The sequence below is a fragment of the Turicibacter sp. HGF1 genome (assembly GCF_000191865.1).
Taxonomy (GTDB): Bacteria; Bacillota_I; Bacilli_A; order MOL361; family Turicibacteraceae; genus Turicibacter; species Turicibacter sanguinis.
Genome location: NZ_AEXQ01000081.1, coordinates 1 through 49,512 on the forward strand (window position 1 = coordinate 1; position 49,512 = coordinate 49,512).

A 49,512-nucleotide genomic window follows, 5' to 3' on the forward strand; every position below is an offset into this window, starting at 1 on the left:
ATTATAGAACCAAAATTCTTATCTTATAAAAGAAGGGGGGATAGGGTGGAATTTTGACTAGAACGGTGAAGGGATATGAAGAGATGGTAAACTCAAAAAATGAAGCCGATATTAGAAGTAGAACGAGTTAAAAGTGTGCTACCTGATTTAATTCTCTAAACGTTTGAACAGGTAGCAGTTAGCTTACTTCATTTAGAAAAAACATTCATGAAAGCAATTAAAATATTGATTGAAAAGATCAATTAAGTGAGGCGTTGATTGTGTTCAAAATTTATACTATCTAGTTCATAATGATTTTTTGAACCAGATGACATACATGCTTTTCTCAAGCCGCCTATAAAGTAAAAAAACATTGTTTATGCACAGATTAAGATTTGATTATTCTTAAATAAGAAAAAAAAGTCTATTAGATAGGGATTACCTATTAAAAATTTGAGTCGACATTAAGGAAAAGGAGCCTCTTAAAGGCGGCTCCTTTTCTACTTTAGTTCAATGTAATAGATTTTTAGGTAGAATACCTGTTTTTTTCCAAGCATAATAGACACTTAGTTGATAGACTTGAGGTTCTTTAATTTTTTCTAAGAAGGTTGCTGCTTCTTCATCAGCGGTAAAAATCGCTTTGATAGCAGGGCATATTTTTAATGCTTGATCGTATCGGTAAGTATTTTCACAAGGTGTAGCGGGTCCTGTATGCCATCTGATTAATAAAATTTCCTCAAGTGTTAGACGAATATATTGCTGCGCAATAATGACGCTTTTTTCTCCATGACCGAGAGGAAAATCATCGATGCAGTCATAGGTGAAGTAGCATTCTTTTTCATTTTTTTGATTGTATCGAAGTTTTAAAACGGGTTTGAAAATATTCACTTTACATAAATCATGTAAATAGCCTGCTAAGTAGATACTTTCAAGTGTTAATCCTAGATGGAATCGTTTGTTTTTTTCGATTAGTAATTCAACAACGTTATGACTATGGATGGCTAATCCATATGGATAATTACAATGCCCCCTTACACTAGCAGGTGCAAGGAAGTAATCACTTTTATTTAGAAATTTTATTAGGTCTTCCATTCCTTCCCGCTCAATGGAGTTAAGTCGGCCTAAGATTACTTGCTTTACACTCATTATTATGTCTCTCCTACATTTATAAACGTTTTCTTTACTATATCTTATATGAGTAGTGAAAGTATCGGAATTTTTGTCGAAAGAAATGAGTTTTTTTTGACTAAATGTAAAGAAGTTATGTAAAATGATGTTCTAAATAGTTGACAACATTCGACAATCAAAGTAAACTTAAAAAGTCTATAAATTTTTAGGCTAAACTATCAACAATGAAGCTATATGTAGGTTTGTAGGAGGTTGAGAAAATGAATAAGTTGAAAGATAAGGGAAATCCGTGGGCGTTATTACCGCTAGGATTATTTTTAGTATTGTTTGTGGGAAGTGGAGTTATCACAGGTGATTTTTACTATATGCCGGTGTTAGTTGCGTTTATGTTAGCAGCTGCTTGTGCCTTTTTATTTAATCGTACAGCAACCTTTAACGAGAAAATCGCCGTTTTTTGTAAGGGAGCAGGTCATGAAAATATTATCATGATGATTGTTATTTTTTTATTAGCTGGAGCTTTTTCAGGTGTTGCAAAATCTATTGGTGCCGTGGACGCAACCGTAAATATGAGTTTATCTGTGTTACCCCCTAATTTAGTCGTTGCAGGATTGTTTATTATTGCAAGTTTTATTTCTATTTCAATGGGAACATCGGTTGGAACGATTACGGCTTTAACACCAATTGGATTAGGGATTGCTAATGCCACAGGAATTCCTGTGGCTCTTGTTGTTGGAGCGGTTGTAGGGGGAGGAATGTTCGGTGATAATTTATCGATGATTTCTGATACAACGATTGCTGCTGTTAGAACTCAAGGTTGTGAATTAAAGGATAAGTTTAAAGTAAACTTCTTTATCGTCTTACCAGCTGCGATTATTTCTTTGATATTATTAGTCGTGACGACAATGTCATTTGATCAAACCACAACGATGGTTGGAAGTTTTGAGTGGATTAAAGTTTTACCGTACTTATATATTTTAGTGGGTGCATTAGTCGGAATTAATGTATTTGCTTTATTAAGTAGTGGGGTGTTAGTAGCAGGAGTGATTGGGTTATTTACACACGCGGCTACTCTACCAGATTTAATTCAATCGGCGTCTTCAGGAATGGCTGGAATGCAAGAATTAGCTATCATTTGTTTAATTGTAGGGGGAACACTAGAGTTAATTAAGTTTAATGGTGGGATTCAATTTTTATTACATCTTTTAACTTCTCGAATTAAATCTAAAAAAGGTGCTGAATTTGCTATTGCAGGATTAGTTAGTTTAGTTGATATTTGTACAGCTAACAATACGATTGCCATTGTGGTATCTGGTCCTCTAGCAAAAAATATTGCTGATGAATATGAGATTGATCCTAAGCGTTCGGCTAGTTTATTAGATATTTTCTCATCATGTTGGCAAGGTTTAATTCCATACGGAGCTCAACTTTTAGGAGCAGCTGGTTTAGCAGCTATTTCTCCATTTGAAATTATCCCATATGTTCATTATCCAATGTTAATGGGACTTTTCGGATTATTAGCCATTATGTTTGGTTTTCCGAAAATAAATAAAAAATAATCAAAAAAAGCACCGCATGAAGCGGTGCTTTTTTGATAAGTAGAAAAATAGGATAGGGGATAAAAACTTGGGGAGAGTTTATCCGTTTTTAGAGTGGTGTATTTTCTAACCATGCTATTATCTCATATTATTTGAAGGATAGCAATTATTTTTAGAACAAATGTTCGAATAATGTTATAAGGACAGTTTAAAAAAGATTTGATATAATAAAAAAATAAGTTTATAAATAGAGGTGTCATCATGAAAAAAACGATTGGAATGTTTGCGCATGTGGATAGTGGTAAAACAACATTATCAGAGCAACTTCTTTATTTAACGAATTCCATTAGGCAATGTGGACGTGTCGATCATCAAAGCTCTTTTTTAGATCATCACGATATTGAAAAAAAACGTGGGATTACAGTATTTGCAGAACAAGCAACTTTTTCTTATAATGGTCATGACTATTATTTAATTGATACACCTGGGCACATTGATTTTTCAACGGAGATGGAACGCTCTATTCAGATTATGGACTATGCGATATTAGTTATCAGTGCAGTCGAGGGGATTCAGGGCCATACGGAAACGATTTGGAATTTATTAGAGAGGTATCAGATTCCGATTTTTATTTTTATTAATAAAATAGATCGTGAAGGCACCGATCTTTCAACTCTCTTAAACGAAATAGAGCAGAAATTTAAAGTCGATTCCATTTTTATTGAAGCGAGTGAACAAATTAAAGAGTTATCATTAGAAATAATTGAAACAGTTGCTCAAACAGATGAGTCTTTAATGTCAGAATATTTTGAAGGAAATCTTGAACGTGATTATTGGATTAAAGCTCTTAAAGTTAAAATAAAGCAAAAAAAGATGATCCCCGTTATGGCGGGTTCTGCTTTAAAGAATATCGGAATTGCTGATTTTTTATGGGTGCTAGATGAATTAACTGAAACAAACTACTCCATACAGGATTCTTTTTCAGGACGTGTGTATAAAATTCGATATGATGAAAAAGGGGAAAGAGTCACTTTTCTTAAATTATTATCGGGTTCGTTATCCGTTAAAGATACGTTTATTCACCAAAAGACGCAATGTCAGGAAAAGATTAATCAGATTCGAGTCTATCAAGGAAGTAAATATGAAAGTGTCTCTTATGTCGAGGCAGGACAATTAGTTGGTGTGACGGGATTATGTGATTTTAGAATTTTTGATGGGATAGGTGACTTAGTTGAAAGACACTCTTGTGAATTATTGCCTGCCTTAAGTGTGACGGTTCTTTATGATTCATCTATCAATCCCCTTGAGATGTTATCTTATTTTAGGCGATTAGAGGATGAGGATCCTTCGCTAGGTGTTGTTTGGAATGAAGAGACCAAACAAATTCAGATTCAAATTATGGGCATCATTCAATTAGATGTTTTGAAGAATCTGATGAAAGAGAGATATCACAAGGATATTTCATTTGGACCGTGTGAGGTGATTTATCTTGAAACGATTGCTGATTCAGTGATTGGGAGAGGACATTATGAACCATTAAAGCATTATGCAGAAGTTCATCTTTTAATTGAGGCCGCAGACCGAGGGTGTGGAGTCCAGTTTCAATCGAATTGTCATATAGAACAGTTACCAATCAATTATCAAAATCTCATCAAACAGCAAGTATTAGAAAGAAAAATTGTAGGGATTTTAACAGGGTCTCGAGTCACGGATATTAAAGTAACGTTATTAACGGGAGCAGCTCATCCTAAGCATACGAGTGGAGGAGATTTTTATGAGGCAACATCTCGTGCGATTCGTCAAGGTTTAGAAAAAGCAAACTCAATAATTTTAGAACCGTATTACGATTTTAAAATAGAAGTTGATCTATCGTTAATGGGAAAAGTTATCACGGATATTCAAAAATCTGCTGGGACATTTGAATCGCCAGTCACTAGAAATGATCAATGTATTATTAAAGGGAGAGTTCCTGTTGCAACATTTATGGATTATCCCATTGAATTTTTATCTTATACAAAAGGATTAGGGAAAATTTCATTGCGTGTTAGGGGATATGATGTGTGTCATAACCAAGCAAGTATCATTGAATTGAAACAATATAATAAAGAGGAGGATCGCTCAAATCCTTCTGCCTCTATTTTTTGTTCAAAAGGAAGCGGGTTTATTGTTCCTTGGGATTTAGCGGATGATTATATGCATTGTGATTAACAGATGGTAAAGAGTTACCATCTTTTTTTATTAAATTAATCAGGTAAAAAAGTTGAAGTTCAAAGTAAAAAACGACAAAATCGACAAAAACCAACAATCCTAGTTGTTTTGGTTCTGAGCATATGTCTTTTGGGAAAAAATTCAAAAAATCACAAAGATTTTAAACAAAGTCACAAATTATTTGGTGGAATTATCTTGTGACATTGGAAAAAGTATGATAATTTTGAGTTAAGCGTTTCCAACCGAATGAAGTTCGCATATACGAACGAGAAAAAGAGGGGCAATCTGGTGAACCAACCGGGGGGATTCACTAAATCAAAAACAGCTATTAAGTTGTAAAAAAATCTAGGGAGGGTTTTTAAGTGAAAAAAATATGGTCTTTAGCAACTGTTTTTGCTTGTGCTGCAACATTAGTGGCTTGTTCAGGGAACGAAGCAAAAGATAACGGTTCAACAACAACACCAGAATCATCAACAACACAAGAGGGGACAACAACTGAATCAAATGATCCAGTATCATTCCGTTTCTCTTGGTGGGGAGGAGATTCACGTCATGCGGCGACATTAGAGGTGATTGAATTGTACATGGAGGAAAATCCACACGTTACAATCATACCTGAATATGCGGCTTGGTCTGGATTTCAAGATAAATTTACAACGCAATATGCAGGGGGAACAAATGCAGATTTAATGCAAGTAAACTACAACTGGTTATGGATTTACTCACCAGATGGTGATGGGTTCTACGATTTAAATACGTTATCTAATTTAGAATTAGGAAACTATAATTCATCTTTATTAGATGCAATGACAATTGAAAATAAACTTCAAGCTATTCCAACAAGTATTACCGCTCGTGTACCATTCTTAAATACAACGCTTTACTCAAATGCTGGAGTCGACATTCCAACAACTTGGGACGAATTAATGGATGCTGGTAAAGCAATTCAATCATCATTAGGAGATAACTACTACGCACTAAGTAAATTAGGAAAAGCAGGAATGATGTATTTAGTCTTCAGTTACTTAGAGCAAGAAACAGGGAAAACATTCTTTGATACTGATGGAAACATTCAATACTCAGTTGAAGAATTAACAGCTGGATATCAATTATTAGCAGACATGGTTGAAAATCATGTAATGCCTGCTGGAAATGTTGATTCAAATGAATTAGATGAGAAAAATCCAAAATGGATCACTGGAGAATACGGTGGAATTAATGAGTGGGATTCAAGTGCCGCTAAATACATTGATACGTTAGAAGAAGGTCAAGTAGTAGAACCGTTCGCTCAATTCACAATGGATGGAGCAAAATTAACTGGTAATATTCAAAAACCTTCAATGGGATTTGCAATTAGTAAAAATGCTCAAAATCCTGAAGAAGTTGCAAAATTCTTAAACTGGATGTTAACAGATGAAAAAGCAGTTGAAATCATGGGAACTCAACGTGGAATTCCTGCTAACCAAGCTGGATATGATATTTTAGTTGATAAAGGATTATTAACTGGTGTAACGGTAGAGGCTTACAATATGCACTCAAATATTGAATCAACAATCATGCATCCATTCTTTGAATACACAGATGTAAAAGATTTATATGAAGGTGCAGGAGAGGCTGTCGTGTTTGGAACAATGACACCACAAGAAGCGGCTGAAAAAGTTATTAAAGAAATGCCAAGAATTATGGATGAAGCAATGGGGCGATAAAAGGTGGAAAATGTAAAAAAGGTTGCGAATAGCACAATCAAAAATGAGGCGAAAGTAAAAAAGAAATTTAAGTTTAATAGTTCTTATTTATATGTATTACCGTGGGTAATTGGATTCTTAGTTTTTAAATTAAATCCATTCATCGATGCATTAGTTTTGAGTTTACAACAAAACAACTTGATTCGTGCACCAAAATTTATTGGATTTGAAAACTATCGTTACTTATTAATGGAAGATGAATTGTTCAAAACATCATTAATGGTTACCTTCAAATATGTCTTCTTAACGGTACCGTTAGTACTTGTGTTTGCATTATTTATTGCATACATCTTAAACTTTAAAATTAAAGGGGTTAACTTCTTCCGTACCGCTTATTATATTCCATCGATTCTTGGGGGAAGTGTTGCCGTTTCAATCGTTTGGAAATTTATTTTTGGTAATGATGGAGTTATCAATGCTTGTTTAAATTTAGTGGGGTTAGAATCAGTGATGTGGTTAACAGATACACGTTATGCGATTATTGTTTTAAGTTTATTAAAAGCATGGCAGTTTGGATCAGTTATGTTAATCTTCTTATCAGCACTTCAAAATGTTCCACAATCTTTATATGAAGCAGCTTCAATTGATGGAGCAGGAAAATGGCGTTCATTCTTTGCGATTACCGTTCCATCCATTACACCAGTTATTTTATTTAACGCGGTTCAATTATTAGTTAAGTCTTTCCAAGAGTTCAACTCAGCTTACTTAATTTCTGATGGAGGTCCATTAAACTCAACTTACTTATTAAACCTTTTCATTTACCGAAATGCGTTTAGTAGTTTTAAAATGGGATATGCCTCTGCCGCATCTTGGGTAATGTTCATTATCATTATGGCATTAACAGCGGTAGTATTCAGAAGCTCAAATTATTGGGTACATTATAACGATTAAGGAGATGAGTATGGTGAAAGGTCTTTCAAAACAAAAAATCAATGCAACAGTACGTTTCATGGTCCTCGCAATCGTTGGATTCTTCATGATGTACCCTTTGCTTTGGCTTGTAGGAGCAATCTTTAAAACAAACACAGAAATCTTTACGTCAGCAGCATTCTGGCCAAAAGATATTCAAAATGGTTGGGAATCAATCGTAAATGGATGGAAAACAAATACACCATTTAACTTAGGATATTATTTCATGAACTCAATGAAATATTTAATTCCAAGAACAATTTTCACAGTTGTTTCAAGCATTTTAACGGCTTATGTTTTAACACGCCGTAGCTTTAAATTTAAAAAGTTTGTATTTGTGATGGTAATTGGGACTTTATTAATGCCAGATGTTATTTTCCGTATTCCTCTATACTTATTCTGGCGTGATCTTAATTTATTAGATACACATATTCCTTTATGGTTAGATAGTGCATTTGCAACTAACTCATTCTTTGTTTTCATGTTAATTCAATTTATGCGTACCATTCCTAAAGAGTTAGATGAAGCAGCTAAAATGGATGGATGTAACTCATTCCAAACATTAGTTCACATCTTAATTCCAGTGATGAAACCAACAATTGTTACGGTAGCATTATTAACATTTATGTGGGGAATGAATGATTTCCAAGGACCGTTAATTTATATTTCAAGTATTGACAAGTATCCATTATCAATTGCGATGCGTTTAGCAATGGATAACACAGATTCAGCTGTTCAATATCGAAATATTTTCGCAATGTCATTAATGTCAATTATCCCTTCAATTATCTTATTCTATTGTGCACAAGGATATTTCATTGACGGTATTGCATCAACAGGTTCAAAAGAATAGTTTATTAACCATAAATAACTAATGACTTCGGTCATTAGTTATTTATCTTTTATTAGAATAAAAAGAAAAGTTTCACAAAAAAACAAACCAGGGTTATCTAAAGTTGGAGGATGTGAGGATGTTGAAGCAATTAGAAACATATTTTAAATCTTATATTAATCAGTTTAAACCATATAAGGGATTTTGGTGCTATGAAGATGGTGTCATTTTAAAGGGAGCACAAGACTTATATATCGCAACAAATGATGAGTTTTATTGGGATTATATACAAGCTTATTTAAATGAATTCGTGGATCAAGAGGGGAATTTAAAAGGGTATAATTCATCAGAATATAACATTGATCACGTAAATGCTGGAAAAGTTTTATTCTTTGCTTATGAAAAAACAAATGATGAGCGATATAAAGTAGCCATCGAACATCAAATGGATCAATTAAGAACACATCCTAGAACAAATAGTGGTAACTTCTGGCATAAAAATCGATACCCACATCAAGTATGGTTAGATGGGCTGTACATGGCATTACCGTTTTTTACCGAATATGAAACGGTATTTAATGGAAAACAACAGTATGAAGATATTTATAAACAATTCATGGAAGTGTATAAAACACACCGTAATAAAGAATGCGGATTATATTATCATGCATGGGATGAGTCGAAATCAATGTTCTGGTGTGATGAAGAAACGGGATTGTCTAAAAATTACTGGCTACGTGCAGAAGGATGGCTATTAATGGCATTAATTGATTCGATCGATAAAATGAGCGAAACAATTTTTGAATATTATAAGGGATTAATTGACATGTTTGTTGAGAGTATCGATGATATTTTACCTTATCAGGATGAAAAAACAGGATTATGGTATCAAGTGATTGATGCGATGGATCGTGAAGGAAATTATTTAGAAGTTTCAGGAACTGCAATGGTGATTTATTCAATTTTAAAAGGGGTTCGTTTGGATGTTTTAGATGAATCATATAAAGAAAAGGCAATTAAATCATTAAAAGGAATTTTAGAAGTGTATGGATATGAGGACGAAGCTGGGTATCATATTGGTGGAATTTGTGAAGTAGCGGGACTTGGAAGTTTTAATGGTGTTGTACGCGATGGAAGTTTTGAGTATTACATTTCAGAAAAAGTGGTGCCGGATGAAGCAAAAGGAATTGGACCACTGATGATGGCCTATGCAGAATATTTAATGGTTGGTGGAAATGATGAACTTTAATATTGTTTTACAAACATCCTCAAGTTTAACACTAGAACTTGAAAATCAATCATGTTTTAAATCAAGTCAACCGTATACCTTAAAATTAAATGATGAAATAATTGATGAGCATTTAGTCCAAAATGTTTATTCTATTTATCGGTTACAACCAAGTACTGCGTATATGGTCACGATTATCAATGAAGAAACAGGTGAATCTCTATCAAAAGAGGTATATACAAAAAAAGAAAGTATTTGTTTAAATGTTAAGCACTTTAATGCTAAAGGTGACGGGATAACTGATGATACGTTAGCTATTCAAGCCGCAATTATGTCTTGTCCTGATGATGGGCGAGTTTTTTATTCCAAAAGGGACTTATGCGACTAAAACGATTTTCTTAAAATCTAACTTAACGTTAGAATTAGAAAAAGGAGCAACCTTATTATATAGTGCCTCATTTGAAAGTGGTGCAATATTACCTGGATATACCAAAAATTCAAATCATGAAGAGTATTATTTAGGTTCATGGGAAGGGAATCCACTCGATACGTTTACAGCATTGATTCAAGGGGTTAATGTTTCAAATGTTAATTTAATTGGTGAAGGTGTATTAGATGGAAATGGATCTATTGGATGGTGGGACTTTCCAAAGGTAAGAAATGTGGCTTGGCGTCCACGTTTATTTCAAATTATTCATTCTCATCATGTCAACGTTCAAGGGATTACCTTACAAAATTCTCCCTCTTGGACTGTTCATCCCTTATTCTCGGATGATTTGAAGTTTATTGATTTAAAAATTATTAATCCCAAAGATTCACCGAATACGGATGGATTAGATCCTGAATCTTGTCATCGTGTTTTAATTCTTGGGGTTCATTTCTCAGTTGGGGATGACTGTATTGCCATCAAATCTGGAAAAATTTATTTAGGAAGTCGTTTAAAACGAGCTTCAGAATATATTACGATTCGAAATTGTAGTATGAACTTTGGTCATGGTGCAGTTGTTATTGGAAGCGAAATGGCTGGAGGTGTTAAGCATATTCTAGTGGAGCAATGTTTATTTAACGAAACAGATCGTGGGCTTCGAATTAAGACACGCCGTGGACGTGGAGAGGCTGCAATTGTTGAAGATGTCACATTCCGTCACATCGAGATGGAGAAGGTACTAACTCCATTAGTGGTAAACTGTTTCTATTTCTGTGATCCAGATGGTCATAGTGAATATGTTAAGACGAAGGAAACTTTACCGGTCGATTATCGAACACCAGATATCCGTGATTTTTGTTTTGAAGATATTAAATGTCGTCATTCAGAAATTGCAGCGGCTTATTTTTATGGCTTACCAGAGAAACCGATTGAACGGTTAAGTTTAAAAGATTGTGTTTTCCATTTCACAACAGAGGCAGAGCCAGGAGTTCCTGCTATGATGGATGATATTCCTAATTATTGTCAAAATGGGATGGTTTTAAACAATATAATTGAAGTAAATTTAGAAAATGTAACGTTTGAAAATGTGATTGGCGATCCAATGCAAATTCAAAATGTTAAAAAGGTGGTAGTTGACGGTGTTATTAAGGAGAATTATTGCTGAAATTATTGATATTTTTGTTCTGATTGGAGGAACTGCACTCGGAATATTTCTTGCCGGACAACTCAATGGGATGTTTGAGGAGTCATTTACATTATTAACGATTAGTGAGCTGTGTATCATTGTATTAATTCCAATTGCGCTTCAATCATTATTTTGGTTAGAACGTACAACAATTGGAAAAACAATGGTCTTTTGTAAAGTCGTGACAAATGATGAATCCGATTTAAATTATTTTGCGATGTTTACACGCGAATACGTCTCAAAAGTTTTCTCTTGCTATTTAGTTTGTTTACCGATTTTTGCAAGAAAACCAGGATTGCATGAGGTGATTACAAACTCGAAAGTTGAATTAAAATTAAAAAGGGGATAAAAGGATATGAAAGGATTTTTAACAGAAGATTTCTTACTTCAAAATGAAACGGCTAAAGTTTTATATCACCAACATGCCAAAAAAATGCCAATTATTGATTTTCATAGTCATTTAAGTGCAAAAGAAATTTATGAAAATAATAAATTCTCAAATATTTCAGAAGTATGGCTTGGAGGGGATCATTATAAGTGGCGTGCGATGCGTGCTCTTGGCGTGAACGAATCAATTATCACTGGAAAAGAGGTATCAGGAGAAGAAAAATTTAATGCATGGGCTAGTTCGATGCCATATTTAATTGGAAATCCACTTTATCACTGGACACATTTAGAATTACAACGTTACTTCAACATCAAAACACCATTGAGTGCAAAATCAGCCAAAGAAATTTATGAAGAATGTAATCGTTTATTAGCAACGGAAGATTTCCGAGTACGTGGATTAATCGATATGATGAATGTCGAAGTCATTTGTACAACGGATGATCCATGTGATGATTTAAAATATCATCAGTTAATTAAAGAAGAAGGAACTTGTAAAGCTCAAATTTTACCAACTTTCCGACCTGATAAAGCGGTTAATATTGAATTAAGCTGGTTTACCGCTTGGGTTCAAACGTTAAGTCAAGTAGTTGGATATGACATTCATGAGTTATCTGATTTATTTAAAGCATTAGAAGAGCGTATGGATTTCTTCGTTGAGTGTGGATGTAAAGCCTGCGATAACGGGGTAGATGTTTTAGCATTTACTGATTCAACAGTTGAAGAAGCTGCTGAAATCTTTAAAAAAGCGATGTCTGGTGCGACTTTAACAAAAGAAGAAGTTGAGAAATACAAAACACAACTTTATTTATTCCTCGGGGAACAATACCATAACCGTGGTTGGGTGATGCAATTTCATATTGGAGCACAACGTAATAATAATACGACAATGCTTGAAAAATTAGGGCCAGATACAGGATATGATTCAATCAATAACTCTTTAGATACACAAAAATTATCTAAATTCTTAAATAGTTTAAATTTAAAAGGCGCATTACCAAAAACGATTATTTACGATTTAAATCCAAGCGATAATCATAAAGTCGTCACTTTAATGCAATGTTTCCAAGATGGTGTGACACCAGGTAAAATTCAGTTTGGATCTGGATGGTGGTTTAACGATCATAAAGATGGAATGAATGATCAAATGCGCGCGTTAGCAGCAAACGGTGTATTAGCAAAATTTGTTGGGATGTTAACAGATTCAAGAAGTTTCTTATCATTCCCTCGTCATGAATATTTCCGACGTCTATTATGTCAATTATTAGGGGAATATGTTGAAAATGGGGAATATCCAAATGATGTAGAGTTCTTAGGACAAATTGTAGAAGATATTTGCTATAACAATGCAAAATCATTCTTTAATTTAGATAAATAATTGTTTGTGGGGGTCAATAATGAAAGCATTAAATAATGAAATTTTACCAAATAGAAAAGAAAGACCGATAAAAATTGTTCAATTTGGAGAAGGAAACTTCTTAAGAGCATTCGTCGATTGGATGATTCAAGAATTAAATGACGCTGGAGTATATAATGGAAATATTGCCGTTGTCCAACCACAACCTTTTGGACGTGTGAAAGAATTAGCGGAACAAAATGGATTATATACGGTGATTCAAGAAGGGGTTCAAAATAATGAATTCGTTTCAAAATCACAAATTATTGATAGTATTAGTGAATTTATTGATCCATATATGAATTTTGAAGCTTATTTACAATTAGCTGAAGTTGAAACCTTAGAATTAATGATTTCAAACACAACTGAAGCCGGAATTGTGTTAGATGAATCAGATTCGATTGAAGCAACACCACCTAAAACATTCCCTGGTAAAGTGTTAGCCTTCTTACTTCATCGCTATCGTCATTTCAATGGAGATCTGACAAAAGGATTATACATTGTTCCATGCGAATTAATTGATAATAATGGAGACGAGTTACATCGTTGTGTGAAACGTTTAGCAGAAGTTCATCACCTTGAAGAAGGATTTATGACATGGTTAGACGAAGCGAATACCTTCACCAATACATTAGTTGATCGTATTGTTCCGGGATATCCTGCTAAACGTATTGAAGAATTTACAAACCAATTTGGTTATTTAGATAAAAATATGGTACTAGGTGAAGTCTTCCATTTATGGGTGATTGAGGATCGAAATGGTATTTCTTCTGTTTTAAAAGGAGCAGAAGCCAACTTAAATATCTTATTTGTGAAAGATATTAAACCTTACAAAATCCGCAAAGTCCGTATTTTAAATGGACTGCATACGTTAATGGTTCCTGTTTCTTACTTATATGGGATTGATACAGTTGGAGAAACAATGAACGATGACTTAATGTTAACTTTCTTAAATCATACGGTAGAAGATGAGATGATTCCGGCAACGGAACGCTATTTAACTGCTGCTGAGTTACGTCAGTTTGCCAAAGAAGTTTATGACCGATTTAATAATCCTCGTGTCCGCCACGAATTAATGTCAATTGCTTTAAATTCAACTTCAAAATTCAAAAGTCGTTTATTACCCACAGCATTGGATTATGTTGAACGCTTTGGGAAATTCCCAACACACATTGAATTCTCATTGGCAAGTTTATTAGTGTTCTTCCGTGGAAAACGAGGGACTGAGGTCATTGCGCTTCAAGATGAGGCAGATTTCTTAGAATTCTATCGAAATGTTTGGAATCGTTATGAAGCAGGAACTGCAACGGTTCGTGATGTCGTGACTGAATTTTTAGGAATGGAAGATCATTGGGAAATGAATTTAAATGAGATTCCAAACTTAACTGATGAATTAACAGCGATTGTTGAAGACATCTTAAGTGATGGAATGGAAACTGCATTAAAAAAAGTTTGTTAGTGGTGGGGATATGATGAGACCGTTTATTAAATTAGATGAAGATGATAATGTAGTCGTTGCCTTGGTTAATTTACAACCAGGTGACGAACTAACGATTGATGAGCACTCAATCGTTGTAAAAGAAGAAATCAAAAAAGGACATAAATTAGCCATCAAAAAGATTGAAGAAAATCAAGATGTTGTCAAATACGGTTTTGCGATTGGACATGCAACCCAATTCATTGAAGTGGGAACTCATGTTCATACTCAGAATGTGAAAACGAATTTAAATGATTGTTTATCTTATGAGTACCAGCCTAAATCAAAACGTGCTGATAAATTGTTAATGGATCGTGAAATTCGCGTTTATCATCGTAAAAATTGGGATATTGGAATTCGTAATGAATTATGGATTATTCCAACTGTTGGATGCGTTAATAAGACAGCTGAAATTATCAAAGATCGTTTCTTAAAAGAAGTTGATAATCTAACGATTGATGGTGTATTCTCATATGCCCATCCATTTGGATGTTCTCAGATGGGGGATGACCATGAGACAACTCGTAAAATCTTACAAAATATTGCTAAACATCCGAATGCAGGTGGAGTTTTAGTACTTGGACTTGGATGTGAAAATAATCAAGTTTCAACATTTAAAGAAACAATGGGTGAGTATGATGAAGAACGAGTACGCTTCTTAGTTGCTCAAGATGTTGAAGATGAGATTGAAGCAGGTGTCAAAATTCTTCATGAGTTATATGAGGTCATGAAACAAGATTATCGTGCGACTTCTTTACTTCGTAACTTACGTGTTGGGTTAAAATGTGGAGGAAGTGATGGATTCTCAGGAATTACGGCAAATCCTTTACTTGGATATTTCTCTGATTATTTAGTAAAAAGTGGGGGAACAACTGTTTTAACGGAGGTTCCAGAAATGTTTGGAGCTGAAACGATTTTAATGAATCGTGCTAAAGATGAGGCAACGTTTGATAAAATTGTCCATTTAATCAATGATTTTAAAGGGTATTATGAACGAAACCATCAAGTGTGTTATGAAAATCCAAGTCCTGGAAATAAGGCGGGTGGAATTACCACACTTGAAGATAAATCATTAGGATGCACCCAAAAAGCAGGAACATCTGAAGTGGTCGATGTTTTGAGATATACGGATCGTTTAGAACATAATGGCTTAAATTTACTTCAAGGGCCAGGAAATGACTTAGTGGCAGTGACAGCTCTTGGAAGTGCCGGATGTCATTTAGCCTTATTTACGACTGGGCGTGGAACCCCATTCGGTGGATTTATTCCAACGGTAAAAGTAGCGACTAATTCTGACTTAGCCAATAAGAAAAAACATTGGATTGACTTTGATGCGGGTGCTATGTTAACCGCATCAACGACAGAAGAGGTCGTTGAAGATTTTATTAATTATATTTGCGATGTATGTAGTGGAAAATGGACAAATAATGAATTTAATGGACACCGTGAAATTGATATTTGGAAATCAGGTGTAACATTATAACAATCCATAAAAAGACACTTAAATATGTTAAAACTTCATTAATTTAGGTGTTATAAAATGTTATAATAGGAGGTGATTAAGACGATGAAATTAGGAATTCGAGCTCATGATATTGGAACATTACCACCTAAGGATTTAGTTGATTCATTGGTAGAGAAAGGGTTTCATTCTATTCAGCTAGTTTTAAATAAGGCGATTGAATATCAAACGCAAATGCCTAAGATTTTAGATGAAGAGTTAGTTGAGGAGTTAAGTCTCTTTTTAAATGAGAGTCATGTCGAAGTTGCCATGCTTGGAGCCTATTTTAATCCCATTCATAGTGACAAGGAAAAAGTAAAAGATTCCGTTGAAAACTTTAAAAATCATTTAAGAAAAGCTCATTGTTTTAACACGACGTTAGTTGGAACGGAAACGGGATCTTATAATGATGATCAGTGGACATTCCATGAATCAAATGGTAGTGAAGAAGCTTTTTTAGAAGTGAAACGTGTTTTTTCACAACTTTTAGAGGTTGCAAAAGAATCTAATACTTATCTTGCCATTGAACCGGCGTATCAACATGTGATTTCAACTCCACGTCGTTTAAAACGTTTAATTGATGAATTGAATCATCCAAATACCGTGGTAACGTTTGACTTATTCAATTTATTGTCGAATGAGAATTATAAAAATCAACATCGATTAATTGATGAAATGGTTGAATTATTTCATGATAAGATTCGAATTGTTCATGCCAAAGATTTTATGGTCGAAAATCAACAAATAAGACAGGTAGCACCAGGAAAAGGATTACTCGACTATAAATATCTTCTTTCAAAATTAGAAGAATTAGATCAAGAACCAACGATTATTTTTGAAGGAGTCGTGGGTGAAGATATTTCTTATAGTCAACAGTATTTATTGGAGCTCCTTCAGTCTTAAATATTATTAAAGGACGTAGGAGAGTTTATGAAAATAAATCGAACAGCTAAACGAACCATTGAAATACTTGAATTAATTGCGTCATCCTCTGAAGAGTTGACATTAAATGATATAGCAACACGCCTTGAAATGCCAAAAACAAGTGCCTTTGATATTTTAGAAACATTAGTTGAGTTAAACATGCTATATATTAAAGAACATCGTTTAAAAACTTATGCCATTGGTGTCAAAGCATACGCCATTGGAATTGCTTATTCGAAGACTTCATTACTTTTAAACTCAGCGAATCCAATCTTAAGACAATTAAGCTTACAGACAGGACATACCGCTTTTATTGCAAAAGAGAATAATGGTAAATTAATATTTACGCTGAAACATGAGCCAACTAAGCGAATCATTGCAACGCCAGAGATTGGGGATGAAACTTATTTACATTCAACGGCCATTGGAAAAGCAATTTTAGCGTTTTCACCTCATCATGAGGAATTAATCAGGAAATTACAATTACTACCTTTAACTGAGCATACCATTACATCTAAGGTTGCTTTAAAAAGTGAACTTCAGCAAGTTAAAGTTAAAGGGTATGCAATTTCATGCCGTGAACATGAGGAGCATACGATGGCGATTGCTGCACCAATCTTTGATTATAATGGCGTGGTGTCATCTTCAATCGGAATCGTTAGCCTGTATAAAGAGGGTTACGATGTTGAACAAGATGCACAACTTGTAAAAGAAGCTGCTTATAAAATATCAAGGCTACTTGGCTATCAGGGATAATTTTATCAAAAAGGGGAATTAAAAATGAAATTAGAAACTCGTTATTCAAATCATCCAAATGATGTAAAACATTATACAACAGAAGAATTACGTGAACATTTCTTAATTGAAAAGGTATTCGTTGCGGATGAAGTCCAGTTAACTTATTCTCACAACGATCGTATCATTGCTGGTGGGATCATGCCTGTTGAGCAGCAATTAACACTAGTAGCTGGAAAAGAAATGGGAGTTGATTCATTCTTTGAACGTCGTGAAGGTGGAATTATCAACATTGGGGGATCTGGACGTATTGTCATCGATGGCGAAGTATTTGAATTAAATTATCAAGATGGACTATATATTGGGCTAGGGGTTAAAGAGATTACATTTGAGTCAATTAATCAAGAGCAACCCGCTAAGTTTTATTTTAATAGTGCACCGGCTCACCATCATTATCCTCATACTTTAATTACATTAGAAAAGGCGAATAAAGTACACTTAGGATCAGATGCTGAATCAAATAAACGTACGATTAATCAATATGTTCACCCAGCTGTTTGTCAATCTTGTCAGTTAGTAATGGGAATGACCATTTTAGCGCCAAATAATATGTGGAATACGATGCCATGTCATACGCATGAGCGTCGTATGGAAGTTTATTTTTACTTTGATTTAGATGAAAATAACAATGTGTTCCATTTTATGGGACAGCCACAAGAAACACGTCACTTAGTCGTACGTAATGAACAAGCGGTTATTTCACCAAGTTGGTCAATTCACTCTGGCGTTGGAACAAGCCGTTATACATTCATCTGGGGAATGTGTGGAGAAAATATCACATTTGATGACATGGATCATGTTGCTATGAAAGATTTAAAATAATAAACAGGATAAATGAGGTGCCTTATGAAAAAATTCGAAGTAATCAAATCGTTAACAGATACAGGGGTAGTTGCCGTGGTTCGTGCAGAAAATGCACAACAAGGAATTGAAATTTCAAAAGCATGTTTAGCAGGTGGAATTAATGCCATCGAATTAACTTTCACAGTTCCAAATGCAGATGAAGTCATTAAAACATTAGTTAAAGAATTTGGAGATGAGATGTTAATCGGAGCGGGGACGGTTCTAGATAGTGAAACAGCTCGTATTGCCATTTTAGCAGGATCAAAATATATCGTATCTCCAGGGTTCGATTTAGAAACAGCTAAATTATGTAACAGATATCAAGTTCCTTACATGGCTGGATGTATGACCATTACTGAAATCATTACAGCTATGGAAGCTGGAGTAGATATTGTTAAAGTATTCCCAGGAAGTGCTTATGGACCAGACTTTGTTAAAGCAGTTAAAGGACCACTTCCACAAGCAAACATTATGCCAACAGGTGGAGTGAGCTTAGATAATGTTGATCGTTGGATTAAAAATGGTTGTGTAGCAGTTGGAGTAGGTAGCGACTTAACAGCACCAGCTAAACATGGTGATTATGCAGGTGTAACAGAGCTTGCTAAACAATTCGTTCAAAAAGTAGCTGAAGCTCGTCGATAATAGGGGGATATCATGAAAAAGTTTGTAACCTTAGGGGAGATTATGCAACGTTTAACCCCTCCAAACCATGATAAATTAGAACAATGCACTTCATTGAATGTGACTTATGGTGGAAGTGAAGCAAATATTGCGATTGCTTTAGCGAATTTTGGACATGATGTAAGGTTCGCTACAAAGCTTCCAAATAATCCATTAGGAGTGGCAGCATACCGCTCGCTTCGTCAGTATGGAATTGATTTATCACCTACGATTATGGGTGGTGATATTTTAGGAACCTATTATGTTGAAGTTGGGCACTCCATTCGTTCTTCAAATGTCGTGTACAATCGTAAACACTCAGCGATTGCGAATATCAAATATGATGAATTAAGTCTCACTGACATTTTAAAGGATCGCACACACTTACACGTCAGTGGAATTACACTTGCACTTGGGGAAGACCTTAAAAATTTCACTATTGATTTAGTAAAGAAAGCATTTGATTTAGGACTGATCATTAGTTTTGATTTTAATTACCGTGCTAAACTATGGACAGTTGAAGAAGCTGCTCAAGCGATTCGTCAAGTGTTGCCATATGTTCATATCGTGTTTGCAAGTTTATACGATATTGAAACCATTGGTGGATATACAACCGGTGAAGAATATGCGACGGTTGAAGCGCACCGCCAAGGTGTTTTCACACACTTTATGAATCATTCAAACTGTAAATGTATTTTTGGAACCATGCGTGAGCAGCATTCAACTCATCAAAATAGTTTAAGTGCGTATTGTTACACAGCTGAGGGGCTTGTACACTATACGAAAAAATATACCTTTGAAATTGTGGATCGTGTTGGAGCAGGAGATGCTTTCGTTGCAGGGTTAATGAATGTTTTAAATTTAGAAGAGCAAAACTATGTTGAAGCGGTTGAGTATGGATTAGCAAGTGGTGTTTTAAAACATACGATTAATGGTGATGTTTTAATTGCCAATGACAGTGATATTAAAGATCTGTGTAATGGATCAGTTGGAATGAAACGATAATTATAAAAGGAAAAGGGGAAAAGTCATGATTTTAGAACAATTCAATTTATCAGGTAAAGTAGCAATCGTAACAGGAGCAGGAGTAGGGTTAGGACGTGGAATGGCTTTAGGATTAGCAGAAGCAGGAGCTGATATTGTAGCAGTTGGGTTAGGAGCTTTAGATGAAGTTAAAGAAGCAATTGAAGCAACAGGTCGTCGTTGTTTACCTATTCAAGCAAACTTAATGTCAATTGATCCAGTTCAAGGAATTATTGATGCAGCGGTAGCTGAATTTGGACATGTTGATATCTTAGTTAACAACGCTGGGATTATTCGTCGTGAAGATGCAGTTGATTTCTCAGAACAAAACTGGGATGATGTGATGAATATCAACTTAAAAACAGTCTTCTTCTTCTGCCAAGCTATGGCAAACCAATTTATTAAACAACAAACGGGTGGAAAAATCATTAACATTGCCTCAATGTTATCATTCCAAGGTGGAATTCGTGTTCCTTCTTATACAGCAAGTAAATCAGGAATCAAAGGAATCACAATGGCCATGGCAAATGAATGGGCTAAATACGGAATCAATATTAATGCAATTGCACCAGGATATATGGCAACTGATAATACAGCACAATTACGTGCTGATGAAAAACGAAGTACAGAAATTTTAGATCGTATTCCTGCTGATCGTTGGGGAACACCTGAAGACTTAAAAGGACCAGTTGTATTCTTAGCAAGCTCAGCAAGTGACTATATCAATGGATATACAATCGCTGTTGATGGTGGATGGTTAGCACGATAATTTATAATAAGCAAAAGGGCACGCCAAGCGTGCTCTTTTTAATGAAACCATCATATGTTGAAATGTCGTATTTTATTTTAAAATAGGTGGCATTAGCTCGTATAATTTGATGAAGAATCACTTTATAATAGCTCATGAATATCAGGTTTTAGGACTCGAGGTGGGTGTAAGTGAAGGATATGAAACGATTAAAAAAAGAAATCATGCTACTCGGAATTCCCATTTTGATTGAACAGATTTTAACCACTACGATGGGAATGATGAACACCATGCTTTCTTCTAATTTAAAAGGTCAAGAAGGAATTAATGTTGTGTCAGCGATTTCAATGATTGACTCGTTTAGTTACTTGTTTATTTCTGTATTTACAGCATTAGCGATTGGGGGAACTGTTGTTGTTGCACAGTATATGGGGCGAGGAGATTGTCAAAAAGCAAATGAAGCAGCAAAACAAGGGGTAATGTCTGCAACTTTCATTTCAATTTTGATTACCATATTCTTATTTATATTTAATGCGCCACTCATTAGGTTGATTTATAACAGTGTTGAACCACAGGTTATGGAATATGGAATTAAATATTTTGGAATTGTCTTATTAAGTTTCCCATTTATGGCAATTACCTTAATTGCTAATGGAGTATTACGTGGGGCAGGAGATACAAAAACTGCTGCTATTAGCAATGTTATTGCTAACATTTTTAATATTGGATTAACCTATTTATTTCTATATGTCTTTGAATGGGGAATTATCGGTGCAGCTCTTGGAATTTCGCTTGCCCGTGCTATCGGGGCTAGTTATGTCCTATGGATCTTAATGAGTGGGAAAAAGGTGCTCAAACTAGAGAAACTGTATCACTATAAACCAAATTTTAAATTTTTAAGGCAAATTTTTTATGTTGGGGTGCCAGCAGGAGTTGAATCCATTATTTTTCATTTAGGAAAGCTACTGACACAAGTGTTTATTGGGGGAATGGGAGCTATTGCCATGTCTTCGAATTCCATTGCAAATTCCATTATTAACTTAATCAATATTCCGGGGAATGCTCTAACTACTGTCTCGACAACGATTATTGGACAAGAAATTGGGCGAGCGGAATATGATGAGGCTCGAAAAAGTTTAAGCTATATTACCCGCTTCGCCACCATATGTCTTGTTATTTTAGGTGCTTTATCGATTCCAACCGCGTGGTATCTTGTCGCGCTCTACACTGATCATGAAGCTGTGATGGATTATGCAACTAAATTAATTCAACTTAATGCCTTAGCGACACCGATTTGGGCCTTTTCATTTGTTTTACCAGGGGGGCTAAAAGGAGCAGGAGATGGAAAGTATACAATGAAAACAGCGATTACCGGTATGTGGGTCTTCCGCGTAGGACTTGGATATTTATTCGGTGTTGTCTTAAAATGGGGCGTATACGGTATCTTCATTGCCATGTTTGTCGATTGGGCAGTAAGAGGAACGCTATATATGATTCGCCTTCGTGGAGACAAATGGTTATCTCATCGATTGACAGATTATGAAGAAACAAAAGAAAAAATAAAAATTCAGGCTACTTAGACAAATAATATAAAAAAGACTATCAATCAAGATAAAATGTTATCGGTTTGATAGTTTTTTTGTTGGAAAAATAATAAAATAGACGGAGAGATTGTTTTCAAAGAAAATCAACCTTTAACTCAATAAATAAAACACTTATTTCAATTTCATGAGATAATAGGAAAGCTGTTGACGGACAGATTGTTATAATCTGAGGGATCGAAAGAAGGAATGGACATTTCTTTTACTAGAAAAAGAGAGAGATCAAAAATTATGGAAGGAGTTGAAGCAATGAAACTACTAGTAACAGGTGGAGCAGGTTTTATTGGCTCAAACTTTATTAATTATAGATTGAAAAAATATCCAAAAGACACTGTTGTGAATTTAGATGCTTTAACGTATGCAGGTAATTTGGAAAATTGCCAGAAGTTTGAAAGCAATCTAAATTACCAATTTGTAAAAGGCGATATTACCGATCGAGAGTTTATTTTTTCATTATTTGAAAAAGAGCAATTTGATGTGGTGGTAAACTTTGCGGCTGAGTCTCATGTCGATCGTTCGATTACACAACCGGACCTCTTTTTAAAAACGAATATTTTAGGAACACAAGTGTTGATGGATGCAAGTCGGGAGTATAAGGTTAGTCGATTTCATCAAGTTTCAACAGATGAAGTATACGGAGATCTCCCACTTGATCGACCAGATTTGCTTTTTACAGAATCATCTCCACTTCATACGTCAAGTCCTTATTCTGCTTCTAAAGCATCAGCTGATTTACTTGTACTCGCTTACTACCGGACATTTGGTTTACCAGTGACGATTTCCCGCTGCTCAAATAATTATGGACCCTATCAGTTTCCTGAAAAGCTCATCCCATTAATGATTCGCTGTGGGCTTAAAGGAGAGAAATTACCTGTTTATGGAACGGGGTGTCAGGTCCGTGATTGGTTACATGTTGAGGATCATTGTCAGGCCATTGATTTAATTTTACAAAAGGGGCGTTTGGGTGAAGTCTATAATGTTGGTGGGCATAATGAACGAACAAATTTAGAAGTGGTGATGACGATTATGCGGGCATTGAATATTTCAGAGAATCAATTATCATTTGTTGAAGATCGATTGGGACATGATCAACGTTATGCGATTGATCCAACGAAAATTCAGACTGAACTTGGTTGGTATCCCGTTCATTCATTTGATGATGGGATTCAAGAAACGATTGAGTGGTATTTATCTCATCAGGATTGGTGTGATCACATTGAACGTGGTGAGTATCAAAAGTATGGTAATTTTAAATGATAATTGTAGTAACAGGTGTAAATAGGTAACGAAATTATTCATTGTTTAACATATTCAGTAGTAAACAAAGCAGAAGAAACCGAATATTACTTTAAAGTAATTTGAAATGCCACAAGAATCAGATTCATGTGTACGGCGCTAATAAATTAAAAGAGGAACCAGATGTTCAAGAGATATTAGATAAATTCGGTATTATCTGCATTTCATGGGTTTTTAGTAAGAGTGGGAATAATCTTATAAAAACAATATTGCGATTGATATGAGTTTCCCGCTCAAATAGTTGAACTAACTGAAGTCAGTGCTAGTTTATTAAAAACTTCAACAACCGAATAGGGGGCAAAAGTCAAGAGGCCACTCAATAGCCGATTGAGTAAAACTAAACTAATTGAAGCGGGTTTTTCCCTGTCACCGTTACGGTCAGAGTCTCTTAACGAATATTTAAAAAGCCTTTAGGTTTTCATAAGACCTAAAGGCTTTTGTTTTATTTTGCTAAAACAACTAATTCAATTGAATCAACTGTTAATTCATTGACTGAGTTTTGTTCCGTTAGGACACCAGCCTGATTGGCAATTAATTGATAATCATCTTTTAGTTTGATATCAATTGAGGTATGTGTTGGGTTCATGAATACTTTAATTTCTTCGTATGGTCCATAAGCTTGTACATTAGAAATCGTGTATTCAATCACACGATTTTCAAGACTACGTACAGTCACGTGTTTTTTTATTTCTTCTGCTGTGTTTAAGCGAAGAGCTTTTAATTCTTTACGTAATTTGATGAATCCTTTTACGAATTCGACTGTTTCAATGTATTCGTCTTTGCGGTCCCAATCTAGTTTATTCACACTATCAGGTGACGTATAAGAATTATGGTCTCCGTCTTTTGTACGGTTAAATTCTTGACCGGCATGTAAGAAGGCAATCCCTTGAGAGACTAAGATTAAAGCGGTAATCATTTTTTGACGTTTTAATCGAGTTTCTAATGATTCGCATTTATTTGATAACATAATTTTATCAAATAGTGTCATGTTATCATGACACTCAACGTAGTTTAACGTCATGGTTGGTTCTTTAAAGACTGGTTTTGTTCCAATAGAAGTGCATGATCCCGCTATGACGTTCATCGCACGATTAATTTCTCCTGTGTATCCAAGACCGTATCCAATATCAGACATTTCTGTTTCAAAAGGTGATCCTTTAATTCCACGTCCGAATTGGTCATTAAAGTGCGCAATTTTTGGCATTTTTTCATTATTGAACATCATCGCTTTTAATTCATCATCCATTAATGTTGGCATATTCCATCCTTCACCATATACCATGACAGATGAATCAATCGCCTGGCATTCTTCTGTTAGTTGGTTCATCGTATCGATATCCAAAATTCCCATTAAGTCAAAGCGGAATCCGTCAAATCCATAATCACGAATCCACATTTTTGTTGAGTCAATAATGAATTTACGGCACATTGGACGTAACGAGTCAACGTCATTTCCGCACCATGAACCATTTGAAACTTCACCATTTTCACCTAGGCGGAAGTAGTAGTTAGGCACAATATTTTCAAAGGCTGATGATCCGGCATCAAACATATGATTGTAAACAACATCCATTGTGACACGGAATCCTTTTTCATGAAGTTTAGCAATCATTTGTTTCATTTCAATGATGCGTGAATAAGGATTTAAAACATCTGTTGCGTAAGAACCTTCTGGGACGTTGTATTGAACTGGATCATACCCCCAGTTATAAGTTTCGAATTGATTTAATTCATCGACTGATCCAAAATCGTAAGTCGGTAATAACTGAATATGTGTAACACCTAAGTCAACTAAATAATCAAGACCGGTTAAAGTCCCACGGCTTGTGCGAGTTCCTTCCTCAACAACTCCTAAGAATTTACCCACATTTTTAATTCCTGAATTTTTATGAACTGAGAAGTCACGAACGTGCATTTCATAAATAATTGCATCGGTATATGACTGTACTTTTGGTGCCATCTCGCGATTAGAGTCAATTTTAATTTTTTCAGGATCGACGATCACTGTACGTTTATGATTTGGAGTTGACGCAATGGCATATGGATCAGTTGCCTCATTCCATGTTCCATTAACTTTAACGAGGTAAACATATGAGGCTAATTCTAAGTCACCTTTAACGGTTGCAGTCCATACTCCATTTTCTTCACGTGATAAATCATAAGTTTGATAATCACCCTTAACTTTGATATCCACTTTTACACGATTTGCAATCGGTGCCCATACTTTAAAGATTGTCGCTTCTTTTGTGTATGTTGTTCCTAAATCATCACCCGCGTAGTAGAATTCTTCATCGAATTCTTTTGTACGGACGACATATCCAAATTGTAAAGGCGTTTGTAAATTATGGTCATCTGCCACACGATACTCTCCACCAAATGTTAAGCTTGGAGATTTTAATAAGTATTTAACGTAATCTCCATCTTCAACTTTTTCAAGGATTTCTAATTCAACTGAGGCTGAATTTTCATCTTTTAAACGGAAAGTAGAGCTTTCCCCATTATAAAACGTCTTTTTTAAATAAACGGTAATTGTTTCATATTGATCCACATAAGCTTCGAATGTTTGCATCTTTCTCATGTCTAAATCCCCCTTATCATACTGTTGTTTTCATTATAGCGAAGAAAATCAGGATAAGAAAGGGCTTTTAAGAGTGTAACCCATTACACGTTGAATCGTTTCAATACAACTTTTTATAAATTAAGGTTATAAGGGTGAAAAAACGAGACATACTAAAAATAGGTATATCATAAGGAGTGTCTTTTCTATGAAAAAGTTATTGTATATTGTTGCAAGTTCGAAGCCGGAATCTTTATCGAGTTGTCAACGAGGTGCACGTATTTTCTTAAATTGTTTTTTAGAGCAGCATCCTGAGTATGTGATTGAAGAAATTAATGTTTTTCATGATGCTATTCCACAACCAAATGATAACCATTTTTTATCACGCGCTACCCTTGTTAATGGCGACCGATTTAGACAGTTAAGTGAGCAAGATCAAAACATTGTCAATCGGATGCAACAACTGTGTGACCAATTTAAGAGTGCCGATCGCTATGTCATTGCAGCACCGATGTGGACGTTATCATTCCCTTATAAATTAAAGCAATACCTAGATTGTTTGATTTTAAATGACCAAACGATTTCTATTTCTCCTAAAGGGGTAAAAGGCCTACTTCATACTAAAAAACGAAAGGCAATTTATATTCAATCATCTGCTGATATTTACCCATTTAAAAGTATGAGTATTCCGTTCGTTGGAACTCGTGTCAATCATGGAATTACGTATCTTTATGATGTTTTTCGTTTTTTAGGAATTGAGTGTATTGAACCGTTACTCATTCAGGGAACTGAAATTGATGATAGTGGCATTGAACTTGCGTTAGCAAAAGCAAGTGGTGAAGTGGCACATCGATGTGAGGCGTTTAAATAAGAAGGAGGATTTTTGATGTCATCATTTTTAGAAAAAATGTTTGTGATAGAAGGGATTATTTTTGGGGTTCTTGGAATCTTGTTCTTTATCTTCCCAATAGAAACGATTATGAGTATGAGCACGATTATTGCCGTACTATTTGTAATTGTGGGCATTTCAACGATTATTCGGACAAGTGGACGGGAAGAAAGATGGTTCTTTATTTTTAATGGAATCATTAATATCTTATTTGGCTTAGTTTTATGGCTCTATCCCTTATCAACGATTAATATTTTAATTTTCTCTTACGGAATTTGGGTCTTAGTTCGTGGTATTTATTTGTTATTGATGTCATTGACTAGAGGATATTTTGGGTTAAATGCTTATACAGTTTATAATGTGATTTTAATTTTATTTGGTGTCATTGTGGTCTTTCAACCGTTCACAGTACTAATGACAGCACCGTATTTGATTGGAACGGCTCTTATTGTCACAGCGGTTGGTGAAATTTATCTAGGAATAAAACTTAAAGATACGTTTTAAAAGCTTCTATTTGGAAGCTTTTTTTCTTTCTATATTATATAAGGATATTGTTTGTTTTGTTATTTAGGATTTAAGGTGCATTTTTAAACCGTTCTTTCTCATATTTCAAGAGGTGACCCATCTCTGTTTTTATTGTATAATAAGTCCATCAAATAAAACGAGGTGGAAGTATGATTATTGATTCGCATGCTCATATAGGGGAAATGTTAAATTTTAAGCTCTCAGAAACCGTATTACTAGATTCAATGGAACGATATGCGATTGATTTTTGCTTAGTTTCGAATGTTGAATCTTCAGAAGTTGATCATGAACAAGTACTCATTCCAAGTTGCTCTCAACATTCACAACTAAAGAGTAATGAGAGAGTATTGAAGTTTGTAAAGCAGCATCCCAATCGATTAGGTGCTTTAATCTGGGTGAAACCGTTGCTTGAAGCGGTTGATGCCTCTTTAGAGGCATTGATTGAAGAAAATCGAGCGGTTATCTATGGTTTAAAAGTTCATCCTTATCATTCAAGGGTGGCATTTGATGATAAACGGATGATTCCTTATTTTGAGTTGGCACGAAAATATCAGCTTCCAATTGTGACTCATACCGCAAACGATCCGTATTCAACACCGTTACATGTTTATGAGGTAGCCAAGCGATATCCTGATTTGAATTTTGTGATGGTGCATTTAGGGCTCGGAACGGATCATGAATTAGCGATTAAACTGATTTCAAAGTTACCGAATCTTTATGGTGATACAACTTGGGTTAATGCAAAAGATACCCTTAAAGCCATCAAAGTTTGTGGAGTGGATAAAATCATGTTCGGAAGTGATAATCCGATTGATGGATTGGAGACTCTTGGAAAGCGTATTTATCAAGATTATTTTTATGACCTGAAAAATTCTTTAAGTCATACGGATTACGAAAAATTAATGGGGTTAAATGCCAAACAAATTTTTAAGATTAAATCATTCTAAATGATGAGTGGTTATTTGTGGTATTTTATTTTTTATTATCCAAAAATTTTTAAGTTGTGATATGATTAAATGTGGAATAAACAGGAGAATGGTGAGTAGAATGGAGATAGTTTTATCACAAAATAGAGCCGTCGGCGAATCTCAAAAAGTACACTTTATTCGTCACTTTTTAAATTTAAAAGCAAGCAGTAGTCACTACACTGCGATTTCATATGAAAGAGACATTTTGGATTTTTTTCAAGTTGATTATATTGAACAGATTCAATTAGAACAAATCATAGCAGTTAATATGTTTGATGTCGAACATTATTTACTTGATTTAAAAGGAAAAGGATGTGCTTCTGCTACGATCAATCGCAAGGTCTCTTCACTGAGCTCTTTGTATAAGTGGCTATTAAAATATCAAGATAATCGAACGGGAAAATCATTACTTTATTTTAACCCGTTTGGAAATTTGAAAGATGAAAAGCCAAAGGTGAATAATAAGGAAACAGAGTTTTTAACTCAGGATGAGTGTCAACGACTGATCTCAATCTTTGATACAAGAAAAATTGTGGAACTTCGTAATAAAACCATTATCGTCTTAGCACTTACGACTGCACTTCGTAAATCTGAAATGATTAATATTAAATTAAAAGATATTACGACATATGGTGAGTATGATGTCATTCATGTCATGCGAAAAGGAAATAAAAAAGATATGGTAAAAATTCAGTCGAGTCTGAAGCGGTTGATTGAAGAATATATCGAGCGCACTAATCGTGATATGATCCAGGATGCAGAATCATATTTATTTATTGGCCACTCTCGTAATAAAAGGAATAATGAGAAACTTGATCCAAGCTCTTTGAATTATATGTTGAAATCAACTTGTAAAAAGGCTGGGATAGATAAACATTTAAAAGTTCATTCAACTCGGCATACGGCAATTACCCTTGCTATTACAGGTGGGGCAAGTATTGAAAAAGTTCGAGATTTTGCGGCTCATCAAAATATAGCGACAACCAATCGATACGTCCATTCGATAGATAAATTAAAAGATAATGCAGGGGACTATATTCATATTGATGATTTATTTTAATTTTTACAATGAAAATAAGGTTCGATAAAATTTATGTTGTAGTCCTTTTATCTTATAGGCTCGTAGCAAATAGACGAATTTGAAGTTTATTTGCTACGAGTTTTTTTACTTCAAATAGGTTCTTCGAATATAGGAAATTAGCTTAAAATAAAAAAATCTTAAAGTAAATGATTATGTCTATACACCAGATAGTTTCTTTGAATATAGTATCTTAGCTTATGAATCTAAGCTTGAAAGTAAAAATTTAAAACGAGGTGTTACAATGCCAAATTACTTTATTGTTCAAACAGGAAATGATGGAATGGATCGCGATTGTCATGAACACAATCATCATGATCGCGATTGTCATTGCCGCTGTAAACACGAATCACAAGAACCAACTAGAAACTGTGAATGTCAATCTTCAGGAGAGTTATTAGATAATCCAGGATTTGAATCTTTTACAGCAGCAGAGGTTCCAACTGATTGGACTGTTACTGGTACAACTGCTAGCCAAATTTCCCAGGGGCGAGTTCACTCAGGACAATCAGCTGTTAGATTATCAGGTAATACTACTTTAACACAGACAGTAGACGTTTCTGATGATAGTCGATGTTACTATGAGTTTTCATTCTTTGCTAACGCTCAGGGGACTGGCGGACCACTAACTGCTACTGTAACTTTTTTACCTTCTAATGTAGTTGGGTTAACAATTCCGATAAGAAGTGGGGATCTTCCAACAGGTGAAAGTATTTTCTCATATTATCGTGGTATTACTTCGCAAGCACCTGCTGGCACTGAACAAATAGAAGTGAGATTCGTATATGGTAATGCCGGCATCGAGGCAGTAAATATAGACGATGTTTCTTTATCAGTCGATTAAAAATCTTAAGTTATCAAAATAGGTTCTCTTATTAAAAACATGATATAAGCGCCATTTAGTAAAGATAATTTCTGTATTCAACAGGAATTATCTTTTTTTCATGTTAGAGGATAATAAAAAAGAATAAGTCATTCTTCAAATGAATAAAGTTGTTAACAGAAAGCTAAGTGAGAGATAAACTTTTAGATGAGCGCTACCTTTAAGTAAAAGATATTGTGTAGATTATATGATCTATCAACTCTTAGATTTATTCATTTATGTTGTCATTTTTTTATAAATCAGTTCGACTTTGATAGGTTTTAACATAAGCTTAAGTATAAATCTTATGAAATAGGAGAGAATGGGATGAATAAGAAATTTATTTTTACTTTTTTAATGTGGTTAGTTATGTATTTTTATTAGTTTGTTCTTTTTTTATTAATGGAAAAACAGCCTTCAGTGTAGCGGGAGCTCAACCGCTTATTACCCCAGCACCTTACGCGTTTTTGATTTGGATTATCATCTATTTATTATTTGGGATTTGGATTATAAGATTTGGCTTTAAGTCTACTGAATACGATGTTGCATATCAAAAAGTGAGTCGCTTTATCCCGTTAGTATTTTGCTTTGCTGGAGGATCGTTGTTGGTTGGTCAACCAATTGCAGTTTTTTGTATCATAGGTTCTTTATTAATGACTGTATTCAGTTATATCTCTTGCCGACATGCCACTAGTAAATCATCTTTTTTTAGAGTGCCATTATCCGTTTATTTAAGTTGGATTTCAATTGCTAGTTTGATTGAAACTTTGATTGTGTTAAAGAGTCGTTGGGGTGTTGAATTATTCGGATTATCTGAGACGTTTTGGACAATTTTTCTTTTAATGTTTATTGGATTTATCGCAATTACTATTTTGTCAACACAACAGGACTTTATTTATCCGTCTGTCATTATTTGGGCATCGATTGGGATTGCAATGAATCATTTGAATCATGCGTCAATTTTTATAACGTGTTGTGGCGTTATCTTATTAATTGGTCTGATGATGGATTATATGAAGCGAATCACAGAAAAATAGAGAAAACGTTTTAATTTATTGAAATATTCCTCTTTCGTTTTGAATAGGATGTATTAGAAGGGATTTAGGAATAAGGGTGATGTGTGTGATGATTGGCCAGGAGATTTTTTTTATGGCATTAGAGGAAATCAAACAGGAATATCCTAAATATGAATTTATGGTTAGCCGTGATGTCACTTGGATTTTACAAAAAAAGATGAAGCGTTTAATCGAAGAAAAGGGACTTCCTTTTGAATTGTATCAAGATTATCCTCTTGAAAAGGGATGTTATGAACACAAAGAGAATGAATTAGTTTTGGTGACTCAAGGAACTAATTACAAAGAATTATTTAGTGGGAGAGCTCAGGCGGAGTTAGTGATTCGTATCTTATTAGAACCATCAAAATTACGTCAAGATGTATGCTCACACCATTTACCTCGTGTATTGGTTACGCAACTGACAGAGAATATTAGAAAAGTTCAGAGTTTAGTTCACTCAGGAAAAACGAAAGAAGGGATTTCTTTATTGATTGACGAGTATTCAAGACACCGCCATCAAGTGATTCAGGATAAAGACGTTGTTTGGGAATCATGGGGAGATTATGATGATTCAGGATTTAATATTTCAGTTCTGGTTGCTACTTTTTAAAGGGGGGACGAGGAGATGGAGCGGCATTTTAAAATTATTGATCATTACTATCCTCATGATGAAATTTGGATTGTTAATGAAAGTAAATTAAAAGCAGATTTTAGATATCTTAAAGCAGCTAATCTTGAAGAATTGTTAGCACAAATGAGAGAACAAGGGTATGATGTTTTAGAATTTAATCTTCCTAAGAATTATTAGAAGAAAAAGGAGACGCTTTTTTATAAGGGTCTCCTTTTTAGCTTACTGTTCAAAAATGTGACTGCTTGAAGTAGGAGGGGCGATAGAGAATTAGGATTTTTTTATAGGTCGGAAGGTCTAACTTATTTTTGCATAGAAGTGATACGCCCGGGGCTGTGAAGATTTTGAGTGAGATTGCTTCTTTTTGCTCAAAAGAAGACAATGTTTATCTTGAGCGCTTAAGGGAATAGCTAGGAGTTTTCGATTTGTTTTTACAATCAGATTTGGGACTATCAACGGTATTCTCACGTCACTTATGTAGTTATTCATCCTTTTCTTTTGTTTTTTTTAGCGTCGAACACTAACTCGTTTTTATTCTAAATGAATTTTAATTGTTTTATAACGCATCTATTTTCTTTGTTATTAGGATTCACGTGTGACAGTAATTCTAAATGAGTAGCTTAGCTTCTTGTATCCAAACATAACAAGCTTTTATTCAGCAAGTATTTTGAGTGTATCTTTATGATTTTATGAGTTAAATAACACGTCGCTTCGAAATTCTATTTTTGCAATTTTCATCATCATGATTGGAATTGTTTAGTCGTTTTTTCTCCAATGTTAACATAGGACTTAAACTATCACTATTTGACTGCATTTTTTATCCCTCATGCTATTTCTTTATAAGTAAATAATAAATTTCCATATTTTAACTCATCTCTTCGCTTTTTTCTTGTTCTTCTTTTGTGGTCTCTTTATTTTTTTCTTTCATCCCTTTTTCTGTTTTTATTTTTTTTGCTATTTTTTTATATTCAATATAATAAAAGTTATATTGAATATAAACTTATCGTAGTTTTTGTGTATACTTTCGTTTACTATTGTAAACACGTTATTTACGTCGGTGTATGAGTTTGTATACTTATGTATACTTTTGTGCACATGGAATAGGGGTGGTAGCAAAAAATAAAAAATAGGGTATAATAAAGAAAAAAGTGCGATGGAAAAAGGTGAAGATAGATGGCAGATGCAGTATTAAGTGTGCGAATTGATGAGGAATTAAAGCAGAAGTTTCTCGTTTTAGCGCAAGAAAATGGGATTAATAACAAAGAATTAATGGAAGTCATGGTGTCACAGTTTGAGTTAGCGCAAATTGGAGATGGATCCACTCAGTTTAATCAAGACTTAGAAGAATTACAACGAATTACAAAACGTATGAATGATATTTATATTAATATGTTTGAGCGAACTCAAGTGCGTGAATTAGAGATTAAAAATAAGGAATCAATCTTAAGACATAAACAAGAGGAAGAAATTGCGGCTCTAAACGAAAAATTGGAGATTATAGAGCAAAAAGATAAAGAATTACAGGGTTTAAAGGATAAACTCAAGAAGATGTCTCAGGATTTTGGTGTCTTAAAAGAGGAGCAAGAGAATATTCGTGAGTTAAATCAGTTATTAAAAGATAAAAATAGTCAGTTAGAGAAAGTATTTGCTGATTCGCAAGCTAAAATAGAAGCGGCAAATCAGGTGCTTGAGGAGTCGGTGAAGTTAAAGGCGTTGGTTCAGGATCAAGAAGCGTTAATTAAACGCCAAGAATTCCAGTTACAAAAAGAGATAGAAGAACAACAAAATTTGAAAGTGAAGATGGAAGAAGAGAAAAGAATAGCAATCCAAACGCTTCAACAGGAGTTTGAATTCGAGAGACGAAATCATCAGTTAGCCTTGAGTGAAATGCAATTGGAAATGAAGAAGCAGGCTGCTATAGAACTTGAAGAAGTGAATGAAAAGGCACGAAAGCAAATTGAAGAGTTATCAAAAGAAAAACAGGATTTAGTAGAAGTTTTAAAACAAAAAAATGCCAGCCTAGACTAGTTTGATATCAGCACTAGTGATAGAAGAAAATGAACGAATTAATGTATTTGTCACTTTATGTGATGAACAAATGTATGTTGTAAAGAGGGTTGGCCTGTGTAAATCACCGCTTAAATAGCGGTGATTTTTTTGTTTACGTATAGTGTTAGTTGTGAAGATTGAATACAACAAAAAGTTTAGTATTCTATTACTTGAGGTAAAAAGTGAGAAAAATATCAAAAAAAGTATTGATTTTATTAAATTTATATAATAAACTAATCGTAATTCAACTGAAAGTTGGATTTAATCGATGTATAAATGCTTTAAAAAACAATAATTGGTATCAAAATCACCGATTAGAAGGTATTTTTTAGGGTATTTATATTTTTTGTTTGTTGTTTAATTTATTGTTTTTTTGGAAAAAAATATATTTTTTTACCCAAAAAGTTTATAAATACTAAACAAAACGTGTTATATTCTTAGATTTTTAATTGAAAGGAGGGAAAAAGGTGTTGCAACTAAGTGCAAAAGAATTGAGAGAGAACAGAGAATTGGCATTTCAAAAAACTCATCATCAAAAGTTGCCACTGCTTAACGCTCTTAAACAATATGGTGAGAAAGATATTGCTGCTTTTGATGTACCAGGACACAAGCGAGGCGTTGGGGTGAAAGTACTAAGAGACTATTTTGGAACGGAGCTGATGAAATTAGATGTCAATTCATTGCCACTTCTAGACAATGTCTCTAACCCAAAGGGGGTCATTGCCGCATCACAAGCTCTACTTGCTGATGCCTATCAATCAGATGCTGCTTTTTTTATGACAAATGGGACAACGTCTGCGATTCATTGCATGTTAATGTCTGTTTTAAAACCAGGTGATAAAGTCTTATTACCACGTAATATTCATAAGTCTGCACTTAACGGATTGATTTTGTGTGGTGCGATTCCTGTTTATTTACCGACTGAGTTTAGAAGTAAAGAAGGAATTTCAGCCAATGTGGATCCACAGGAGATAAAAAAAGCATTAATGAGCGATGAAGAAATTAAAGCCGTCTTTTTGCTCAATCCAACGTATTATGGATTTGTGACGGACTTGAAGACCATTATTACGATCAGTCATGAGCGAAATGTTTTAGTGTTAGTCGATGAAGCGCATGGTGCGCATTTTCCGTTTCACGAGGGATTGCCTCCATCAGCGATGGAGCTTGGGGCAGATATTTCCTGTGTCAGTCTCCATAAAACAGGTGGGGCACTCACACAGGCATCAGCCATGCTTGTCAATTCGAGTCGAGTGGATGTCATGAAAGTTCAACAAGTCATTAATATGCTCCAGTCCACATCCGCATCATACTTACTTATGGGAAGCTTAGATGGAGCGAGACAAAATTTAGTCTTACATGGCAACAAACGATTAAGTCATGTCATTAACTTAAGTCATTATGCGAGAGAACAACTCAATCAAATTCCAGGAATTCAAACCATTCAACCTCAGGATTCTAAACGTCCATTTGATGTGACCAAACTTGGAATCCATGTTGCCGGACTTGGGATGACTGGTTTTGAAGTATACGATTTGTTGTGGAAGGAATTTTCCATCCAACTTGAAATGGCGGATTTAAATAACGTCTTAGCTATTATTAGTTTAGGGGATTCTAAGCGAAATATTGAGCGTTTAATTGAAGCTTTTCGTTTGTTATCTAAACGTTATACGAAGGCTAAAACAAGTCATTTAATTCCTACTCGACAAATTGAACCAGAAGTTAAACTCTCACCTCGTGATGCTTATTTTAGCGAGAAAGAGTTAGTTCTTCTTGAAGAATCATCAGGGAAAATTTCGGGAGAATCTATTTTAGCCTATCCCCCAGGGGTTCCAATTATTGCACCAGGTGAACTCATTACAAATGAAGTCATTCGAACCTTAAAACAGTTAATTAAAAGTGGTGCTTTTTTAACGGATCAAACGGATAAAAATTTAGATCACATTTTAGTCATTAAATAAACAAAAAAGGAGTCCTAAAAGATGCATAAAGTTGAAACATTAGGTCGCCATATTTTAGTTGAATACTATAATTGCGATAAAGAAGTATTAAAGAATCCAATGTATATTGAAAAATCAATGAATGAGGCAGCCATTGAAGCAAAAGCAACGATTGTTGAATCGGTTTTCCATCATTTTAATCCATGGGGCGTAAGTGGTGCTGTTATCGTAGCAGAATCTCATTTAACGATTCATACTTGGCCGGAGTATGGATTTGCTTCAGCGGATTTCTTTACATGTGGCGATATTGATCCATGGAAGAGTTTTGAATATTTAGAAGACTTATTAAAAGCAGAATTTAGTGAATCAATTGAAATTCCAAGAGGATTAACCTCTAAAATTCAGAAACATAGTAAAGAAGATTTAGGATTAATTACACATAAACCAGTCGAACAAGCTGGATAGCGTCACAAAGATAAGGAGAGATCAAGATGGAGTTTTGGTATACAGAAGAATGGACAAATAAGGTACGTTTCTCAGTAAAGGTTGAGAAGCAATTATTTTCAAAGAAATCAGATTTTCAGCAAGTTGATGTATTTAAAAGTGAAGAACTCGGTACATTTTTAACGTTAGATGGATTAATGATGGTCAATGAGAAAGATGAATTTATTTATCATGACTGCATTGTACATACCCCAATGTGTGTGAATCCAGCCATTAAAAAGGTGCTAGTAATCGGCGGCGGTGACGGTGGAACCGTTCGTGAACTAACACGATATCCTCAAATCGAAAAGATTGATATGGTTGAAATTGATGAGCTAGTTGTTCGAGCCTCACAAGAATATTTACCGATTACGGCCTCTAAATTAGAGGATGAGCGAGTGAACTTATACTTTGAAGATGGAGTGGCATGGGTAGCAAACGCTACATCAGGAACTTATGATTTAATTATTGTGGATTCAACGGATCCAATTGGACCTGGAGAAGGGTTGTTTACAACTGAATTCTATGAAAATTGCTATCGTATTTTATCAAAAGATGGAATTTTAGTGAATCAAAATGAAAGTCCATATTTTGCTCATAATGCACATGAAATGAAGCGAGCACATGAGAAGATTCATCGAATTTTCCCAATTTCTAAAGTGTATCAAGCACATATTCCAACTTATCCATCAGGGCATTGGTTATTTGGCTTTGCTTCTAAAACGCTTGATCCACTTCTAGATGCTAAAGTAGATAAATGGCAAGCTTTAGGGTTGAAAACGAAGTATTATAATACAGATTTACATATGGGGTCATTTATGCTCCCAACTTATGTGAAGGAGATGTTAGAAGATGCAAAAACGATTAAGTAATCGTGCAACGTTTATGGCAATGGATGTCAGTTTTGAAGAAGCAGAAGTGGTTGTCTTTGGGGCTCCTTTTGATGGAACGACCTCTTATCGTCCTGGAACACGTTTTGCGGCTGGACAACTTCGATGTGAATCAGAAGGAATCGAGACCTACAGTCCATTGCTTGATTTAGATTTAGAAGACTTCAAGATTTGTGATTTAGGGGATGTCAATTTATCGAATGGTAATACAATAAAATGTCTAGAAGAAATTAAAGAAGTGACAAAAGAAGTATTAGAAGCAGGGAAAAAGCCGTTGATGATTGGAGGAGAGCATTTGGTTACTCTTCCAGTCATGGAGGCTCTTTTTGAAAAGTATCAAGATATTCATGTGCTTCACTTTGATGCTCATACAGACTTGCGTCAGACGTATCATAATGAGACGTTATCCCATGCGACAGTCATTCGTCGTATACATGATTTACTTGGGGATGGACATATTTTTCAATTTGGAATTCGTTCGGGAACAAAGGAAGAGTTTAATTTTGCATTAAAAGATTACCATACTTATATGGAGCCGTTTACGGTTCACAGTGTCGCTAAAGTTCTGAAGTCTTTAAAAGGATGTCCAGTGTATGTCACACTTGATTTAGATGTGTTAGATCCATCCATTTTCCCTGGAACAGGAACTCCAGAAGCGGGAGGCATTACTTATCGTGAGCTAGAAACAGTGTTTACGGCACTTAAGAACGCAGAGGTTGAGTTAGTAGGAGCAGACTTGGTTGAGTTAAGCCCGCATTATGATCAATCGAATGTCTCAACGTTAGTGGCATGTAAAGTATTAAGGGAACTTGCTTTATTAGTATCAGGTAAAAAAAGAGAGGAAGAAATCATCGATGAAACAGCGTAAATTATTTACATCAGAATCAGTTACAGAAGGGCATCCGGATAAAGTTTGTGATCAGATTTCAGATGCTATTTTAGATGCCATCTTAGCACAAGATCCAATGGCTCGCGTGGCTTGCGAAACCGTTGCATCTAAAGATTTAGTGTTAGTAACAGGGGAAATTACAACAACGGCAAGTGTTGATTTCGAATCTGTTGTTCGTGAAACGATTCGTGAAATTGGCTACATAGCAAAAGAGATTGGATTAGATGCTAATAACTGTCGTGTCATGGTTGAGTTAAATGCTCAATCACCAGATATCGCACAAGGGGTTAATGAATCACTTGAAGCACGAGAATTCGATGAGCAAGAAGCGGTGATTGGAGCTGGAGATCAAGGGTTAATGTTTGGATATGCTTGCCGTGAAACAGAAGAATTTATGCCATTACCGATTTCGTTGGCACATAAACTGGCTAAACGTTTAAGTGAAGTTCGTAAAAATGGAACACTTTCATATTTAAGACCAGATGGTAAAACACAAGTAACGGTTGAATATGATGAACAAAATCAGCCAGTTCGTATTGATACGATTGTCATTTCAACTCAACATGATGAAGAAGTGTCTCATGCCCAAATCGTTACTGATTTAAAAGAGCATGTTATTTCTCCAATTATTGAGACAACGTTAATGGATGAAAAAACACGTTTATTTATTAATCCTACAGGACGTTTTGTCGTTGGAGGACCTGATGGGGATGCTGGTTTAACAGGACGTAAAATTATAGTTGATACATATGGTGGCTATGCCCGCCATGGAGGGGGAGCTTTCTCAGGAAAAGATTCAACAAAAGTCGATCGCTGTGCAGCCTATATGGCACGTTTTATTGCAAAGAATCTTGTTGCAAATGGACTGGCTGATAAATGTGAAATTCAATTATCTTATGCTATTGGAGTTGCAGAACCTACTTCAATCTTAATTGAAGACTTTGGGACAGCTAAAGTTTCAACCGAAAAATTAGTTTCTATTATTAAGGAAAACTTTAAACTACATCCTCAAGGGATTATCGAGATGTTAGAGTTACGTCAACCGATTTTTAAAGAAACAGCAGCGTATGGACACTTTGGCCAACCGCATTTTCCATGGGAGCGAGTGATTCCATTAGCTGTTTAACACATTTAATTTTAAAAAGTAGCGCAATGCGCTACTTTTCATTTTATAGAAAGAATATTCTACTTTTATCAGACATATAATAAGCCATATAGGATTAGAATTGAAATCTATTTCAAACTGATAATGGTGGTCGTGAAAGTAGCTGTATGGACTCATGCTATTCATTAAACTATGTAATCCTTCAGAAATACAAAATTGCTGAGGTGAAAGTCATGATTTACAAGTTATTTAATTATCTTAAATCAGTTTCAATTGAAAGTGAAGAAGGGATTCAAACTCTGACACATGAAGGAAAGTATTATCAAAATGATCATGTCTGTTTAGAGGTACAAGAAGTAAATCATAATGAGATTCAATTCAAAGTTGTCAATGCAGATTGTGAGATTAAGCATATTTATGTTGATTTCATAAATCCGATTGAAAATGTGAAAGCAACACTTGATGATAATGGAAACTTATTACCGATTAGTGATGACGATATTTTACAAAATCAATGCTATGTTTATTCTGATTGGGGAACGTATGCATTGGGGATTGAAAATGGTTATGATAAAGGTGTTAATTTTCAAGTCGACCCAAATGAGATTCATTTATCATTTGATTTAAATGAGTCTAAGTTACCATGTTATCGTTTATTATTTGAAAAGTATTTATCCGTTTATAAAGGCTCTGAAATTGTGAATCGATTTAAACATCAACTTGGATATTAAAAGACAAAAAGGTAAAGATGAGTCTGTTCATCTTTATTTTTTTATGTGAATTCAGTCATCTAAAGATCTATCCTATAGTGAGAAAGATTTGTGGAAGGGATATAAAATTATTGTACAAAAATGACAATTATCGACAGAAAAGAGATGAATTTTTTGAATCGTATGATAAACTAGTAACGAAGGGAGGATATTAGAGTTTAGAAGGAATAGGGTCGATGTTTTAAGGGAGGATTTATGAATAAAAGAGCTTTGGCAGTGGCAATCGTTACTGCATTATTGAGTGGTTGTCAAAAAAGTGGACATGAAGAGTTTAAAATGGAGTCATCACTAGAAGAGAGTGATGTTATAGATATAGCATCTCAAGAAGAAACAGTCGAAGAGGAAATCGTGACGGAAATAATTTCAAAGGATTATGAGACCGTTGCAAAATCAATTGATGCTTATTTGCAAGAGCAGTTATTCAATGGAGTAGCGTTAGTCTCAACAGGTGATGATTTAATTTTAGTTAAAGGTTATGGGTTAGCTAATGTTGAAAATCATGAACCGATGACAATTGATAAAAAGTTTCAGATTGCTTCGGTCTCAAAGTCATTTGTGGCTGTTAGCATTTTACAATTAGTCGAAAGTGGGCAATTGACTCTTGAGCAAACGATTGATACGTATTTTCCAACGTTACCCCATGGAGAAGAAATTACCATCCATCAATTGCTAACCCACACCTCGGCTCTTTATTCAGGCGATGATTTGACGAATTATAATCAGGCGACGACGCTTGATCAGGTGATTGCAGATGCTTTTAAGGAAAATAATCTGTATTATGAAGAACCAGGTGTCTATGCGATTTATTCAAATTTAGGTTATGATCTTCTGGGGGCCATTATTGAGCAAATTACAGGAATGTCTTATGCTGATTATGTTCGACTTAATATCTTAGAGCCTTGCGAGATGACAGATTCAGGATTAAATATGGATGCGGTGCCACTAGATAATATGGCAACCGCTTATAATGGAAATATTGCAGAGGGTTATAATGCGAAGATTTTGAATCCTTCGTTTGGATATGCTTCAGGTGGTTTGCATTCAACCGTTATGGATTTGTTTAAGTATGATCGAGCGCTTGCTAAAAATGAGTTGATTTCTGAGGAAAGTTTTAAGATGATGTCTACACCGTATTCTAAAATTGGCAATAAGGATTACGGTTATGGGTGGTACGTTGATATGTATCTTGAGAATACGATTTCCCATCCTGGTAACTTGATTGGATGGCATTCCATGCTTTTGCATCATAAAGAAGATAAAGTATCCGTCATTTTATTGACCAATCACGATGAAAGCGATATGAATATGGCATTTACCATCGCTCGATTAGTGTTAACCAATTTGGAATCGGAATAAAATAAGAAAAAAGAGTCGTAATTTTTTAATTATGACTCTTTTTTGATATAATAAAAGCCTTAGAAAGGGGATTGTCAAATGAGAATAGGTGTGATAGCAGATATTCATGGGAATTTACATGCCTTGAAGGCGATTATTCGCGACTTAAATAAAGCAGGAATCAGTGATTATATCATTGCAGGCGATTTAATCGCAGACTGTTCGCAACCTAATGAGGTTTTAGATTATATTAAGACCCTAAATGCAACGGTGATCAAAGGAAATCGTGAAGATTATGTTTTGAGTTATTTAAAAGGTGAGAACCAACACTGGAGAAACTATGAACAGATGGCAAGTGTCGTATGGACGGCGAAAACGTTAACGAAAGAAAATGTGGAGTATATTAAAGGGTTATCTGATTCGTGTGTGAGGTCGTGTGGGAAGTGTGGGTGGATCAGGATTGTACATGGATCACCCTTTCATATTAGTGAGCACTTATATGAGGATAAAGAACAAGATCGTTTATTAGAAGCAGTTCAAGCTTGTCAAACTGAAGTACTCGTTTGTGGACATTCGCATCGACCTTGGAAAAAAGAAGTGAATCAGACACTGGTGTTAAATCCAGGTGCAGCGGGAGTCCATTTTAATCAGTGGAGTGGGGCTGAGTATGCTATCTTAAGTTTTGAAGATGGCAAGTGGCAAGCTAGTCATCATATTGCATTGTATTCAGTTGAGGATTTTAAACAAACGATGTACAAGAGCTCGCTTTATGAAGTGGCACCGATATGGGCTCGTTTAATTGTACAGTCGATTGAAGAAGGATTTAATGCCAATATTAATTTCTTACGCTCATTTGAAGCAACTGATTTTCATGATGGATTGATTGAAAATGAAGTTTGGAACCAACGAGCTAAGGTGTGGTTTAATTTTGAAATAAATCATCACCATGGAAATAATTAAAATTCTTCAAAAATGACCAGAATTAAACAGAATCTTTAATGAATAGTCAATTTAATCATTTTACGTCAGTTATGATATAATAAGATAAAAATATAGTTATGAAGTGAGGTTCATGGATCATGATCAGTAATTTTATATGTCCGCTTTGTCAAACCCAATTAGTAGTAGAAGAAAGAAGCTATAAATGTCACAAGGGACATAACTTTGATAGAGCAAAGAGTGGATACATTAATCTTTTAATGTCACAACAAACGAAAAAAAAGCGTCATGGTGACGATAAATTAATGGTTCAGGCCCGAAAAGAATTTTTAGAATCAGGTTATTACAATGTTTTACGTGAAAAACTGCAAGATGTTGTAAACAAGCATGCCAAAGATCAGGATGTAATCTTAGATGCTGGTTGTGGTGAGGGCTGGTATACGGATCATATACTAAAGCATTTAACGGAGCAGTCTTTGCACATTAAGATGCTTGGGATTGATATTTCAAAGTGTGCCGTTGATTATGCAGCCAAACGTAATAAAAAGATTGAATTAGCAGTGGCAAGTATTGCTGATTTACCAGTCGCGGATCAATCATGTGACATCATCATTTCTATTTTTGCTCCGTTTTTAGGTGAGGAATGTCAACGTGCGTTAAAAGAAGATGGACTTTTGATTAAAGTCATTCCACTCGAGAAACATTTATGGTCGTTAAAAAAAGCGGTATATGACACGCCTTATGAAAATGTCATTGAGAATTTAGAGGTAGATGGTTTTGAGTTAATTGAAAGACATGATATTAAAGAGATGATGCATCTTACAAATAATCATGATATCGTTAGCTTATTTATGATGACACCGTATTATTATAAAACAGGCCGAGAAGATCAAATGAAGTTAAACCCAGTTCAAACACTTGATACAGAAATTGAGTTTGCTATATTAGTTTATCGAAACCAGATAGGTCGCTAGAGGGATGTTTAATCCCTCTGTTTTTATTTTCAGCTACTTACAGATTAGGGACTCACTGATTGGGCGATAATAAAGCATATGAATTTTTTATAGGTGGTGTAATGTTAGATGAAGTATCAAAAACCAACTCAAGACGAGTTAAGAGCTAGATTAACTCCGATGCAATATGAAGTGACACAAAATAATGGAACCGAGCCTCCATTTACTAATGAATATGATCAACATTTTGAAGAAGGAATTTATGTTGATGTTGTGAGTGGGGAACCCCTCTTTTTATCACGTGATAAATTTCATTCGGGCTGTGGGTGGCCTGCCTTTTCAAAGCCCATTCATCGGAGTATGATTAAGGAGAAAGCCGATTGGTCCCATCAGATGCATCGAATTGAGGTGCGAAGTCAAAAAGCAGATTCTCATTTAGGTCATGTGTTTAATGATGGACCCTTATCATCGGGTGGTTTACGATATTGTATTAATTCAGCTGCCTTACGTTTTATTCCAAAATCAAACATGAAAGAAGCGGGATATGGACAGTACATCGAATTATTGTAGATTCATTTGCTTCCATTTTTGTAACAGTATCTTAATCATGTCTGTTTAGTGCACTCTCGTACATAGGCTATTTCATGAATAAAGTGTGCATCATTCTTTGAGTTTCTCAAATTTTATTTAAAAATCGCTTTTCTATTTTTTAGAGAAAAGCGATTTTTTTCTTTTATAAATATGTCCAAAATGTGTCTTGTGTTTTTGATGAGATATGTTAGAATAACATTGAATTACAATTATTGGTAATTAATTATTTGATTATGAAGGGGAAATCATGATCAAGAAGAGTTAATTATAGATTAGAAATCAGGGGGGATGAGTGTATGGCAAGACAACAATGGAGTTCAAGAAGTACTTTTATTATGGCTGCCATTGGTTCGGCGGTTGGACTTGGAAATGCTTGGCGATTTCCGGGGATTGCGTATGCAAATGGGGGAGGTGCCTTCTTAATTCCTTATTTTGTGGCGTTACTAACAGCTGGAATTCCATTATTAGCACTTGAGTTATCTATCGGGAAGAAATATCAGTCTGGTGCTCCAAGTGCTTTTGCAAAAATGAATAAAAAGTTTGAATGGATTGGTTGGTGGGGAGTCGGAACAGCATTTTGTATTTGTGCGTATTATTCAGTGGTCGTCGCATGGGTCATTGAGTATGTGGCGCTGTCATTTAAGTCACCTTGGATTGAAAAAGGGGCAGCTGATATCTTTACGGGGGATGTATTACAGGTTTCGAGTGGAATGTTTGATTTCGGTGGTTTTAGTCCTGTGGTGTTTTTAGCACTTATTTTTGCTTGGGTTTGCATTTGGTATTGTATCCGTCACGGAGTCACATCAGTCGGGAAAGTCGTGAAGTATACCGTTATTTTACCTGTTATTTTACTTGTTTTCTTAATTATTCGTGCGATGACTTTACCGGGAGCATTTGACGGTTTGAGTTATTACTTAGTTCCAGATTGGTCAGCATTACTAGATATTAATGTGTGGGCGGCAGCTTACGGTCAAATATTCTTTAGTTTGAGTATCTTATTTTCTATTATGGTGGCCTACGGTAGTTATTTAAACAAAGAGGCAGAAGTAACAAAAGATGCGATGATCATTGGGTTTGCAGATGCGGGAATTAGCTTTTTATCCGGAATCGCAGCCTTTGGGACACTTGGATACTTATCAGCAGTCAGTGGAACACCGATTTCACAAATGAAGCATACGGGGATTATGCTAGCTTTTGTAACGTATCCTGAGGCGTTAGCTCAAATGCCAGGTGGCCGTTTGGTAGTCATTTTATTTTCTCTTGTTTTTTTCATCATGTTATTTACCCTTGCAATTGATTCTGCCTTTTCGATTGTTGAAGCTATTATTACAGCGGTGGTTGATAAATTTGGATGGAATAAATCCAAAACAACGTTATGGGTATGTGTGATTGGATTTGCATCGAGTCTAATTTTTGCGACACGGGCTGGACTTTATTGGTTAGATGTTGTGGATCACTTTGTGAATGACTTTAATTTAATTGCGATTGGATTCGTTGAATGTTTAGCTTTAGGATGGGTATTTGGAGCGGATAACATCCGCGACTATCTCAACAGTAATACCGATTTTAAATATGGAAAGTGGTGGAGTGCCTGCATCAAATACCTTTGCCCAGTTATCTTCTTATTTATTAGTGTGACTTATTTAATCACAAATTTAACAACACCATATGATGGTTATCCAGTATCTAATCTAATTGCTGGGGGATGGGGGATTGTCCTATTAACCGTTATTTTTGGTATTGGAATAAGTTTGGTGAAAGGTAAAAATGAGGATAAAGCCACAGTTAGTTAAGCTAGGTTTACTAAGAGAGGAAAGTCTATCTTGAAACATCACAACTAAAAAACATTTATTTTCCTAATAGAAATGATAAAACGAGCTTAGAAAGTGACATGAATAACCTATTAAGTAAATGGCTTAAATTTATTTAATAGGTTCTTTTGTTAAATAAATTTAGGCCATTTAAAGTCTGTGGATCTAGGTCAATATTTTGGACACAAAAAAGTTAAGTTTTTAAGCAATTTGTCGTGCAAGTTGCTCACATTCTTCTGGTGTTAAATAATTAATGGATCCATGAATTCTTTTACGATTGTACCAGCCCTCAATATATTGAAATAAGGCCATTCTAGCCTGTTCAAACGTCACATATTTGGTTTGATACACTTCTTCTTTCTTTAAAGTGGCATGGAACGATTCAATACAAGCATTATCGTAAGGGCATCCCTTACGGCTAAAAGATTGAACGACATTAAGTTCTGAAGTTAAGTTTTTAAAGTCTTGGCTGGTATACTGTGTCCCTAAATCAGTATGGAGTATAACCTTGTCTTTGGGGCTTTGAGAAACATAAGCATTCTTTAAGGCTTGAACAATAATGTCCGTTGTCATTTGCTTAGAAAAATGATAACCAATAATTTTCTTTGAATGTAAATCCATGACTGAAGCTAAGTAGCACCAACCTTCTTCTTGAACGTGAATATAAGTAATATCTGATACCCATTTTTGATTAATTGAAGTCGTCGAAAAATCCTGTTCTAGAATATTATCACGATCTAAAACAAGTTCTTTAGATTGTTTGTATGGGGTATATTTCTTTTGAATAATCGAAGCTAAACCGCCTGATTTCATTAATCGCTGAACACGTTTCAAGCTAACAGAGAATCCTTCTTTAATCAATTGACGGTGTACCTTAATGGCACCATATCGACGGCTACTTTCAAAATAAATCTTCTTAATTCGTTCAAGCAGTTGATGATTTTCACGTTTCCACTTAGATTCAATTTGATGCTTGGATTGATAATAAGTGCTTCTTGGGACACTTAAGACCTCACAAAGTTGCTTAATATCATGTTCTTGATGATGTTGATCAATAAACTGACATAATTCAGATTGAGTTACTTTCTCACGAATATGGTCATAGCCTTTTTTAAGATTTCATTTTCCTCTTGTAGACGTAACATCTCTTGTTTCATGCGCTTAATCTCCTCAAGTGTGATGTCAGTATCATCGATTGAAGTAATAGGAGCAATTTGTTTGATCCATTTATAGATAGTGACTTCTGATACACCATATTCACGACTAAGTTCTTTGACTGAATGTCCGGTTTTATAAAGTTCAACAATCATTGATTTAAATTCAGTATTATATTTTTTCATACAGACACATCCTTTTATTAAGTCTATTGTAGCGACTTAACTTAAGTGTGTCCATAAAACTATACTAGCACCACTGACTTAGTAAAAATTAGTTATGATTCACCATTTTTGTGTCAATACTAATAATAGAACGTTAAGATTAACAAAACATTTGTTTAAGATTGAAGAGTTAACAGTAGGAGTTGTCGTCATGAATGAAGAAAAGAATCATCCACAGCAAGTTTTAATGCTTGCATTAGATATTGGCGAGAAGCTAACAAAATGTGGTGCAGAGATTGGACGTGTTGAAGATTCTATTATTAGGATTTGCAAAGCATATGGAGTTAAACGAATTGATGTTTTTGCGATCAGATCATTAATTATTGCGACCATCCAAACAACTGATGGTGACATTATTACGCAAACGAGGCGAATATATTCTTATGGTACAAATCTTGAAGGGTTAGAAGGCGTGAATACGTTATCTCGTCTGATTTGCGAGACAGCACCAAATTGTATAGAAGTTCGAGAAAAAATTAATGAATTGGAACAATCTCGCCCTCCAATCAATTTTTCTGTCTGCTTGGGTTGTATTCTCATTGCGACAAGTTCTTGTATTTACTTTGGAGGAGAAGTCATCGACATGGTTCCATCTGCCATCGTGGCAGCTTTTATTTTTTACTTAGATAATTATTTTAAAAAAGATTACATGAATCAGGTCTTATATATGGTATTGTGTTCCATGCTCGCTGGAATGCTGACGATTTTATTAGTTAAGTTAGGGATTGGAAAAAACATTGATAAGATAATGATTGGAGATATTATGGTTTTAATCCCGGGTCTTGGAATAATGACAGCTTTTAGAGAGATTTTATCTAGAGATTTATTAGCTGGCTTAATGCGATTTTTTGAGTCAATTTTAGTTGCGTCAGCCATTGCGTGTGGATTTTCATTAGCATTATACTTTATGGGAGGTCTATTACAATGAAAGAAAATATGATTTTAATCATCAGTGCAACCATTGAGAGTTTAGGGTTTGCACTCCTTTTTCGAGTAAGGAAAGATAGACTGATTTATGGTACGATTGGGGGAATGGTTACGATTACCATTTATTTATGGCTCTTTTCTATTCATCAAGATGCTTTTTTAAGTAACTTAATTGCAGGAATTTTTGCAACCGCTTATTCAGAAATCTTTGCCCGTGTTTTAAAATCTCCTGCTATTGTCTTTTTAGTGCCATCTGTTATTCCATTAGTACCCGGAGGAAGTCTTTATTATGCGATGAGAGCTTTTATTTTAAATGATGAACCTGAGTTTTCAAGTCATCTTCATAATACATTTAGTACAGGAATAGGGATAGCCGTTTCGATTATATTAGTATCCATTTTCTTTTACTATTTAAAATCGTTAAGAAAAAAGTTTAAGTATTAACGCTTCAGGATGAAAGATTAGTTTTGATTAGTCTGATAAAAAAAGTCAGCGAAATAGGGGCGATTTGCTATAATAGAAAGATGAAAACGATAATGAATCGGTATTAGAAGGAGAGATTAAAATGAATGAGAAGACCTATCTTTTAAAAGAGATTGAATTACAATATAACTATCGACTTGAAGATGGAGTTACGTACACTAAGTCAAAATATTTAGTGAATGATCTTTTTAAAAGTATTAAAGGGAGTGTTAATTGTGAGTTTGGCGGTTTTTGAACAACTTGGTTTCACGGAAATAGAAGTCAAGCAGCTGATTAAAACTTATATCGATCAGTTATCTAAATAATCGAATTTCGCTGTCTTTAAGGGTTCTAAAAACGAAGACTGATTAAAAAACGTTATATTTTATCCTATTATTTGACAATATTAGGTAGATGAATTATGATAGTGTCATTATAAATGAAGACAGGAGGTGCTAAGCATGGAAAATACAGAAAAAATTCTTGAAGCGATGAAAAATGCTGGAGAACCTCTTAACAATGGTAAAATTGTAGAGTTAACAGGTCTTGAAAAGAAAGACGTCGAAAAAGCGATGAAACAATTAAAAGCTGAAGAAAAAATT

At 34.7% G+C, this 49,512-nt stretch carries 47 protein-coding genes; 44 read left to right on the forward strand and 3 right to left on the reverse strand.

Going from position 1 to position 49,512, the window contains the following annotated elements:
* Window positions 1-489: 489 nt before the first annotated feature.
* On the reverse strand, window positions 490-1,125 hold the full coding sequence (locus tag HMPREF9402_RS07810) for a hypothetical protein (RefSeq protein ID WP_009607063.1): 636 nt from the start codon (window positions 1,123-1,125) through the stop codon (window positions 490-492).
* Window positions 1,126-1,367: 242 nt separating this feature from the next.
* Between HMPREF9402_RS07810 and HMPREF9402_RS07815 the strand changes: the two genes are divergently transcribed.
* The 21 genes from HMPREF9402_RS07815 (at window position 1,368) to HMPREF9402_RS15030 (ending at window position 24,052) form a co-directional block, all read left to right on the forward strand.
* On the forward strand, window positions 1,368-2,663 hold the full coding sequence (locus tag HMPREF9402_RS07815; protein WP_006784721.1) for a Na+/H+ antiporter NhaC family protein: 1,296 nt from the start codon (window positions 1,368-1,370) through the stop codon (window positions 2,661-2,663).
* Between the two features lie 240 nt (window positions 2,664-2,903).
* Window positions 2,904-4,850: a GTP-binding protein gene (locus HMPREF9402_RS07820; RefSeq protein ID WP_009607065.1), complete on the forward strand. Its 1,947-nt coding sequence runs from the start codon at window positions 2,904-2,906 to the stop codon at window positions 4,848-4,850.
* Between the two features lie 362 nt (window positions 4,851-5,212).
* Complete coding sequence (locus HMPREF9402_RS07825) at window positions 5,213-6,556, forward strand: ABC transporter substrate-binding protein (protein WP_006784719.1); 1,344 nt, start codon at window positions 5,213-5,215, stop codon at window positions 6,554-6,556.
* Window positions 6,557-6,559: 3 nt separating this feature from the next.
* A complete protein-coding gene (locus HMPREF9402_RS07830; RefSeq protein ID WP_006784718.1) occupies window positions 6,560-7,486 on the forward strand; it encodes a carbohydrate ABC transporter permease in 927 nt (308 codons plus the stop codon).
* A 10-nt stretch (window positions 7,487-7,496) separates the two neighbouring features.
* The gene (locus tag HMPREF9402_RS07835; protein ID WP_006784717.1) at window positions 7,497-8,357 is read left to right on the forward strand and encodes a carbohydrate ABC transporter permease; all 861 of its coding nucleotides are present in this window, start codon (window positions 7,497-7,499) and stop codon (window positions 8,355-8,357) included.
* 118 nt (window positions 8,358-8,475) lie between these two features.
* Window positions 8,476-9,585 carry a glycoside hydrolase family 88/105 protein gene (locus tag HMPREF9402_RS07840; RefSeq protein WP_006784716.1) on the forward strand — a complete coding sequence of 370 codons (1,110 nt, stop codon included), beginning with the start codon at window positions 8,476-8,478 and terminating at the stop codon, window positions 9,583-9,585.
* Entirely contained in the window at window positions 9,575-9,952 is a 378-nt protein-coding gene (locus HMPREF9402_RS14710) for a glycosyl hydrolase family 28-related protein (protein ID WP_009607062.1), read from the forward strand. Before HMPREF9402_RS07840 ends, HMPREF9402_RS14710 begins: the two co-directional genes overlap by 11 nt.
* The gene (locus HMPREF9402_RS07845; RefSeq protein WP_009607074.1) at window positions 9,909-11,156 is read left to right on the forward strand and encodes a glycoside hydrolase family 28 protein; all 1,248 of its coding nucleotides are present in this window, start codon (window positions 9,909-9,911) and stop codon (window positions 11,154-11,156) included. Before HMPREF9402_RS14710 ends, HMPREF9402_RS07845 begins: the two co-directional genes overlap by 44 nt.
* On the forward strand, window positions 11,131-11,526 hold the full coding sequence (locus HMPREF9402_RS07850; protein ID WP_006784714.1) for an RDD family protein: 396 nt from the start codon (window positions 11,131-11,133) through the stop codon (window positions 11,524-11,526). Before HMPREF9402_RS07845 ends, HMPREF9402_RS07850 begins: the two co-directional genes overlap by 26 nt.
* A 6-nt stretch (window positions 11,527-11,532) precedes the next feature.
* Window positions 11,533-12,942 (forward strand): glucuronate isomerase, encoded by a 1,410-nt coding sequence (gene uxaC / locus HMPREF9402_RS07855; RefSeq protein WP_006784713.1) that lies wholly within the window; start codon window positions 11,533-11,535, stop codon window positions 12,940-12,942.
* Window positions 12,943-12,961: 19 nt separating this feature from the next.
* Window positions 12,962-14,419 (forward strand): tagaturonate reductase, encoded by a 1,458-nt coding sequence (locus HMPREF9402_RS07860; RefSeq protein ID WP_009607067.1) that lies wholly within the window; start codon window positions 12,962-12,964, stop codon window positions 14,417-14,419.
* A 13-nt stretch (window positions 14,420-14,432) separates the two neighbouring features.
* Entirely contained in the window at window positions 14,433-15,920 is a 1,488-nt protein-coding gene (locus HMPREF9402_RS07865; RefSeq protein WP_039930898.1) for a UxaA family hydrolase, read from the forward strand.
* A gap of 84 nt (window positions 15,921-16,004) precedes the next feature.
* Window positions 16,005-16,841 (forward strand): sugar phosphate isomerase/epimerase family protein, encoded by an 837-nt coding sequence (locus HMPREF9402_RS07870; protein WP_006784710.1) that lies wholly within the window; start codon window positions 16,005-16,007, stop codon window positions 16,839-16,841.
* A gap of 27 nt (window positions 16,842-16,868) precedes the next feature.
* The gene (locus HMPREF9402_RS07875; RefSeq protein WP_006784709.1) at window positions 16,869-17,618 is read left to right on the forward strand and encodes an IclR family transcriptional regulator; all 750 of its coding nucleotides are present in this window, start codon (window positions 16,869-16,871) and stop codon (window positions 17,616-17,618) included.
* Between the two features lie 24 nt (window positions 17,619-17,642).
* The gene (gene kduI / locus HMPREF9402_RS07880; RefSeq protein ID WP_009607075.1) at window positions 17,643-18,479 is read left to right on the forward strand and encodes a 5-dehydro-4-deoxy-D-glucuronate isomerase; all 837 of its coding nucleotides are present in this window, start codon (window positions 17,643-17,645) and stop codon (window positions 18,477-18,479) included.
* Window positions 18,480-18,503: 24 nt separating this feature from the next.
* Window positions 18,504-19,142, forward strand: coding sequence for a bifunctional 4-hydroxy-2-oxoglutarate aldolase/2-dehydro-3-deoxy-phosphogluconate aldolase (locus HMPREF9402_RS07885; RefSeq protein ID WP_006784707.1), 639 nt, complete (start codon window positions 18,504-18,506; stop codon window positions 19,140-19,142).
* A 12-nt stretch (window positions 19,143-19,154) separates the two neighbouring features.
* Window positions 19,155-20,165, forward strand: coding sequence for a sugar kinase (locus HMPREF9402_RS07890; protein WP_006784706.1), 1,011 nt, complete (start codon window positions 19,155-19,157; stop codon window positions 20,163-20,165).
* Window positions 20,166-20,190: 25 nt separating this feature from the next.
* Window positions 20,191-20,952, forward strand: coding sequence for a 2-dehydro-3-deoxy-D-gluconate 5-dehydrogenase KduD (gene kduD / locus HMPREF9402_RS07895; protein WP_006784705.1), 762 nt, complete (start codon window positions 20,191-20,193; stop codon window positions 20,950-20,952).
* Window positions 20,953-21,131: 179 nt separating this feature from the next.
* A complete protein-coding gene (locus HMPREF9402_RS07900) occupies window positions 21,132-22,511 on the forward strand; it encodes an MATE family efflux transporter (protein WP_238526659.1) in 1,380 nt (459 codons plus the stop codon).
* Window positions 22,512-22,781: 270 nt separating this feature from the next.
* The gene (rfbB, locus tag HMPREF9402_RS07905) at window positions 22,782-23,789 is read left to right on the forward strand and encodes a dTDP-glucose 4,6-dehydratase (RefSeq protein ID WP_039930899.1); all 1,008 of its coding nucleotides are present in this window, start codon (window positions 22,782-22,784) and stop codon (window positions 23,787-23,789) included.
* Between the two features lie 128 nt (window positions 23,790-23,917).
* Complete coding sequence (locus tag HMPREF9402_RS15030; RefSeq protein ID WP_202795348.1) at window positions 23,918-24,052, forward strand: sugar nucleotide-binding protein; 135 nt, start codon at window positions 23,918-23,920, stop codon at window positions 24,050-24,052.
* 218 nt (window positions 24,053-24,270) lie between these two features.
* Here HMPREF9402_RS15030 and pulA read toward each other — a convergent pair whose 3' ends face one another.
* Window positions 24,271-26,406, reverse strand: a complete 2,136-nt coding sequence (gene pulA, locus HMPREF9402_RS07910; protein ID WP_006784702.1) for a type I pullulanase — start codon at window positions 26,404-26,406, stop codon at window positions 24,271-24,273.
* A gap of 187 nt (window positions 26,407-26,593) precedes the next feature.
* Between pulA and HMPREF9402_RS07915 the strand changes: the two genes are divergently transcribed.
* From HMPREF9402_RS07915 to HMPREF9402_RS08010, 20 genes are all read left to right on the forward strand, one after another.
* Window positions 26,594-27,256, forward strand: coding sequence for an FMN-dependent NADH-azoreductase (locus HMPREF9402_RS07915; RefSeq protein WP_009607057.1), 663 nt, complete (start codon window positions 26,594-26,596; stop codon window positions 27,254-27,256).
* 15 nt (window positions 27,257-27,271) lie between these two features.
* On the forward strand, window positions 27,272-27,778 hold the full coding sequence (locus HMPREF9402_RS07920; RefSeq protein WP_006784700.1) for an HdeD family acid-resistance protein: 507 nt from the start codon (window positions 27,272-27,274) through the stop codon (window positions 27,776-27,778).
* A gap of 170 nt (window positions 27,779-27,948) precedes the next feature.
* Window positions 27,949-28,746, forward strand: coding sequence for an amidohydrolase family protein (locus HMPREF9402_RS07925; protein ID WP_006784699.1), 798 nt, complete (start codon window positions 27,949-27,951; stop codon window positions 28,744-28,746).
* Between the two features lie 100 nt (window positions 28,747-28,846).
* The gene (locus tag HMPREF9402_RS07930) at window positions 28,847-29,827 is read left to right on the forward strand and encodes a tyrosine-type recombinase/integrase (RefSeq protein WP_006784698.1); all 981 of its coding nucleotides are present in this window, start codon (window positions 28,847-28,849) and stop codon (window positions 29,825-29,827) included.
* A gap of 262 nt (window positions 29,828-30,089) precedes the next feature.
* Window positions 30,090-30,689, forward strand: coding sequence for a hypothetical protein (locus HMPREF9402_RS07935; RefSeq protein WP_006784697.1), 600 nt, complete (start codon window positions 30,090-30,092; stop codon window positions 30,687-30,689).
* Between the two features lie 377 nt (window positions 30,690-31,066).
* The gene (locus HMPREF9402_RS07940) at window positions 31,067-31,744 is read left to right on the forward strand and encodes a hypothetical protein (protein ID WP_009607066.1); all 678 of its coding nucleotides are present in this window, start codon (window positions 31,067-31,069) and stop codon (window positions 31,742-31,744) included.
* A 112-nt stretch (window positions 31,745-31,856) separates the two neighbouring features.
* The gene (locus tag HMPREF9402_RS07945; protein ID WP_006784695.1) at window positions 31,857-32,372 is read left to right on the forward strand and encodes a hypothetical protein; all 516 of its coding nucleotides are present in this window, start codon (window positions 31,857-31,859) and stop codon (window positions 32,370-32,372) included.
* A gap of 15 nt (window positions 32,373-32,387) precedes the next feature.
* Complete coding sequence (locus HMPREF9402_RS07950) at window positions 32,388-32,570, forward strand: hypothetical protein (protein WP_006784694.1); 183 nt, start codon at window positions 32,388-32,390, stop codon at window positions 32,568-32,570.
* A gap of 993 nt (window positions 32,571-33,563) precedes the next feature.
* Entirely contained in the window at window positions 33,564-34,418 is an 855-nt protein-coding gene (locus HMPREF9402_RS07955) for a hypothetical protein (protein ID WP_006784693.1), read from the forward strand.
* Window positions 34,419-34,906: 488 nt separating this feature from the next.
* Window positions 34,907-36,397, forward strand: coding sequence for an aminotransferase class I/II-fold pyridoxal phosphate-dependent enzyme (locus HMPREF9402_RS07960; RefSeq protein ID WP_238526658.1), 1,491 nt, complete (start codon window positions 34,907-34,909; stop codon window positions 36,395-36,397).
* A 21-nt stretch (window positions 36,398-36,418) separates the two neighbouring features.
* On the forward strand, window positions 36,419-36,841 hold the full coding sequence (gene speD / locus HMPREF9402_RS07965) for an adenosylmethionine decarboxylase (RefSeq protein ID WP_006784691.1): 423 nt from the start codon (window positions 36,419-36,421) through the stop codon (window positions 36,839-36,841).
* Window positions 36,842-36,867: 26 nt separating this feature from the next.
* Window positions 36,868-37,731 carry a polyamine aminopropyltransferase gene (gene speE, locus HMPREF9402_RS07970; protein ID WP_006784690.1) on the forward strand — a complete coding sequence of 288 codons (864 nt, stop codon included), beginning with the start codon at window positions 36,868-36,870 and terminating at the stop codon, window positions 37,729-37,731.
* Entirely contained in the window at window positions 37,712-38,617 is a 906-nt protein-coding gene (speB, locus tag HMPREF9402_RS07975) for an agmatinase (protein WP_009607073.1), read from the forward strand. Before speE ends, speB begins: the two co-directional genes overlap by 20 nt.
* Window positions 38,604-39,764, forward strand: a complete 1,161-nt coding sequence (gene metK, locus HMPREF9402_RS07980; protein WP_009607056.1) for a methionine adenosyltransferase — start codon at window positions 38,604-38,606, stop codon at window positions 39,762-39,764. The genes speB and metK overlap by 14 nt, the downstream gene beginning before the upstream one ends.
* 212 nt (window positions 39,765-39,976) lie before the next feature.
* Complete coding sequence (locus tag HMPREF9402_RS07985; protein ID WP_006784687.1) at window positions 39,977-40,474, forward strand: hypothetical protein; 498 nt, start codon at window positions 39,977-39,979, stop codon at window positions 40,472-40,474.
* Between the two features lie 234 nt (window positions 40,475-40,708).
* The gene (locus HMPREF9402_RS07990) at window positions 40,709-41,869 is read left to right on the forward strand and encodes a serine hydrolase domain-containing protein (RefSeq protein ID WP_009607068.1); all 1,161 of its coding nucleotides are present in this window, start codon (window positions 40,709-40,711) and stop codon (window positions 41,867-41,869) included.
* A 78-nt stretch (window positions 41,870-41,947) separates the two neighbouring features.
* Window positions 41,948-42,808: a metallophosphoesterase family protein gene (locus HMPREF9402_RS07995; protein WP_009607064.1), complete on the forward strand. Its 861-nt coding sequence runs from the start codon at window positions 41,948-41,950 to the stop codon at window positions 42,806-42,808.
* 119 nt (window positions 42,809-42,927) lie between these two features.
* Window positions 42,928-43,761, forward strand: a complete 834-nt coding sequence (locus HMPREF9402_RS08000) for a putative RNA methyltransferase (RefSeq protein WP_006784684.1) — start codon at window positions 42,928-42,930, stop codon at window positions 43,759-43,761.
* A gap of 108 nt (window positions 43,762-43,869) precedes the next feature.
* Complete coding sequence (gene msrB, locus HMPREF9402_RS08005) at window positions 43,870-44,310, forward strand: peptide-methionine (R)-S-oxide reductase MsrB (protein WP_009607059.1); 441 nt, start codon at window positions 43,870-43,872, stop codon at window positions 44,308-44,310.
* A gap of 317 nt (window positions 44,311-44,627) precedes the next feature.
* On the forward strand, window positions 44,628-46,124 hold the full coding sequence (locus tag HMPREF9402_RS08010; RefSeq protein ID WP_009607060.1) for a sodium-dependent transporter: 1,497 nt from the start codon (window positions 44,628-44,630) through the stop codon (window positions 46,122-46,124).
* Window positions 46,125-46,343: 219 nt separating this feature from the next.
* On the opposite strand, the gene HMPREF9402_RS14185 is transcribed toward HMPREF9402_RS08010, so the two are convergent.
* Window positions 46,344-47,482 (reverse strand): IS3 family transposase gene (locus HMPREF9402_RS14185; protein WP_229059730.1). Its coding sequence is split into 2 segments (ribosomal slippage): window positions 46,344-47,260 and window positions 47,260-47,482, totalling 1,140 coding nucleotides; the frame shifts between segments, so codons are not numbered across the junction.
* Between the two features lie 190 nt (window positions 47,483-47,672).
* Here HMPREF9402_RS14185 and HMPREF9402_RS08025 point away from each other — a divergent pair.
* The 3 genes from HMPREF9402_RS08025 to HMPREF9402_RS14570 all read left to right on the forward strand — a co-directional run bounded on the left by HMPREF9402_RS08025 (window position 47,673) and on the right by HMPREF9402_RS14570 (window position 49,166).
* Window positions 47,673-48,449, forward strand: coding sequence for a threonine/serine ThrE exporter family protein (locus tag HMPREF9402_RS08025; RefSeq protein WP_006784681.1), 777 nt, complete (start codon window positions 47,673-47,675; stop codon window positions 48,447-48,449).
* Window positions 48,446-48,892 carry a threonine/serine exporter family protein gene (locus tag HMPREF9402_RS08030; RefSeq protein ID WP_006784680.1) on the forward strand — a complete coding sequence of 149 codons (447 nt, stop codon included), beginning with the start codon at window positions 48,446-48,448 and terminating at the stop codon, window positions 48,890-48,892. The genes HMPREF9402_RS08025 and HMPREF9402_RS08030 overlap by 4 nt, the downstream gene beginning before the upstream one ends.
* A 121-nt stretch (window positions 48,893-49,013) precedes the next feature.
* Complete coding sequence (locus HMPREF9402_RS14570; RefSeq protein ID WP_009607070.1) at window positions 49,014-49,166, forward strand: hypothetical protein; 153 nt, start codon at window positions 49,014-49,016, stop codon at window positions 49,164-49,166.
* Window positions 49,167-49,512: the final 346 nt, after the last annotated feature.

What these genes read in the sequence shown, in the direction of transcription:
- HMPREF9402_RS07870 (WP_006784710.1), top strand. Translation starts at nt 16,005, where the DNA reads ATGAAATTAGGAATTCGAGCTCATGATATTGGAACATTACCACCTAAG.
- HMPREF9402_RS07815 (WP_006784721.1), top strand. Translation starts at nt 1,368, where the DNA reads ATGAATAAGTTGAAAGATAAGGGAAATCCGTGGGCGTTATTACCGCTA.
- HMPREF9402_RS08025 (WP_006784681.1), top strand. Translation starts at nt 47,673, where the DNA reads ATGAATGAAGAAAAGAATCATCCACAGCAAGTTTTAATGCTTGCATTA.
- HMPREF9402_RS07840 (WP_006784716.1), top strand. Translation starts at nt 8,476, where the DNA reads ATGTTGAAGCAATTAGAAACATATTTTAAATCTTATATTAATCAGTTT.
- kduI (WP_009607075.1), top strand. Translation starts at nt 17,643, where the DNA reads ATGAAATTAGAAACTCGTTATTCAAATCATCCAAATGATGTAAAACAT.
- uxaC (WP_006784713.1), top strand. Translation starts at nt 11,533, where the DNA reads ATGAAAGGATTTTTAACAGAAGATTTCTTACTTCAAAATGAAACGGCT.
- pulA (WP_006784702.1), bottom strand. Translation starts at nt 26,406, where the DNA reads ATGAGAAAGATGCAAACATTCGAAGCTTATGTGGATCAATATGAAACA.
- HMPREF9402_RS07900 (WP_238526659.1), top strand. Translation starts at nt 21,132, where the DNA reads ATGAAACGATTAAAAAAAGAAATCATGCTACTCGGAATTCCCATTTTG.
- HMPREF9402_RS07945 (WP_006784695.1), top strand. Translation starts at nt 31,857, where the DNA reads ATGGCATTAGAGGAAATCAAACAGGAATATCCTAAATATGAATTTATG.
- HMPREF9402_RS07950 (WP_006784694.1), top strand. Translation starts at nt 32,388, where the DNA reads ATGGAGCGGCATTTTAAAATTATTGATCATTACTATCCTCATGATGAA.
- speB (WP_009607073.1), top strand. Translation starts at nt 37,712, where the DNA reads ATGCAAAAACGATTAAGTAATCGTGCAACGTTTATGGCAATGGATGTC.
- msrB (WP_009607059.1), top strand. Translation starts at nt 43,870, where the DNA reads ATGAAGTATCAAAAACCAACTCAAGACGAGTTAAGAGCTAGATTAACT.
- HMPREF9402_RS07915 (WP_009607057.1), top strand. Translation starts at nt 26,594, where the DNA reads ATGAAAAAGTTATTGTATATTGTTGCAAGTTCGAAGCCGGAATCTTTA.
- HMPREF9402_RS07955 (WP_006784693.1), top strand. Translation starts at nt 33,564, where the DNA reads ATGGCAGATGCAGTATTAAGTGTGCGAATTGATGAGGAATTAAAGCAG.
- HMPREF9402_RS08000 (WP_006784684.1), top strand. Translation starts at nt 42,928, where the DNA reads ATGATCAGTAATTTTATATGTCCGCTTTGTCAAACCCAATTAGTAGTA.
- HMPREF9402_RS07820 (WP_009607065.1), top strand. Translation starts at nt 2,904, where the DNA reads ATGAAAAAAACGATTGGAATGTTTGCGCATGTGGATAGTGGTAAAACA.
- HMPREF9402_RS07845 (WP_009607074.1), top strand. Translation starts at nt 9,909, where the DNA reads ATGATGGGCGAGTTTTTTATTCCAAAAGGGACTTATGCGACTAAAACG.
- HMPREF9402_RS14570 (WP_009607070.1), top strand. Translation starts at nt 49,014, where the DNA reads ATGAATGAGAAGACCTATCTTTTAAAAGAGATTGAATTACAATATAAC.
- speE (WP_006784690.1), top strand. Translation starts at nt 36,868, where the DNA reads ATGGAGTTTTGGTATACAGAAGAATGGACAAATAAGGTACGTTTCTCA.
- HMPREF9402_RS07985 (WP_006784687.1), top strand. Translation starts at nt 39,977, where the DNA reads ATGATTTACAAGTTATTTAATTATCTTAAATCAGTTTCAATTGAAAGT.
- kduD (WP_006784705.1), top strand. Translation starts at nt 20,191, where the DNA reads ATGATTTTAGAACAATTCAATTTATCAGGTAAAGTAGCAATCGTAACA.
- HMPREF9402_RS07995 (WP_009607064.1), top strand. Translation starts at nt 41,948, where the DNA reads ATGAGAATAGGTGTGATAGCAGATATTCATGGGAATTTACATGCCTTG.
- HMPREF9402_RS07890 (WP_006784706.1), top strand. Translation starts at nt 19,155, where the DNA reads ATGAAAAAGTTTGTAACCTTAGGGGAGATTATGCAACGTTTAACCCCT.
- rfbB (WP_039930899.1), top strand. Translation starts at nt 22,782, where the DNA reads ATGAAACTACTAGTAACAGGTGGAGCAGGTTTTATTGGCTCAAACTTT.
- HMPREF9402_RS07810 (WP_009607063.1), bottom strand. Translation starts at nt 1,125, where the DNA reads ATGAGTGTAAAGCAAGTAATCTTAGGCCGACTTAACTCCATTGAGCGG.
- HMPREF9402_RS14710 (WP_009607062.1), top strand. Translation starts at nt 9,575, where the DNA reads ATGAACTTTAATATTGTTTTACAAACATCCTCAAGTTTAACACTAGAA.
- HMPREF9402_RS07990 (WP_009607068.1), top strand. Translation starts at nt 40,709, where the DNA reads ATGAATAAAAGAGCTTTGGCAGTGGCAATCGTTACTGCATTATTGAGT.
- HMPREF9402_RS07930 (WP_006784698.1), top strand. Translation starts at nt 28,847, where the DNA reads ATGGAGATAGTTTTATCACAAAATAGAGCCGTCGGCGAATCTCAAAAA.
- HMPREF9402_RS08010 (WP_009607060.1), top strand. Translation starts at nt 44,628, where the DNA reads ATGGCAAGACAACAATGGAGTTCAAGAAGTACTTTTATTATGGCTGCC.
- metK (WP_009607056.1), top strand. Translation starts at nt 38,604, where the DNA reads ATGAAACAGCGTAAATTATTTACATCAGAATCAGTTACAGAAGGGCAT.
- HMPREF9402_RS07875 (WP_006784709.1), top strand. Translation starts at nt 16,869, where the DNA reads ATGAAAATAAATCGAACAGCTAAACGAACCATTGAAATACTTGAATTA.
- HMPREF9402_RS07865 (WP_039930898.1), top strand. Translation starts at nt 14,433, where the DNA reads ATGAGACCGTTTATTAAATTAGATGAAGATGATAATGTAGTCGTTGCC.
- HMPREF9402_RS07920 (WP_006784700.1), top strand. Translation starts at nt 27,272, where the DNA reads ATGTCATCATTTTTAGAAAAAATGTTTGTGATAGAAGGGATTATTTTT.
- HMPREF9402_RS07935 (WP_006784697.1), top strand. Translation starts at nt 30,090, where the DNA reads ATGCCAAATTACTTTATTGTTCAAACAGGAAATGATGGAATGGATCGC.
- HMPREF9402_RS07860 (WP_009607067.1), top strand. Translation starts at nt 12,962, where the DNA reads ATGAAAGCATTAAATAATGAAATTTTACCAAATAGAAAAGAAAGACCG.
- speD (WP_006784691.1), top strand. Translation starts at nt 36,419, where the DNA reads ATGCATAAAGTTGAAACATTAGGTCGCCATATTTTAGTTGAATACTAT.
- HMPREF9402_RS07925 (WP_006784699.1), top strand. Translation starts at nt 27,949, where the DNA reads ATGATTATTGATTCGCATGCTCATATAGGGGAAATGTTAAATTTTAAG.
- HMPREF9402_RS07885 (WP_006784707.1), top strand. Translation starts at nt 18,504, where the DNA reads ATGAAAAAATTCGAAGTAATCAAATCGTTAACAGATACAGGGGTAGTT.
- HMPREF9402_RS07835 (WP_006784717.1), top strand. Translation starts at nt 7,497, where the DNA reads ATGGTGAAAGGTCTTTCAAAACAAAAAATCAATGCAACAGTACGTTTC.
- HMPREF9402_RS08030 (WP_006784680.1), top strand. Translation starts at nt 48,446, where the DNA reads ATGAAAGAAAATATGATTTTAATCATCAGTGCAACCATTGAGAGTTTA.